At 54.0% G+C, this 56880-nt stretch carries 54 protein-coding genes, 2 tRNA genes, 2 pseudogenes and 1 riboswitch (2 of these 59 only partly in view); of the genes and pseudogenes, 21 read left to right on the forward strand and 37 right to left on the reverse strand.

Features of this window, described 5'->3' with window-relative positions:
* From menD to ftsH3, 3 genes are all read right to left on the reverse strand, one after another.
* Positions 1-954, reverse strand: partial view of a 2-succinyl-5-enolpyruvyl-6-hydroxy-3-cyclohexene-1-carboxylic-acid synthase gene (gene menD, locus TLL_RS00640; RefSeq protein WP_011055985.1) — the 5' portion only. Its footprint begins 735 nt before the window's first position; only the first 954 of its 1689 coding nucleotides appear in the window; it begins with the start codon at positions 952-954; its stop codon lies beyond the left edge, outside the window.
* Positions 955-1103: 149 nt separating this feature from the next.
* Positions 1104-1174, reverse strand: a tRNA-Gly gene (locus tag TLL_RS00645).
* Between the two features lie 55 nt (positions 1175-1229).
* The gene (gene ftsH3 / locus TLL_RS00650; RefSeq protein WP_011055986.1) at positions 1230-3068 is read right to left on the reverse strand and encodes an ATP-dependent zinc metalloprotease FtsH3; all 1839 of its coding nucleotides are present in this window, start codon (positions 3066-3068) and stop codon (positions 1230-1232) included.
* Positions 3069-3196: 128 nt separating this feature from the next.
* Here ftsH3 and TLL_RS00655 point away from each other — a divergent pair, with 128 nt between their 5' ends.
* Positions 3197-4003: a pentapeptide repeat-containing protein gene (locus TLL_RS00655; RefSeq protein WP_164920643.1), complete on the forward strand. Its 807-nt coding sequence runs from the start codon at positions 3197-3199 to the stop codon at positions 4001-4003.
* Here the strand turns inward: TLL_RS00655 and hisB are convergent.
* Positions 4000-4632 carry an imidazoleglycerol-phosphate dehydratase HisB gene (hisB, locus tag TLL_RS00660; protein ID WP_011055988.1) on the reverse strand — a complete coding sequence of 211 codons (633 nt, stop codon included), beginning with the start codon at positions 4630-4632 and terminating at the stop codon, positions 4000-4002. The two genes, TLL_RS00655 and hisB, sit on opposite strands and share 4 nt — an antisense overlap.
* A 114-nt stretch (positions 4633-4746) precedes the next feature.
* Here hisB and TLL_RS00665 point away from each other — a divergent pair, with 114 nt between their 5' ends.
* Positions 4747-5919 (forward strand): RNA-guided endonuclease InsQ/TnpB family protein, encoded by a 1173-nt coding sequence (locus tag TLL_RS00665; protein ID WP_164920644.1) that lies wholly within the window; start codon positions 4747-4749, stop codon positions 5917-5919.
* Between the two features lie 46 nt (positions 5920-5965).
* Here TLL_RS00665 and TLL_RS00670 read toward each other — a convergent pair whose 3' ends face one another.
* The gene (locus TLL_RS00670; protein WP_011055990.1) at positions 5966-6586 is read right to left on the reverse strand and encodes a hypothetical protein; all 621 of its coding nucleotides are present in this window, start codon (positions 6584-6586) and stop codon (positions 5966-5968) included.
* A 127-nt stretch (positions 6587-6713) separates the two neighbouring features.
* On the opposite strand from TLL_RS00670, the gene TLL_RS00675 reads away from it, so the two are divergent.
* Positions 6714-7628, forward strand: a complete 915-nt coding sequence (locus tag TLL_RS00675; protein WP_164920645.1) for a cell division protein FtsQ/DivIB — start codon at positions 6714-6716, stop codon at positions 7626-7628.
* 62 nt (positions 7629-7690) lie between these two features.
* Complete coding sequence (locus TLL_RS00680) at positions 7691-8422, forward strand: peptidylprolyl isomerase (RefSeq protein ID WP_011055992.1); 732 nt, start codon at positions 7691-7693, stop codon at positions 8420-8422.
* Here the strand turns inward: TLL_RS00680 and TLL_RS00685 are convergent.
* Both TLL_RS00685 and TLL_RS00690 read right to left on the reverse strand, forming a co-directional pair.
* Positions 8382-8918 carry a DUF2062 domain-containing protein gene (locus tag TLL_RS00685; protein WP_011055993.1) on the reverse strand — a complete coding sequence of 179 codons (537 nt, stop codon included), beginning with the start codon at positions 8916-8918 and terminating at the stop codon, positions 8382-8384. The genes TLL_RS00680 and TLL_RS00685 overlap by 41 nt on opposite strands.
* Positions 8919-8997: 79 nt before the next feature.
* A complete protein-coding gene (locus TLL_RS00690) occupies positions 8998-10209 on the reverse strand; it encodes an MFS transporter (RefSeq protein ID WP_011055994.1) in 1212 nt (403 codons plus the stop codon).
* A gap of 312 nt (positions 10210-10521) precedes the next feature.
* Here TLL_RS00690 and TLL_RS00695 point away from each other — a divergent pair, with 312 nt between their 5' ends.
* Positions 10522-11925 (forward strand): BCD family MFS transporter, encoded by a 1404-nt coding sequence (locus TLL_RS00695; RefSeq protein WP_011055995.1) that lies wholly within the window; start codon positions 10522-10524, stop codon positions 11923-11925.
* Between the two features lie 6 nt (positions 11926-11931).
* Here the strand turns inward: TLL_RS00695 and TLL_RS00700 are convergent, their stop codons facing one another.
* Entirely contained in the window at positions 11932-13182 is a 1251-nt protein-coding gene (locus tag TLL_RS00700) for a hypothetical protein (protein ID WP_011055996.1), read from the reverse strand.
* Positions 13183-13477: 295 nt separating this feature from the next.
* Positions 13478-13882 carry a hypothetical protein gene (locus TLL_RS00705; RefSeq protein WP_011055997.1) on the reverse strand — a complete coding sequence of 135 codons (405 nt, stop codon included), beginning with the start codon at positions 13880-13882 and terminating at the stop codon, positions 13478-13480.
* A 785-nt stretch (positions 13883-14667) separates the two neighbouring features.
* Here TLL_RS00705 and TLL_RS00710 point away from each other — a divergent pair.
* Together TLL_RS00710 and cobA are read left to right on the forward strand one after the other, a co-directional pair.
* Positions 14668-15309, forward strand: a complete 642-nt coding sequence (locus tag TLL_RS00710; RefSeq protein WP_011055998.1) for an L-threonylcarbamoyladenylate synthase — start codon at positions 14668-14670, stop codon at positions 15307-15309.
* A gap of 53 nt (positions 15310-15362) precedes the next feature.
* Positions 15363-16130: a uroporphyrinogen-III C-methyltransferase gene (gene cobA / locus TLL_RS00715; RefSeq protein ID WP_011055999.1), complete on the forward strand. Its 768-nt coding sequence runs from the start codon at positions 15363-15365 to the stop codon at positions 16128-16130.
* Here the strand turns inward: cobA and TLL_RS00720 are convergent.
* Positions 16104-17990, reverse strand: coding sequence for a chloride channel protein (locus TLL_RS00720; RefSeq protein ID WP_011056000.1), 1887 nt, complete (start codon positions 17988-17990; stop codon positions 16104-16106). The two genes, cobA and TLL_RS00720, sit on opposite strands and share 27 nt — an antisense overlap.
* 67 nt (positions 17991-18057) lie before the next feature.
* The gene (locus TLL_RS00725; RefSeq protein WP_011056001.1) at positions 18058-18783 is read right to left on the reverse strand and encodes an NnrU family protein; all 726 of its coding nucleotides are present in this window, start codon (positions 18781-18783) and stop codon (positions 18058-18060) included.
* Positions 18784-19108: 325 nt separating this feature from the next.
* On the opposite strand from TLL_RS00725, the gene rpsD reads away from it, so the two are divergent.
* From rpsD to TLL_RS00740, 3 genes are read left to right on the forward strand one after another with little or no spacing between them, the layout of a single operon-like run.
* Entirely contained in the window at positions 19109-19717 is a 609-nt protein-coding gene (gene rpsD / locus TLL_RS00730) for a 30S ribosomal protein S4 (RefSeq protein WP_011056002.1), read from the forward strand.
* A gap of 18 nt (positions 19718-19735) precedes the next feature.
* Positions 19736-20830 carry a peptide chain release factor 1 gene (gene prfA, locus TLL_RS00735; RefSeq protein WP_011056003.1) on the forward strand — a complete coding sequence of 365 codons (1095 nt, stop codon included), beginning with the start codon at positions 19736-19738 and terminating at the stop codon, positions 20828-20830.
* A gap of 9 nt (positions 20831-20839) precedes the next feature.
* Positions 20840-21109 (forward strand): YciI family protein, encoded by a 270-nt coding sequence (locus tag TLL_RS00740; RefSeq protein ID WP_011056004.1) that lies wholly within the window; start codon positions 20840-20842, stop codon positions 21107-21109.
* A 24-nt stretch (positions 21110-21133) separates the two neighbouring features.
* Here the strand turns inward: TLL_RS00740 and chlP are convergent, their stop codons facing one another.
* Entirely contained in the window at positions 21134-22342 is a 1209-nt protein-coding gene (gene chlP / locus TLL_RS00745) for a geranylgeranyl reductase (RefSeq protein WP_011056005.1), read from the reverse strand.
* A gap of 285 nt (positions 22343-22627) precedes the next feature.
* Here chlP and gpmI point away from each other — a divergent pair, with 285 nt between their 5' ends.
* Together gpmI and TLL_RS00755 are read left to right on the forward strand one after the other, a co-directional pair.
* On the forward strand, positions 22628-24223 hold the full coding sequence (gene gpmI / locus TLL_RS00750; RefSeq protein ID WP_011056006.1) for a 2,3-bisphosphoglycerate-independent phosphoglycerate mutase: 1596 nt from the start codon (positions 22628-22630) through the stop codon (positions 24221-24223).
* Between the two features lie 70 nt (positions 24224-24293).
* The gene (locus tag TLL_RS00755; protein ID WP_011056007.1) at positions 24294-26114 is read left to right on the forward strand and encodes an ABC transporter ATP-binding protein; all 1821 of its coding nucleotides are present in this window, start codon (positions 24294-24296) and stop codon (positions 26112-26114) included.
* Here TLL_RS00755 and TLL_RS00760 read toward each other — a convergent pair.
* From TLL_RS00760 to TLL_RS13415, 3 genes and pseudogenes are all read right to left on the reverse strand, one after another.
* Complete coding sequence (locus tag TLL_RS00760; protein WP_011056008.1) at positions 26107-28587, reverse strand: HAD-IC family P-type ATPase; 2481 nt, start codon at positions 28585-28587, stop codon at positions 26107-26109. The two genes, TLL_RS00755 and TLL_RS00760, sit on opposite strands and share 8 nt — an antisense overlap.
* Before the next feature lie 3 nt (positions 28588-28590).
* Positions 28591-29022, reverse strand: a complete 432-nt coding sequence (locus tag TLL_RS00765; protein ID WP_164920646.1) for a universal stress protein — start codon at positions 29020-29022, stop codon at positions 28591-28593.
* A gap of 221 nt (positions 29023-29243) precedes the next feature.
* Positions 29244-30422: pseudogene (locus TLL_RS13415) on the reverse strand (RNA-guided endonuclease InsQ/TnpB family protein).
* A 51-nt stretch (positions 30423-30473) separates the two neighbouring features.
* Between TLL_RS13415 and tnpA the strand changes: the two are divergent.
* Entirely contained in the window at positions 30474-30821 is a 348-nt protein-coding gene (gene tnpA, locus TLL_RS00775; protein WP_011056012.1) for an IS200/IS605 family transposase, read from the forward strand.
* On the opposite strand, the gene TLL_RS00780 is transcribed toward tnpA, so the two are convergent.
* Together TLL_RS00780 and TLL_RS00785 are read right to left on the reverse strand one after the other, a co-directional pair.
* The gene (locus TLL_RS00780; RefSeq protein ID WP_164920647.1) at positions 30784-31083 is read right to left on the reverse strand and encodes a fluoride efflux transporter FluC; all 300 of its coding nucleotides are present in this window, start codon (positions 31081-31083) and stop codon (positions 30784-30786) included. The two genes, tnpA and TLL_RS00780, sit on opposite strands and share 38 nt — an antisense overlap.
* Complete coding sequence (locus tag TLL_RS00785; RefSeq protein ID WP_011056013.1) at positions 31080-32693, reverse strand: cation:proton antiporter; 1614 nt, start codon at positions 32691-32693, stop codon at positions 31080-31082. Before TLL_RS00785 ends, TLL_RS00780 begins: the two co-directional genes overlap by 4 nt.
* A 146-nt stretch (positions 32694-32839) precedes the next feature.
* Here TLL_RS00785 and TLL_RS00790 point away from each other — a divergent pair, with 146 nt between their 5' ends.
* Both TLL_RS00790 and TLL_RS00795 read left to right on the forward strand, forming a co-directional pair.
* The gene (locus TLL_RS00790; protein WP_164920648.1) at positions 32840-33631 is read left to right on the forward strand and encodes a proteasome-type protease; all 792 of its coding nucleotides are present in this window, start codon (positions 32840-32842) and stop codon (positions 33629-33631) included.
* Positions 33632-33643: 12 nt separating this feature from the next.
* On the forward strand, positions 33644-34051 hold the full coding sequence (locus TLL_RS00795) for a (2Fe-2S) ferredoxin domain-containing protein (protein ID WP_011056015.1): 408 nt from the start codon (positions 33644-33646) through the stop codon (positions 34049-34051).
* On the opposite strand, the gene TLL_RS00800 is transcribed toward TLL_RS00795, so the two are convergent.
* The 3 genes from TLL_RS00800 to TLL_RS00810 all read right to left on the reverse strand — a co-directional run bounded on the left by TLL_RS00800 (position 33933) and on the right by TLL_RS00810 (position 36007).
* Positions 33933-34514, reverse strand: a complete 582-nt coding sequence (locus TLL_RS00800; protein WP_011056016.1) for a helix-turn-helix domain-containing protein — start codon at positions 34512-34514, stop codon at positions 33933-33935. The two genes, TLL_RS00795 and TLL_RS00800, sit on opposite strands and share 119 nt — an antisense overlap.
* A complete protein-coding gene (locus TLL_RS00805; protein ID WP_011056017.1) occupies positions 34511-35683 on the reverse strand; it encodes an ABC transporter ATP-binding protein in 1173 nt (390 codons plus the stop codon). Before TLL_RS00805 ends, TLL_RS00800 begins: the two co-directional genes overlap by 4 nt.
* 63 nt (positions 35684-35746) lie before the next feature.
* The gene (locus TLL_RS00810; RefSeq protein ID WP_011056018.1) at positions 35747-36007 is read right to left on the reverse strand and encodes a ParB N-terminal domain-containing protein; all 261 of its coding nucleotides are present in this window, start codon (positions 36005-36007) and stop codon (positions 35747-35749) included.
* Between the two features lie 145 nt (positions 36008-36152).
* Between TLL_RS00810 and TLL_RS00815 the strand changes: the two genes are divergently transcribed.
* A complete protein-coding gene (locus TLL_RS00815) occupies positions 36153-37487 on the forward strand; it encodes an alkaline phosphatase PhoX (RefSeq protein ID WP_011056019.1) in 1335 nt (444 codons plus the stop codon).
* 83 nt (positions 37488-37570) lie between these two features.
* Here the strand turns inward: TLL_RS00815 and TLL_RS00820 are convergent, their stop codons facing one another.
* The 6 genes from TLL_RS00820 to TLL_RS00845 form a co-directional block, all read right to left on the reverse strand.
* Complete coding sequence (locus TLL_RS00820; RefSeq protein WP_011056020.1) at positions 37571-38014, reverse strand: DUF4278 domain-containing protein; 444 nt, start codon at positions 38012-38014, stop codon at positions 37571-37573.
* Positions 38015-38053: 39 nt separating this feature from the next.
* Positions 38054-38166: riboswitch (Glutamine riboswitch) on the reverse strand.
* 199 nt (positions 38167-38365) lie between these two features.
* Positions 38366-38626, reverse strand: coding sequence for a 50S ribosomal protein L27 (gene rpmA, locus TLL_RS00825; protein WP_011056021.1), 261 nt, complete (start codon positions 38624-38626; stop codon positions 38366-38368).
* A gap of 1 nt (position 38627) precedes the next feature.
* Positions 38628-38963: a 50S ribosomal protein L21 gene (rplU, locus tag TLL_RS00830; protein ID WP_011056022.1), complete on the reverse strand. Its 336-nt coding sequence runs from the start codon at positions 38961-38963 to the stop codon at positions 38628-38630.
* A gap of 117 nt (positions 38964-39080) precedes the next feature.
* Positions 39081-39485 carry an FHA domain-containing protein gene (locus TLL_RS00835; protein WP_011056023.1) on the reverse strand — a complete coding sequence of 135 codons (405 nt, stop codon included), beginning with the start codon at positions 39483-39485 and terminating at the stop codon, positions 39081-39083.
* A gap of 43 nt (positions 39486-39528) precedes the next feature.
* Positions 39529-39975, reverse strand: a complete 447-nt coding sequence (locus TLL_RS00840) for an Rrf2 family transcriptional regulator (protein ID WP_011056024.1) — start codon at positions 39973-39975, stop codon at positions 39529-39531.
* Positions 39972-41501 carry a SagB/ThcOx family dehydrogenase gene (locus TLL_RS00845; protein WP_011056025.1) on the reverse strand — a complete coding sequence of 510 codons (1530 nt, stop codon included), beginning with the start codon at positions 41499-41501 and terminating at the stop codon, positions 39972-39974. The genes TLL_RS00840 and TLL_RS00845 overlap by 4 nt, the downstream gene beginning before the upstream one ends.
* Positions 41502-41598: 97 nt before the next feature.
* Between TLL_RS00845 and TLL_RS00850 the strand changes: the two genes are divergently transcribed.
* Complete coding sequence (locus TLL_RS00850; protein WP_011056026.1) at positions 41599-42267, forward strand: pentapeptide repeat-containing protein; 669 nt, start codon at positions 41599-41601, stop codon at positions 42265-42267.
* Here the strand turns inward: TLL_RS00850 and TLL_RS00855 are convergent.
* Together TLL_RS00855 and TLL_RS00860 are read right to left on the reverse strand one after the other, a co-directional pair.
* A complete protein-coding gene (locus tag TLL_RS00855) occupies positions 42258-43505 on the reverse strand; it encodes a bifunctional cobalt-precorrin-7 (C(5))-methyltransferase/cobalt-precorrin-6B (C(15))-methyltransferase (RefSeq protein ID WP_011056027.1) in 1248 nt (415 codons plus the stop codon). The two genes, TLL_RS00850 and TLL_RS00855, sit on opposite strands and share 10 nt — an antisense overlap.
* A complete protein-coding gene (locus TLL_RS00860) occupies positions 43502-44116 on the reverse strand; it encodes a cobalt-precorrin-8X methylmutase (protein ID WP_011056028.1) in 615 nt (204 codons plus the stop codon). Before TLL_RS00860 ends, TLL_RS00855 begins: the two co-directional genes overlap by 4 nt.
* 36 nt (positions 44117-44152) lie before the next feature.
* Between TLL_RS00860 and TLL_RS00865 the strand changes: the two genes are divergently transcribed.
* Together TLL_RS00865 and recJ are read left to right on the forward strand one after the other, a co-directional pair.
* A tRNA-Ser gene (locus TLL_RS00865) sits at positions 44153-44237 on the forward strand.
* Positions 44238-44391: 154 nt separating this feature from the next.
* Positions 44392-46635 carry a single-stranded-DNA-specific exonuclease RecJ gene (gene recJ, locus TLL_RS00870; protein ID WP_011056029.1) on the forward strand — a complete coding sequence of 748 codons (2244 nt, stop codon included), beginning with the start codon at positions 44392-44394 and terminating at the stop codon, positions 46633-46635.
* A gap of 274 nt (positions 46636-46909) precedes the next feature.
* Here the strand turns inward: recJ and TLL_RS00875 are convergent, their stop codons facing one another.
* A complete protein-coding gene (locus tag TLL_RS00875; protein ID WP_011056030.1) occupies positions 46910-47662 on the reverse strand; it encodes a YebC/PmpR family DNA-binding transcriptional regulator in 753 nt (250 codons plus the stop codon).
* An 83-nt stretch (positions 47663-47745) separates the two neighbouring features.
* Entirely contained in the window at positions 47746-47886 is a 141-nt protein-coding gene (locus tag TLL_RS00880; protein ID WP_011056031.1) for a photosystem II reaction center protein K, read from the reverse strand.
* 79 nt (positions 47887-47965) lie between these two features.
* Between TLL_RS00880 and tadA the strand changes: the two genes are divergently transcribed.
* Positions 47966-48460, forward strand: coding sequence for a tRNA adenosine(34) deaminase TadA (gene tadA / locus TLL_RS00885; protein WP_011056032.1), 495 nt, complete (start codon positions 47966-47968; stop codon positions 48458-48460).
* Between the two features lie 79 nt (positions 48461-48539).
* Here the strand turns inward: tadA and folK are convergent.
* A pseudogene (gene folK / locus TLL_RS00890) lies at positions 48540-48962 on the reverse strand (2-amino-4-hydroxy-6-hydroxymethyldihydropteridine diphosphokinase); the annotation flags it as partial.
* A gap of 69 nt (positions 48963-49031) precedes the next feature.
* On the opposite strand from folK, the gene btpA reads away from it, so the two are divergent.
* Positions 49032-49922 (forward strand): photosystem I biogenesis protein BtpA, encoded by an 891-nt coding sequence (gene btpA, locus TLL_RS00895; RefSeq protein ID WP_011056034.1) that lies wholly within the window; start codon positions 49032-49034, stop codon positions 49920-49922.
* Here the strand turns inward: btpA and hisG are convergent, their stop codons facing one another.
* From hisG to groL, 6 genes are all read right to left on the reverse strand, one after another.
* On the reverse strand, positions 49923-50558 hold the full coding sequence (gene hisG / locus TLL_RS00900) for an ATP phosphoribosyltransferase (RefSeq protein ID WP_011056035.1): 636 nt from the start codon (positions 50556-50558) through the stop codon (positions 49923-49925). It lies immediately after the preceding gene.
* Positions 50559-50561: 3 nt separating this feature from the next.
* Positions 50562-51788, reverse strand: coding sequence for an ATP phosphoribosyltransferase regulatory subunit (locus TLL_RS00905; RefSeq protein WP_011056036.1), 1227 nt, complete (start codon positions 51786-51788; stop codon positions 50562-50564).
* Positions 51789-51794: 6 nt separating this feature from the next.
* Positions 51795-52742 carry a J domain-containing protein gene (locus tag TLL_RS00910; RefSeq protein WP_011056037.1) on the reverse strand — a complete coding sequence of 316 codons (948 nt, stop codon included), beginning with the start codon at positions 52740-52742 and terminating at the stop codon, positions 51795-51797.
* Between the two features lie 122 nt (positions 52743-52864).
* The gene (gene purU / locus TLL_RS00915; RefSeq protein ID WP_011056038.1) at positions 52865-53740 is read right to left on the reverse strand and encodes a formyltetrahydrofolate deformylase; all 876 of its coding nucleotides are present in this window, start codon (positions 53738-53740) and stop codon (positions 52865-52867) included.
* A 28-nt stretch (positions 53741-53768) separates the two neighbouring features.
* Positions 53769-56630 (reverse strand): excinuclease ABC subunit UvrA, encoded by a 2862-nt coding sequence (uvrA, locus tag TLL_RS00920; protein ID WP_197524117.1) that lies wholly within the window; start codon positions 56628-56630, stop codon positions 53769-53771.
* A 196-nt stretch (positions 56631-56826) separates the two neighbouring features.
* Positions 56827-56880, reverse strand: partial view of a chaperonin GroEL gene (gene groL, locus TLL_RS00925; RefSeq protein ID WP_011056040.1) — the end only. Its footprint extends 1584 nt past the window's final position; the window shows 54 of its 1638 coding nt (coding positions 1585-1638); its start codon lies off the right edge, out of view; the stop codon is at positions 56827-56829.

Raw genomic sequence — 56880 nt, forward strand, 5'->3', positions numbered from 1 at the left:
GTTATCACCCGTAGGGTCAAGGCACCAAATCAGCGGATCGCAGGCACTCAGCCACTCCCGCAGGGCTTTACTGGTGGGCAGCGGTCCCAGTTGAATCACCGCTTCAGGACGCAGATATTCCCGAAGGTGGGCATCTCGCAGCAGCAGATCGTAATGGCTAATCCCGTGGGGCAGTCCCCGCGCTGAGGAGAGGGCATCGGCAAGCACTGGCCACTGCAGAAAGCGACTCAGGCGATCAATCGCGGCAGCTTCCGCCAGAGGATCCACCCCATGACTGGGCCCCGCAATAATCAAGCCCCGCTGCATCTGCTGCCATGTTTGCCAAGGGAGAGAGGTGACAACCCGAGGCGGCACAAAGGGCTGCACCTGATCAAAGAAGCCTTTTGGAAGTTCCCCATGAAAATTGGCCTGAGAGCGTAGGTCAAGGGGATCCCGTAGAGGAATATTCAAATGTACTGGCCCCGGATCTGGCCAGAGGGCAGTTTGCCAGCTATGGCAGAGGGTTTGCCGTAGGTAGGGCAGCAGGGGGAGTTCCGGCAGGCTGAGTTCGCGATAGTGACGTACTGCATGACCATAGAGATGCACCTGATCAATGGCTTGCCCCGCTTGGCAAAAGCGCAATTCGGGGGGGCGATCGGCGCTCAGCACAATTAACGGCAAATGACTGAGGCTCGCTTCAATAATGGCCGGGTAGAAATTGGCAGCCGCAGTGCCTGAAGTGCACAGAAGGGCAACAGGTCGTCCCTGCTGTTGAACAAGGCCAAGGGCAAAAAACGCCGCCGAGCGTTCATCAAGAATTGGCAAAGCCTCAAGATGGGGATGGGCCGCCGCCGCGATCGCCAACGGTCCAGAACGCGATCCCGGCGAGAGAACCACTGTCCGCAGTCCCAAACGGTAGAGGGTTTCAAAGAGGACGCTGGCCCAGAGGACATTCAGATTTTCAGTGAGAATCATCAATCCCTCCAGAAGCGCTGTCCTAGCCTACGGGGCTGAGCCCTACGCCATAGAGTTCTAAATCCAGTTTGAAATTTAAGACCCTTAGAGAGCCCCTCAGCATCTCTGAAATGCCCTAGATAGTTTGGTTTTGGCGGTTTTGAGTCCTAAGCGGGCAGCGGGAATCGAACCCGCGTCTCTAGCTTGGAAGGCTAGGGTTTTACCATTAAACCATGCCCGCAGTCCCAAGGAATACTACATTAGCACGACCCTTGGGGCGATCGCAAAGGGCAATTCTAGGGAATCGTTGCCATCTTGACGTCGTTGCGATCCAAGATGCTTTGGAGTTCCTCAGCGTCGATTGTCTCTTTTTCAATGAGTACTTGGGCAATTTGGTCAAGGACGTGGCGATTGTTCACCAACACCTCTTTGGCGCGGCGATAGGCCTGCTCCACTAGGTTGCGCACTTCGTCATCAATGGTGGCAGCGGTTTCCTCAGAGAAGTCCCGTTCCGCCATAATGTCGCGGCCAAGGAAGACATTCCCCGTTTGCCGTCCCAAAGCCACAGGCCCTAGGCGATCGCTCATGCCAAAGCGGGTCACCATTTGCCGTGCCACCCGCGCCACCTGTTGCAGATCGTTTGAGGCCCCCGTTGTCACCTCATCCTCGCCAAAGACAATTTCCTCAGCAATGCGACCCCCAAGGGCAACGGCCATTTGGTTTTGTAGGTAGGCACGGCTGTAGAGACCCGAATCCATCTGATCTTCGTTGGGGGTAAACCAGGTCAGGCCCCCTGCCCGTCCCCGAGGAATGATGCTCACTTTTTGTACGGGATCGTAGTCTGGCATCAGGGCGCCCACAAGGGCATGACCCGCCTCATGGTAGGCGACTAACTTCTTGCGGCGATCGCTCATGACGCGGTCTTTTTTCTCCGGCCCCGCAAGCACGCGATCAATGGCATCGTTAATCTCATCCATTGAGATCTCAGTGAGGTTACGGCGGGCTGCAAGAATGGCCGCCTCATTGAGCAGGTTTGAGAGATCCGCACCCGTAAAGCCGGGCGTACGGCGGGCAATTTTATCGAGATCCACATCCTTAGCGAGGGTTTTGCCGCGGGCATGGACTTTGAGAATATCAAGGCGACCTTTGTAATCGGGGCGATCCACCACCACTTGACGGTCAAAACGACCGGGACGCAACAGTGCTGCATCCAAAACATCCGGACGGTTGGTTGCAGCAATAACAATGATGCCCGTATTCCCCTCAAAGCCATCCATTTCCGTCAGCAGCTGGTTGAGGGTTTGCTCCCGTTCATCATTGCCACCCCCCAGACCGGCACCGCGCTGGCGACCAACGGCATCAATCTCATCAATAAAAACGATACAGGGGGCATTGGCTTTGGCTTGTTCAAAGAGGTCGCGCACCCGTGAGGCCCCCACCCCAACGAACATTTCCACAAACTCAGAACCCGAAATTGAGAAGAAGGGAACACCGGCCTCACCGGCAACGGCACGGGCAAGGAGGGTTTTACCTGTTCCTGGCGGACCCACCAGCAAGACACCCTTGGGAATTTTGGCACCGACTTCCGTGAAGCGATCGGCATACTTAAGGAATTCCACCACTTCACCCAGTTCCAGCTTGGCCTGATCAATCCCGGCCACATCATTAAATGTCACTTGGGTTTGGGGTTCCATCTGTACCCGTGCCCGTGACTTACCGAAATTCATCGCTTGGTTGCCAGGACCCGCTTGGGCACGCCGCAACAGGAAAAAGAGCAGTACCAAGAGGCCAATGGGAACAAACAAGCTGCTGAGGGCGCGGAACCAGAAGCCATCATTGCTTTGGGGCAAAACAGCAATGTCCACATTGTTGGTTGTGAGAATGTCCAGGAGTTCAGGGTCATTGGGAAGATTAACCAGAACTCGCGTGCCATCTTGGGTAATTGCTTGAGCTTGAGAGCGGTCAGGGGTGATACTGACTTTGGTGATTTGCTTACTTTCGACCTGTTGGATGAACTCACTGTAGGGCCATGTTTGTTTGGTCGTGGGTTGGCGATCAAAGAAGGCCGTGGCCAAGGCCAGCACCACGATTGCCAGAAGTACGTATAAACCTGCGTTTCGCCATTGTTTATTCACCGATCGCCATCCTCCGCTAGGAAAAGTGAAAAGTCTTTACATAAGTTCATACTAACGCATTCTTTCGCAACCCTAGGTGGGCAGTCCCGTGGTTAAGATCATCAATATCCATGATAAGCCGTCAGAAAATGCTCGATTTAGACAGCTGCTACCGGGTACTGGAGTTGGAGCCGGGGGCAACCCTAGAGGAGGTTAACCGAGCTTATCGGGATTTGGTGTTTATTTGGCATCCCGATCGTATTCCCAAGGACAACACACGGCTCATCGAGAAGGCACAGGAAAAGATTAAGCAGTTTAATGAAGCACGGGATCAACTGCGACAGCACATTGCCCGACAGGGGAGGCAAACCTGCCAGCGAGCTGCTAGCCAGCGGCAAACCTATCGTGCTTCGCCCCCCCCGCCCTATCAGTCAAAGCCCTACACCTATCGCAGCTATCATGGACCCCGTGAGCCGCAGCAAGCGACACAGCACACCTATGGTCAACACCACAACCACACCTACAGCACCTATCAACGCCAACGGACTGCTGCCCCACCGCCCCCAGAGCCACCTCGCACGACGCCACCCCATAAGGATATGTCGGGGGTCAATTTACAGGGGGCAAACCTCAGTGAAAAGGACTTTGAAGGCCATAACCTCAGCCATGCCAATCTCAGCCATGCCGATCTCAGTGATGCCTTTTTGCATCGGGTGATTCTCCACCGCGCCAACCTGCGCCATGCCAATCTCTTCCGCGCCAATTTGCTGCAGGCGGATCTCAGCTATGCTGACCTCCAAGGGGCCAATCTCATTGGTGCTGACTTGAGTGGTGCCGATCTGCGGGGTGCCGATTTGCGGGGAGCAAAGATGAGTCAAGGCAATCGTCTGCTCGTCAAGCTAACCGGGGCCCGTCTCACGGGAGCCATTATGCCCGATGGACACGTCCACGCCTAAGCTTGGATCACACCCTTAGAACTGGGAATTTGCTGAGCGCGGCGCGGGTCAAGGGCGATCGCCATCCGCAGGGCACGGGCAAAGGCTTTGAATGTCGCTTCAATAATGTGGTGGGAGTTCATGCCGTCCAATTGGCGGATATGCAGCGTCATGCGGCTATGATTCACCAAAGCCACGAAAAATTCCCGCACCAGTTGCGTATCATAGGTGCCAACCCGCTGCGTCGGAATCTGTAACCCATAGTTAAGGTGGGGACGTCCCGAAAAATCTAGGGCAACTTCCACTAAGCTTTCATCGAGGGGCGCAACAAAGTGGCCAAAACGCTGAATTCCCCGGCGATCGCCCAAGGCTTGATCCAAAGCCATGCCTAGGGTAATGCCCACATCCTCATTGGTGTGGTGGTCGTCAATATGGGTATCTCCACTGGCTTGCACCCGCAAATCCACCAGGCCATGGGCGCAAAGCTGGTCCAGCATGTGATTCAAGAAAGGAATCCCCGTGTGATTGTCCGCTAGACCATTGCCATCAAGGGTGAGTTCAACGTGAACCTTGGTTTCTTTGGTTTGGCGATCCACCGTAGCTTGGCGCAACGGAGGTGCGTGGCCATTACTGAGGAGAGAATCATTCATTCATCTTTACCTCCGAGAGACCCCTTCCTTTAGGGAGGGGAGGGATAGGAGCGATAGTCTGTGACTGCCAAGTATAGTTGTGTTACTCACAGAATAATCGCTATAATGCGAGGCGTGGAAAAGGCTTTCAGTTACCGCTTCTACCCAACAACTGAGCAGGAATCCCTGCTTCGGAAAACATTGGGCTGTGTTCGGTTGGTTTATAATCGAGCGCTGGCAGCGAGAACAGAAGCCTGGTATGAACGAAAAGAGAGACTTGACTATGTTCAAACCTCTGCCTTGCTTACTCAGTGGAAGAAGCAAGATGACCTTCAGTTTTTGAATGAGGTTAGCTGTGTTCCCTTGCAGCAGGCATTGAGACATCTGCAATCTGCTTTCACTAACTTTTTTGCAGGTCGGGCAAAATATCCCAACTTCAAAAAGAAACGCAATGGCGGTAGCGCAGAATTCACCAAGTCTGCTTTTAGGTGGAAAGACGGAAAAGTATTCTTGGCAAAGTGCAACGAACCGCTGAATATTCCCTGGTCGAGACGGCTTCCAGATGGTGTTGAACCATCCACGGTGACCATCAGGCTTAACCCTGCTGGACAGTGGTACATCAGTCTGAGGTTTGATGACCCCAGAGAGTTGACACTGCAGCCCGTCGACCCGTCGGTTGGTTTGGACGTAGGGATGAGCAGTCTCATTACCCTGAGTACAGGGGAAAAGATTGCCAACCCCAAGCACTTTAACCGCTACTACAAACGACTCCGTAAGGCGCAGCGGTCTTTGAGTCGCAAACAAAAAGGCTCTCGCAATTGGGATAAGGCGCGGTTGAAAGTTGCCAAGATTCACCAGAAAATCTCTGATTCCAGAAAAGACCATTTGCACCAGTTGACGACTCGATTGATACGTGAAAACCAAACGATCATAATCGAGTCGTTGGCTGTGAAAAACATGGTCAAGAACCGTCAGCTTGCCCGATCCATCAGTGATGCTGGATGGGGCGAACTGGTACGGCAATTGGAATACAAAGCCCAGTGGTATGGTCGGACACTGGTGAAGATTGACCGATGGTTTCCCAGTTCTAAACGCTGTGGACAGTGTGGTCACATTGTTGAGTGGTTGCCATTGAGTGTCCGAGAATGGGACTGTCCTAAGTGTGGGGCGCACCATGACCGGGATATAAATGCCGCTGGGAATATTTTGGCCGTGGGACACACGGTTACAGTCTGTGGAGCGGGTGTAAGACCTGATAGGCATACGTCTGGAGGGCAACTGCGAAGAAACAGAAAGTCTCAAAAGTGATTTTGGGAATCCCCCTGCTTTAGCGGGGGGAGGATGTCAAGAAGAGTTACTGACGCGGTTGGGAATTAGTCGAGCTGGCTGGCGCTGAGGTCGGCTCAGGTGTTGCCGAAGGAGTTGCCCCCGTACGCGGAAAGGGCACATCCACAAAACCTAATTCTAGCAATTGCTGATAGGCCTTTTGTCCCAGTTCACGGGTGGGGTTTTGGCTGCGGATAATTTCCACGAAAAGGGGCACTGCAAGCTCGGGTTGATTATTGGCGCGATAGACCAAAGCGAGCTGAAAAGTGGCTTGATCGCGCAGTTGGGCTGCTTCTAGGGCACGGCGACGGTTACTGTCTGCCGCAGTATTATCAATTCCCAAAAAGCTGGAGTTGAGGGACTGGTAAAAGTTCGAGAGTTGGTTCATCACCGTACGGGCTTCCAGTAGCTTGCGAGCGGCGAGGACATAATTTTGACTGTTGACTGCGGCGGCAGCCTCATCCATCAAGCGCTTGCCCCCTTCCAGGGTATAGATGGAGGAGCTGGGTGGGGGTGTGGGATTCACAATCTGGACATTGGGGCTACCAGACTGATTCTGAGCAAAGACCGACCGAGGGAGTACCCCCAAAAGTAGCACCCCAAGGAGCAGGGATGATCTTGACCAATGAGCAAATGTATTCAGAGGCATGGTGTAAAGCCTTTACTAAGATAGAGGCAGTCCAGCGGACAATCAACATGGCGTATCTTATCACCAAGTAATGACAGCCCGTGCAGGATCATAAGTTCCAATTTTCCTCAACCCTAGGGCCGTGGCCATGGTAAATCCCACCCCTGAGGGGACAACTGTCCATGATGCCATTCGGGAACGGCGCCGCCAATTGCAAACTAAACGCCGCTGGCGCCAAGTGGCAGGGCTTTGGCGTACCAGTGTTCTCTTGACCCTAACGGGGGGGCTAGTCTGGGGACTGACGCTGCCGTACTGGATCATCCGCGGCCCTGAGCAAGTGCTAATTCGTGGCAATCAACTGCTGAAGACGGAAGCGTTGCAGGCACAATTGCCCCTTCAGTATCCTGAGTCGCTGCTCCGTTTGCGGCCACAGGAGATCATTCATGTCCTAGAAACCACGCTGCCTCTGCAACGGGTGACGATCGCCCGCCAGCTTTTTCCGCCGACCCTGATTGTTGAAGTTCAAGAACGCAAGCCTGTCGCCGTCGCCACCTGTAATCAATGCTGGGTGATCAGTGAAACGGGTCAGCTTCAAGGGCCTGCCAGTCGCTGGTTGGTGGATGGCCTCGGATTTGTCGCACCGCTGAGTAGTTATCAAGCCAGTGCCGTGAAGCCCATGCCAACCCTCCAGTTGCAGGGGTATTTTGTACCGGTCAAGGAGGCGCCGCGTCCGCAAACCGTGGCGGTGGATGGCGATCGCCAGCAGCAGTGGCAGCAGATTTACCGAATTCTCCAGCAGCAGGATTTACCCATTACGGGCTTAGATTGGCGCAATGAACAGAATCTTGTGGTCCAAACTCCCCTCGCGCCGGTTCACCTTGGGGTAGTGCAGTGGAATAGTCCTACCTTCAATAAACAACTCAGTGCTTTGGCCCGTCTCAAGCAGTTGCCGCAGTATTTAGATCCTCGGCAAGTGATCTTTATTGACTTGGCAAACCCCGATGAACCCTTGGTGCAACTGCGGCAACCACCACCACAGCAGCCGCTTGCCCGCAGCCATTAACCCCAGCAATGAAGGGTCACTAGCACAGCATAATAGAGAGGTTAGCTTGGAGTGGCTGGTCAATGAAACCCCTGAAGTTCGGCACCGTATTGCCACTATTTCTGCAACGGTTGGTGATCGTGCTCAGTGCGCTTCTGCTGGTGAGTTGCGCGTCACTCTCCTCAGTGGCTGACACGAGTTCAATTCCAGGAGCACAAAGCCCAACCCCTATGGCCAATTTACCTCGACTCAATGGCGATGCAACGGTCGTACTGACGGTTAACGATCGCCCAATTACGATTCAAGTGAAGGGGGATGCCGCCCCGATTACTGCTGGCAACTTCGTGGATTTAGTGAATCGCGGGGTCTATGATGGCACTATTTTTCACCGCGTTGTCCGTGAACCCCGACCCTTTGTGGTTCAAGGGGGAGATCCCCAAACTAAAGACCCCAAGGTGTCGCCGCAACTTTACGGTACGGGTTCATTTATTGACCCAGCAACGAATCGCCCCCGCTATATTCCCCTAGAAATTCTTGGTCAGGGCAGTGACACCCCCACCTATAGCCAAGCGGGCAAGGTCTCACCCGTCCTGAATCACAGGCGCGGTGCGGTGGCCATGGCGCGATCACAACTACCGGATTCGGCCTCCGCCCAATTTTACATTGCCCTCGATCAACTGGATTTTCTAGATGGGAATTACGCCGTTTTCGGCTATGTCACCGATGGTATGGACGTGGTGGACACGATCCAACAGGGCGATCGCCTGCAATCCGCTAAGGTTGTGGCCGGTTTGGAAAATTTACAGCAGCCATAGCACAACGGCGGCGAAAGCGTTGCCGCAGGGTGGGTAACAGCCGCAAACACAGGGCATAGGTGAGGAGGCCGGCAATGACGCCCACCCAAACACTACCAAAAATCAGAATCATTGCCATTTGCCCCCCTTGTTCGAGGAGCTTTTCCCAAGATTGCCATTCACCAAAAGATAGGGAAGGCTGCCCCATCAGCCACCAGCCCACCTGAAAGTTAAACCAAAACAAAGGCACATAGGTGAGAGGGTTGCTCACCCAAGTGGCAAGGGCAGCCAAGGGCTTATTTCCCCGCACTAGGAGGGCTACTGTAACGGCAATAACCATCTGACCGCCAAAGAGGGGGAGCATGCCAGCAAAGACCCCTGCCCCGAGACCACGGGCAATACTCTCAGTACTGCTGCGGGAGCGCATTAGGCGCAAATAGTGATAGCGGAGCGATCGTCGCCAAGAATGAAGCCAACGGAGCTGTCGAGAAGGCTGAGGAAAAGACAACCGCATCATAGGTGAGCTTTGAGAGGGTTTAAGGGTTGGCAAAATAGGGAAATGTATGGTCTTTGCTTAGCAGTTTGACATAACTTGCTTAGGAACTGCTAGGGGTCGCATCCTTGGGCTTGCCCAGCCCCAGCGCCAAAAAGCCAAGGGCGATCGCCATCATCACACTGCTTTGCCAAGCGGGTGCCACCCCACCCCAGCGATCAAAGGCCCACCCTGCCCATGCAGGGCCAGCAATTCCCGCCACACTTTGGAGGGATTGGCTAGCGCCAAGAATTTTTCCCTGATCTTGATCCCGCACCCGATTGGAGATCACCCCCCGCAGCGAGGGTAACATGATGCCGACACCAAAGGCCAAACCGATCACACACGCGTAGAGTAAAGGCACACTCAAGCTGCCCACAGTGGGAACGGCGGCAATCCCCAATAGGGCCAAGGCCACCAGGAGCAGCCCCCCCAAGCTCAAGCACTGCTCGCCAAACCGGGGAATCAAGGATCGAATCAAACCCGCCTGCACAATCGTACTAACAACGCCAATCATCACAAAAATGATCCCGGCTTCGGCGGGTCCCCAACTCAATTGGCGCTTCAAAAAGAGGACGAAAATACTGGTAAACCCCGCAAAGGCAAAGTTGAAGATAAAAAAGGCCATTAGTAAGGCTTGCAGTGTGCGTTGATTGAATAGCGCCAACCACTGCTGCTGCGAGGCAAAACTCTTTAGGGTCAGGGGCGATCGCTGGCCGGCCGGCAATGACTCCGGCAGGATAAAGTAGGCCAAAACCACATTCACCAGTGCCAAAACAGCGGCAAACCAAATCGGCAACTTCAGATCAATGGCCGCTAGGCTGCCGCCAATGGCTGGCCCAAAAATGAAGCCAATCCCAAAAGCCGCCCCTGTTAAACCAAAGTTCTTAGCCCGATTTGCCGGCGCTGAGGTATCGGCAATATAGGCCTGAGCTGTTGAAACCACGCCCCCCGTGAGGCCATCAATAATCCGCGAGACAAAGAGCAACCATGGCGCTGTGGCGACAGCAAAGAGAATGTAAGACACAGCAGTGCCGGCAATGCAAATCAGCAACACCGGGCGACGCCCCCAGTGATCCGAGAGGGCACCCAGTAGGGGAGCAGCAATCAACTGAGCAGCGGCGAAAGCAGAAAATAACAGGGTCAGGCTGAACGCATCAAAGTTAAATCGCTCTACGAAGAAGGGCAAAATGGGGAAAATCAGACTCTCACCCAAGCGGTCGATGACAATTGTGAGCAAAACAATGAATAATGGTGAGCGTAGGTTGATGCCCATTGATTCTGATCCGTCCTCAACTGCGATGGATGCCTGCCCTGTAGAGTTTTGGCCCTGAGAAAAAGGCAGTACAATAGAACACTACAAGTTAACACAATACAGCCCTTTTCCCATCGATCGAACACCGCACAAAATATCCTACTGATGAGGTGATGCAACCCATGTCTGCTTATACAGAGTCTTTGAAGCGATCGCTCTTTTTGACGCTGATTGCTCTAGCTGTATCATTGACGATTTCGTTCTTGATGGCAATCTAAATTTGCCCTGAAAATCATTTATTATCCTCTATTAGTGATGTGAGTTGAGTGAGGTATGGCCACTCCTTCTGCCGCTACACCCCCGCCGCTGCCCCTGTGGGTCATGTTTCGCTTGGGTCTTTTTCAGATGGGACTGGGCATGATGTCGATTCTGGTGTTGGGGGTTCTCAACCGCATCTTGATCAAGGAATTGGCGGTGCCGGCGACATTGGTGACCCTCACGATCGCCATGCATCAATTTGTCGCACCGGTGCGGGTGTGGTTTGGTCAGCTCTCCGATGCCCATCCCATTGGTGGCTATCATCGCACGGGGTATGTCTGGGGTGGGGCTTTGGCCTTTACCTTGGTCACCTATGCCATTGTTCAAGTGATCTGGCAGGTGGGGCAAAGTTTAGATCAAGCGGGCTGGAGTCTGTTCACTCAAGGGTGGATTGCCCTGTTGGGATTGCTCTTTGCCGCCTATGGCATTTGTGTCAGCAGTAGCTCGACTCCCTTTGCTGCCCTGCTGGTGGATGTCTCCGAAGAAGAGGATCGAGGCAAATTGGTGGGCATTGTCTGGTCCATGTTGACCGTGGGCATTGTTGTCGGTGCCATTCTCAGTAGCGTCCTGCTGCGGCAATTGGAGCTAGATACCCCCATCGACCTTCTGCAACAAAGTGTCAATCGTCTTTTTTTGGTGGTTTTGACGGTGGTCTTTGCTCTCGCGATCGCTAGCACCTGGGGAGTTGAAGCCAAGTATTCCCGCTACCATGTGCGCAGTCGCGCCTGTAACAACCCTGAAAACATCACCCTTGGTCGCGCCCTCAAAATTCTTACTGCCAACTCCCAAACATGGCGCTTTTTTCTCTTTCTTGTTCTGATGACCCTGAGTTTATTTATTCAGGAGCCGATTCTTGAACCCTTTGGCGGTGAAGTCTTTGGCATGACAATTGCTGAAACTACCCGCTTGAATGCCTATTGGGGCATGGGCACCCTGGTTGGTTTGAGTTTCACAGGATTTTTGATTGTGCCGCGCCTCGGCAAGATTCGAACCACTACCTATGGCTGTTGGGGAGTGGCCTTGATGTTTTTACTACTTATCATCTCAGGCGTCACGCAGCAGGTGTGGCTCTTTCAGTTGCAACTCTTTCTCTTTGGCATTGCCGCAGGCGTAACAACAACAGGCGCCCTGAGTCTGATGCTGGATTTAACGGCGGCAGAAACGGCAGGGACATTCATTGGCGCTTGGGGCTTGGCGCAGGCCATTGCCCGGGGATCAGCCACCGTTGTCGGCGGGACCGCTCTCGATATTGGTCGTCAACTGTTTGGTGTGCCGATCCTCGCCTATGGCTTTGTCTTTTGTCTGCCGATGCTGGGAATGCTGGCCGCCGTTTTGCTTCTTCAACAAGTCGATGTGAGTCAATTTCGGCAACAATCTCAGGTGGCGATCGCCAAGGTTTTGGCTGAGGAATTGGAATAGAGGAGCTTACCAGTGGGCAAAAAAGGAGAAATCCAATTTGCCAAAGTGGGTCACATGGGCGATATTAAAATGCTCTAGGCAATTGACCAGCCAGCGCACCTTGCCGCGACTAAAGGACTGGTAGTGGTTAAACAGGATGGCAAAGCGTTTTTCGAGGTAGGGTTTCACTTTCCTGCTGAGGAGAACAATCTTGAGCAATAGGCCAATGGTGGCCGCCGTGCCGATGGTATTGAGCAAATCAACAAAAACCAGATGGTTGGGGTTTTGGGCGCTCTCGACAACCAAGTAGTTGAGGGTCTGGCTACAGGTGCGCACAATGGTGAATTCATTTAGAGGCTGGGGCTGCTGAAAGAGGGGCAGCGTTTCCAAATACTGGTAAAAGCGCTGGCGAAACCGACCCCGACCCACATCCGCCGTCGTGTCTGTCAAGTAGTGGAAGAAGGCGTCCCGAAAGTCGCAGGTGGATTTCAGCCGTTGCAGCCGCTGCTCAAATTGACTGGCCAAGTCGCGATAGGTGTGGCGGCCATCCACCTTACCGACAAAATGTTGAATCGAGGTTTTGACTTCCTCCGCAGAAAGCAGGGTGGGATTTTTTATGGGGGGGATATTTTGATGTCCCTGGGCACGGCGAAACTCACTGGTGAGGTAGTGGCTCAGGTTCATTTCAAATTCCTGGGTGGCTTTTTGCTGAACCTCTTGAATGTAGCGCAGCTCTTCCGGTGGGGTGTCATCCCCCACTAGGCAGTGGTTGTAAAGATAGGGGTAGCGGCGAATGAGGGTGGCAAGGGGGCGATCGCCATTTTGTTGAATTTGGCAAGTATCTTGGGCATCCTCCTGCAGGAATTGCACCACGCGCTGGAGTTTTTGAAATGCTTCACTCTCTAGATAATCCTTGACGAGTAGCCGCAGCTTCCGCACCATCGGTGTCCGGCTCAGCCCCCCCGCCGGCATCCCCACAGGGGTTTGCAGCATGGCCAGAAATTGGGGAACGGCCCCTTGGAGCAACGGACGCGATTGCCAGCGGTTAATTAGAATGTGGCAGCAGCGGTTCATAAAGGGACGGAAATGGTCTGCCTCCCGTGCCCCAGTCACAATCCGATCCATCGCCTCTTGAATCTGGCGATCGGGATAGGTATAGCCCATGAGAAACAGGGCACGAAACCGCTCAATGACTTGCTGCGGGCTCTCATGCTGCACGCATTCCAGCAAATGATCGTAAATCAGTTGGTAGTCGTTTCCCTTGATCCAAGTATTCATGGGGAGGAATGTGCTCCTAAGCCACGCTGCTACCGATAGTGCTGGAATTCGGGGGCACAGCTGAGAGGTCTCGACATATCTGCATGATAGAAGGCAACATATTGTTGATTGGTGATCGAAACCACGTTTTTGTCGTGATCCTAATCACAAGAATGACCGAGGTTTTTTCGATCCCTGAAGAGTGCAAAGGCCCTACTGCCTTTTGATGATCAGCAGTAGGACAATTAATTGACAACTGACTATAAAAGTTGGTTCTAAACTCTCTCCCCAAAAGACTTTTTAGGCCTCGAGAGCATCAGCGCCCCGCATACCCCGAAAGCTGAGCGAGACCCTCTAGGGGATAGACGCCCTCATAGCGTTTACCGTTGATTTCCCATGTGGGATAAGCACGGATATGGGCTTCTTTGCACAATTCTGGTTGGCCATTGGTACCGCGTGCATCACACTCAATGTAGTTGATGGTCTTAAAGGCGCTGCCAAAGAGTTCCTTTTGCTTCATACAAGCGGGGCACCAGTAGGCGCCGTACATTTTGGCATTGATTTTCTTCAGGTGGTTCGCCAGCCCTTGGGGAGAAATAGTCCGACTAGCTCCCTGCGCCATGGCCATGTCGGGAGATTGAAAAACAGGTAACCGAGGTACAAGGGCGATCGCCAGCCCCACACCCAAGGCAAGCAGGAGATAGCGCCAGGAGTTTTTCATCGAGAACCATCCACTAACCTCATACAGTGTACTGCATTCTACGCAGTGCTGGAGCTAGAGACCGCGAGCAACGTCTTGCGGTTCCGCCATTGTGAAAATTGACTGCCAAAATAGTGAATGCTGGCACGCCCCATCTAGGAAGAATGCAGCAGCACTAGAATCAAGATGACAGTGCCCAGATTGCAGAAACAGCTATGATTACCAGAAGGACGATAGCAGGGGTTGGCTCTGCCCCCTCTCATTCTCGAGGTAGAGGCCTTGGGCAAAAGTGAATGGCACGCCATCAATCGCTAGTTCTACACCTCTTAAAGGGGCAAGATCAATCCCAGCACCGCTCCGATAGTTAGTTGGATTCGATCATGGATGCCCTGTCAACTTGAGCGATTGTAGCTGATAGTCCTCCCTTGAGGGATGACGCAGCGCGCTAACCTTGCTCCAGGCTATGGACGTGCTCACTGTTAAGTAGCAGAGCCAACGGGGTTACCACTGAGTACCTTTCCTGAAACTTCCCCACAGCTCCTAGGGAGGGTTGTGACCCAGAATTGGCTCCCCCCAGAAGTATCGTTTAAGCGGCTAGAAAAATAGTACATTAGCCCTTTGATTGGCAGCCAGAGCGACTCGTTACTTAGAAGATTAAGTGTTGTTGTAAGATTCAACACTTCTGGGCTCCCCCAAACGTAGTTAGCCGACCATTCCCGCGAAGGATTGTAGGGGGTGTCTTCGCGCAGGCGGTTGCCGTTAAACTAAAACTACACCCTAGCAGCAGAGCCCTTGCGGATTGTTGAATGGCAGCAATTTTTGAGCTTCATCCTGTCAACCCCCAGCCCCGCGCGATCGCCCAAATTGTTGAGGCTCTCAAAGAAGGGGCAGTTATGCTCTACCCCACAGATACGGTCTATGCCATTGGCTGTGACATGAACCACAAGGGAGCGGTGCAACGGGTACGCCAACTCAAGCAACTCTCTAACGATAAACCCGTCACCTTTTTGTGCTCTTCTCTCTCCAATATTGCCCAGTATGCCTATGTCAGTGATTCCGCCTATCGCCTCATGCGTCGCCTAATTCCGGGACCCTACACCTTTTTGCTGCCCGCTACCAAACTGGTGCCCCGCCTTGTCCAAAATCCCAAACGCAAAACGACGGGGATCCGCGTGCCTGACCATGTGGTGAGCCAAGCGCTGTTGACTGCCTTGGGCAATCCGATCATCTCCACCTCAGCACGACTACCCGACGATGAGACCTATTATGTGAATACCGCAGATCTCTTCGATGCCTTTGACAAGCGGGTGGATTTGATGATTGATACGGGGGAACCGCCGACACAGCAAATGTCCAGTATCCTTGATCTCACCGTCGAACCACCCCTACTGGTGCGCAAGGGACGAGGCTGGGAAGCACTGCCGGCAGAAATGGTGACCGTTGAGTGAGCCACTCGAGGTCTTCGGTCGGTGGAAACCGCTAGGCAAGGTTTAATTCAAGAATGAGTTCATCACAATTAATTGGCAAAGTATATTTGGTGGGCGCAGGCCCCGGCGATGCGGGGCTACTGACGGTGCGTGCCAAGAACCTGCTGGAGTGGGCGGATGTGGTGCTCTACGATGCCCTAATTAGCCCCGAAATTCTTAACTTGATCAACCCCAAAGCAGAAAAAATTCATGTGGGCAAGCGGCGGGGCAACCATACCCTTTCCCAACCAGAGATTTGCCGCCTGTTGATTGAGTTGGCACAGCGCCATGCGGTCATTGTCCGCCTCAAGGGCGGTGATCCGTTTGTCTTTGGCCGAGGGGGTGAAGAGTGTTTGGCGCTAATCGAGGCTGGCATTACTGTGGAGGTGGTGCCGGGGATTACCAGTGGCGTGGCTGCACCTGCCTATGCGCACATTCCCCTCACCCATCGGGATTTTAGTTCTTCGGTGGTCTTTGTCACTGGCCATGAGGCTGCTGGTCGCTACCAACCCCGCGTCAATTGGCCAGCTCTGGCAACTGCGGTGGATACGATCGTGATTTACATGGGGCTCCACCATCTGGGGGAAATTGTGCCGCAATTGCTGGCAGGGGGGCGATCGCCCCAGACTCCCTTGGCCTTTATTGAATCAGGGACAACACCGCAACAACGGGTAGTGGTGACAACCCTAGAGCGCGCGATCGCCACCTATGACGAGGCCCAGATTCAAACGCCTGCTTTGATTGTCATTGGTGAGGTCATTCACCTGCGCTCCCAGCTAGGGGGAAGTCTCCACCAAGCCTGAAGCAACAGGTTCAGGTTCTAGGGGCAACGACAGCATCGTCCGCTCCAAATAGGGCAGTAGCTTACGTCGCGTTTGATCCAGAGAATAGGCAAGGCGGATATTCTCTCTGGTGAGTAGTCCTAACACCCGTTGTGGGTTGTTGCGATCCACCACAGGTAACTGCCTTAAATCCCGCGCCGCCATGCGATCAATGGCGTCCTTCAGGGGTTCATCACTGTAGGCCAGCAATAAGTTTCGCGTACAGACGCTCCCCACCGTTTGGGTTGGATAGGCGGTTGTTTCCTGATCCGCTTCCCAACGGGTCAGCACCCGACTAATATCCCCAAGGGTGATCAACCCCATCAAGTCCTGCTGACTATCGGTGACAAAGGCACAGTAGACTTTTTTTTCAATGAGTTGCAAGCCCGCTTCGACCACAGGGGTCGCTTCGCTGAGAAACAGCACCGGCGATTGCATGGCCTCTGCCACAGAAAGATTGGGGAGATTTTCCTCCTGCTCCTCCTTGTGGGACTCAATGCTGGGTGCCAAGGCGGGCAGCTCACCCGGTTTTTGCACACTAAAACTATTCACTAACCAGACACTTAAGCCCACCGCTGCCATCAGGGGCAAAATAATGCGATAGTCCCGCGTCATTTCAAAAAGCAGCAAAATGGCGGTTAAGGGTGCATTGACACTAGCTGCAAGGACGGCGGCCATTCCCACGGTTGCGTAGGCGGCAGGAGCCGCAATACTGTTGGCAAACATCGGTAAGAGAATAGGTAACACCTTACCGTAGGCAGCACCAAGGGAAGCTCCCAAAAAGAGTGCCGGCGCAAAGATGCCCCCCACTAGACCACTGCCTACACTCACTGCTGTTAAGAGCATCTTGGTAACTAGCAAGACCAACAGCAAGCCGAGGGAAAAATTCACATCCCTGAGGATTGCTTCCACTGTTTCATAGCCAATGCCCAGCACTTGCGGCAAATACAGGGCAACCAAGCCAACGCAGAGCCCCCCCATCAAGGGACGCAGGGGTAGGGGAATGCGACCTAAAAACTGCATAGGTGGAATCTTCCCCTGAAAGATTTGCGGGAGCCACTGAAGTAACTGGGTATAGACAATGGCAACGCCGTAGGCCAACAGTCCCAGGCCCAAATACAAGGGCAACTCAAGGGAACTACGTACCTCATAGGCGGGCAGCTCAAAGGCAGGTTGTGACCCCAAGCCAATTTGGGTAATGAGCGCAGAAATCACAGCGGCCAAAAGCACCACACTCACAGCCGTTGTTTCAAAGGTGGTTCCTAAGACCACCTCTAGGGCAAAGAAGACGCCAGCGATCGGAGCATTGAAGCCTGCTGCTAAACCTGCCGCTGCCCCTGCACCAAGGAGCGACTTTTGCCGTTCTCGCGAGACCTTGAGCCCCTGACCAAGGAGAATGCCGATGTTGGCGCCCACTTCCACACTGGGTCCTTCTGGACCAAGGGATGCACCTGTACCTAGGGAAATTGCCGCCGCAAGGGTTTTGGCAATGGGGCGTATGAGAGGAATTTCCTGCCCAGCTTCGACAGCACTCATCAATGACATCAGGTTGGGACTAAACTCTTGGACAAACCAACGCATCATCCCCACCAGCAAGCCCCCTAGGGTCGGAACACAGGCCAGTGTCCACCCCCCCCAGTGACCAATGATCCCCATCAAGTTTTCAAGGGCAAGGTGATGAATTGTTTCAATCAGGTAACGAAACAGCAGCACACTGAGGCCAGCGCTGCCGCCAATGAGCACCGCCAAGACCAGTACGACCGTTTCCGGGGGAGGCTGCAATTGGTTGAAAAGACGAGTGAGGCGAGATTCGCCAGCAGAAAGGCGGGAGAGGGAGGACACTGGTGGAAAAACTTTGCCTGAAACGGGATAACTCTAACTCAATTATGCGCAATTTCCAGGGAAGAGGCTAAAAGGGCAACAGTTGCGGTGTCACATGGTAAAAGTAGGGATGCAGCCACCACAGCAAGGCGACAAAAATGACCACTCCCCCATAGGCGGGGCGCAAAAATTCCTGCCACACCAGTTGTTGCTTACCCTCCCAAATGGCTTTGAAGGGAATGATGGAAGTGCGGTTTTTCAGGGCAGCAAAGGCTTCTCCATGCCGTGCGTACCAGCGACGATCGCCATGCCAAACCCCAAAGCAGTGATGGGCAATGAGGCCAAGGGAGGTGAGCAACGTAAAGGATGTGCCCAACCACAGGGTATGGGCCACACACCAGATGAGCTGTCCCCACAACTGCGGGTGACGGGTAATGCGAATAATGCCCGTTTCGTAGAGGTGTACCTCTGGCTTTTGCACAGCGGCAATTTCCAGCAGGTTAAATGTGGCTGGATAAAGAAAGAGAAACGAAAGTGCCGATAGTCCCCACACTAGCGCCCCCATTCCCGGCACCTCTTGCAGTTGCCATAGCTGGACGCCGTCGTAGCGATGAGCCAAAAAGTAAAGAATCAAGATTGTGGCTAAAGGCAGACTGACTGAGGCAAAAAAAATGCGATAAAGGCGGGCACCCAGCCGCTTTTCTGCCCAAGGGCGTAAGCTGGCCAAGCCACTGTGGGCGATCGCAAACAGGAGCAATAGCCCCACCATGATCCACTGCGAACTGGTTTGCCAACTGTGGTGATCCACGCCCATCTACTCCCCACGATTGAGCTCCCTTCCCATGATCCCAAAGGGTCAGGCGGTTTGTAAAGCAATGGAACTGAGCAGCAAAACCAAGCCTATGAGCTATAGTCAAGGCTTGAGGGCATCCGGCATCAATTTTTATCTTTAATTGACTCGAACTCAAAGCCTTGCAGCCAAGCCGTGAGGCGCCTCAAAATCCTTGTCCTAGGGTTGCGATCGCACCCATTCCCTTGATACACTAGCTAAGCTGATTAAATTGCCCTCGGCACATCAGTGTATCTTTTGTGCATTTTTGGTTTGGACACCATCATCACTGTAGGTTGGGTATAGTTGCATGGCTCGATATCGTGGCCCTCGTTTGAGAATTGTCCGTCGTCTGGGTGAACTGGCTGGTCTCACCCGCAAAGTCCCCAAGCGGAGCTATCCCCCCGGTCAACACGGCCAAGCCCGCAAAAAGCGTTCGGAATATGCGCTGCGCCTTGAGGAGAAGCAAAAACTACGCTTCAACTACGGGGTCTCGGAGCGGCAACTAGTGCGCTATGTCCGCAAAGCCCGCCGTGTGAGTGGTTCCACTGGGCAAACCCTCCTGCAGTTGTTGGAAATGCGGCTGGATAACACCGTTTTCCGCCTTGGAATGGCCCCCACGATTCCGGCAGCTCGCCAATTGGTGAATCATGGCCATATTCTGGTTAATGGTCGCAATGTTTCTATTCCTAGCTATCAGTGCCGTCCGGGGGATGTGATTACTGTTCGCGATAACGAGCGATCGCGTCGCCTGGTGGAAACCAACCTTCAAAATCCCGGTCTTGCCAATCTCCCCAGCCACTTGGAACTCGATAAAAGCACCCTCACCGGCAGAGTGACCGGTATCGTTGAGCGCCAATGGGTGGCTCTTGAAGTGAATGAACTCCTCGTGGTTGAGTACTACTCCCGCAAAGTTTAGAGGATCGCCGCCTTTCCTATGGCAGAAGCCTATCTTCTGGAAAAACTCCGCACTGTCGAGCAAACCTTTACGGAGCTGACCCGTCGCTTGGCGGATCCCGATGTGGCAGTCAATCCAACTGAATTTCAGAAGGTGGCTCGCTCCCGTGCTGCCCTAGAGGAGACGGTGAATGCCTACCACGAATGGCAATCTCTCAATCAGCAGCTGGTGGATGCTCGTCAGCTGCATAAGGAAGCGGCCAATGAGCCGGAACTGCGGCAAATGGCTGAAGAGGAAATTGCTCATCTCAGCCACCGCATTGCCCAACTCGAGGAACGCCTGAAAATTCTGCTGCTGCCCCGTGATCCCAATGACGAAAAAAACATTATGCTGGAAATCCGGGCAGGGGCAGGGGGTGATGAAGCAGGAATTTGGGCCGGTGACTTGGTGCGGATGTACTCCCGCTATGCCAAAACCCAAGGCTGGCAAGTGACCCTCGTGAGTGAATCCTTGGCTGAAATGGGCGGCTTCAAGGAAGCCATCCTTGAAATCAAGGGCGATCGCGTCTATAGCAAGCTGAAGTATGAATCGGGGGTGCACCGGGTGCAGCGGGTACCCGCCACTGAAGCCAGCGGCAGAATTCATACCTCCACTGCCACCGTAGCTGTGATGCCTGAGGTGGATGAGGTGGAGGTGGAAATTGATCCAAAGGACATTGAACTTACCACCGCCCGGTCTGGCGGCGCCGGCGGCCAAAACGTCAATAAGGTGGAAACCGCTGTTGATTTATACCACAAGCCAACGGGAATTCGTATCTTCTGCACTGAAGAGCGGAGTCAACTGAAAAACAAAGAGCGAGCGTTCCAGATTCTCCGTGCCAAACTCTACGAAATAAAGCTGCGGGAACAACAGGAAGCCATTACTTCCATGCGCCGCTCTCAGGTGGGCACGGGCGATCGCTCCGAAAAAATCCGTACCTACAATTACAAAGATGACCGCGTGACCGATCACCGTTTAGGACAAAACTTTAGCCTCAGCAGCGTCCTAGAGGGGGATTTGGAACCGATTATCCAGGCCTGCATCAGCCGTGATCAGCAGGAACAACTGGCGCAACTTGCTGCCGAACAAGCCTAGGAGGATCAAATGACTAAATTTGTGGCTTGGGGACGCTACTGCGAAGATGTCCTTGAACGGCGTGCCCCCCATCGCCAGGCACACCTCAATGGCCTTGCGGCTCAAAAAGACCAAGGACTACTCATCACCATTGGCCCGACCAAAGACCTGCGCTACTTTTTTGCTATTTACGAGGCGGATAGCGAAGAAACCGTGCGCCAACTCATTGAAAACGACCCCTACTGGCAGCATCAGGTGTGGACAGACTACAGTATTCATGAGTGGATCCAAGCCCTCTAGGGGCGAGGGCGGATCCGAACCTCCCTAGGGGGCAAGGGCGTTTCCCCGCATCAGGCTGCCAATCGTTTTTGCAGTAATTTTCAACTGCACTAAGGGATTAGCGGGTACAACGGTCTTGTAGAGGTAGCTATCGAAGGTGAGCTTTTGCACATCAAGATCGCTACACATCTCCACAAAAGCCTCACGGGTGGCATCGGAGCGATAAAAGACCCGTTGCAGCAGATCCAAAACAAGATAGGTCATGCCGTAGGCTTTGTCCCAGCGCTTCAGGTAGAGCTTGAGATCGGCTTCCGTAGGGATACGGCGACCGCCGTTGGAGGTCTCGACAATCGTTTCAGCACACATGCGGGCGGACTTGGCGGCAAAGTAAATGCCTTCTCCGGAGGACTTGGTCACGGTACCAGCCGCATCCCCCACAAGAGCGACGCGACCGACAACTCGCCGAGGCCGAGGATGCTCAGGAATGGGGTGGGCTTCCACTTTAATAATTTGCCCTCCTTCCAGTTTGGCAGCAGCGCGGCTGCGGATTCCTGCTTGCAATTCCCGAATACGGTCTTTGTTGACCTTCATCGTGCCCGTGCCCACGGCTACATGGTCATATTTCGGGAAAACCCACGCATAAAAGTCAGGGGACACGTCATCCCCCACGTACATTTCTGCCAACTCGTTGTAGTAAGCCATTTTGTCCTCAGGTAGGCGAATCCGTTCCTGGTAGGCAATGGCATAGTTGTAATCGCCGGCATCAATTTCTTTGGCAATGCGAGAATTTGCCCCATCGGCACCAATCACCACATCCACTTCGAGGGTCTGAGCTGTGCCATCCTCTTGGACATAGTGGAGGGTGTAGGGCCGATCGCTGGTGGTGGGCTGTTCTAGCTTAAAGACAGTGCCATTGATCAAGTTGGCGCCCAAATCCGCTGCCCGATTGCGCATAAAGCTATCGAGGACCTCGCGGCGGCACATACCGATATACTCGTGCTCCTTGAGGGTATGGCCAATGTTCACCTCAATGTTGGAGGGGGAAATCATTTTCATTTTGCGCACGCGGCGGTCAATGATTTCCGGTGGTAGGTCAAATTCACTGACCATGCACAGGGGGATCGCACCGCCACAGGGCTTGGCATTGTCTAATTTACGTTCAAAGAGATAGGTTTGGATTCCGGCTTTGGCTAAGGTTTCGGCGGCTGAGGAACCCGCTGGACCCCCACCGACTACTGCTACCCGAAGTGACAACGGACAACTCCCAATTTTGGCTAACAAACAACAGTTTGGATACTATCACGGGAATTTTTTGTCTTCAAGGATTTAATCCCGAAAAGCCGCATCTGTAACAGTTTTCAACATTTGGCCATCCTGAGTGATCTGCTAGGATAGATCCATTTATTGACTAAGAATTGATCCAACCTGGGGACTTAAAGTGGTAGTGACCCGATTTGTCTCTTGCGGTCGAGAATGGTATCATTTGCGAGGTTGTAAAATTTACACCATTTCCCAGAGAAGTTAAGGTAGGGCATTCACATGGCATCCTCTCCTGTTGCGCCCGTTGTTTTGGTGATTTTGGATGGCTGGGGTTATCGCGAAGAGACCTACGGTAATGCGATCGCCAGCGCTTATACACCCGTCATAGACAGTTTGTGGCAAGCCTATCCCCACACATTGATTCACACCTCTGGGAAGGCGGTGGGACTCCCCAAGGGACAAATGGGCAACTCCGAGGTGGGGCACTTAAATATCGGTGCTGGTCGCATTGTTCCCCAGGAGTTGGTACGCATTTCCGATGCCGTTGAAGAGGGCAGCCTGTTTAGCAATCCCGTCCTTGTGAGGCTCTGTCAAACCGTCAAGGAACGCAACGGTAAGCTGCATTTTATTGGTCTGTGTTCTGCGGGGGGGGTCCATTCCCACATTGACCATCTCTACGGCTTGGTGGAACTGGCCAAACGCCATGGCTTGCCTGCTTGTATCCATGTCATTACCGATGGTCGCGATACGCCCCCCCGGGATGCCGCAGGGGTTCTTGAGGAATTGGAGCAACGCCTGAAAACCAGCGGCTGTGGACGAATTGTGACGGTGAGTGGTCGCTACTACGCCATGGATCGCGATCGCCGCTGGGAACGCACCGAGGCGGCCTACCGAGTCATGACCAGCAATGAGCATATTCAACCCCTGCGGGCAGTGGATGTGGCCCGTCAGTCCTATGCCCAGGATATTGGCGATGAATTCATTGTGCCCACACGGATTGCTGCCGGAGCCGTTGAACCGGGGGATGGCGTCGTGTTCTTTAATTTCCGTCCCGATCGCGCCCGCCAGCTGACCCAAGCCTTTATTGATCCTAACTTCAGCGGTTTTGAACGGGCGCTGATAACGCCCCTTGACTTTGTCACCTTTACCCAGTACGACGCTAGCTTTAACTGTGGGGTTGCTTTCCCGCCGCAAAATCTTAGCCATATCCTCGGAGAAGTCATTGCCGAGCATGGCCTAAAGCAACTGCGGGCAGCCGAAACAGAAAAATATGCCCATGTCACTTACTTCTTCAACGGTGGCCTTGAGGAACCCTTCCCCGGCGAAGATCGCATTCTCATCCCCAGTCCCATGGTGACCACCTATGATCAAGCCCCAGCCATGTCTGCCCTCGCTGTAACCCAAGCGGTCAAGAAGGCCATTGAGAAGCAGGAGTATGCCCTAGTTGTCGTTAACTTTGCCAACTCCGATATGGTGGGGCACACGGGGAAGTTAGCGGCGACGATTCAAGCCATTGAAACCGTGGATCGCTGTGTGGGGGTCTTGGTGGAAGCGGCCACAAAAGTGGGGGGAACGCTGCTCATCACCGCAGATCACGGCAACGCTGAATACATGATTGATGAGGACGGCAACCCCTGGACAGCTCACACCACCAACCCGGTTCCCTTTATTTTAGTGGAAGGGGAGAAACGCAAAGTTCCTGGCCATGGTGGCCATGTGATCCTGCGGAAAGATGGCTGTCTTGCGGACATTGCCCCTACGATTCTTGAAATTCTGGAGCTACCCCAACCCCTAGAAATGACGGGGCGATCGCTAATTGTCAGTGCACCCTATGAAATGCGCCTAAATCGCACCCCTGTTTCCCTCAAGATCTAAGGCTTTCTCAAGGGCGACAGCACAAAATTTTAAGAAATCTTAAAATGGGGATAGTGCTTGTCGTGTTTTTATGGCCTCGTTTCGCTCCATTCTGGGTTACTATCGCGCCTATCGGGGGATAGCGATCGCCAGCATTGCTGCCGCCAGTGTCTGCGAACTGGTGGATTTGCTTGTGCCCTATGCCATTGGTCAAATCCTCAACCTCCTCTCCCAACAACCCCTTGACCCGCCAGTGGTGGCGATCGCCCATCAACTCCAAACATGGACAGGCTGGAGCGATACCTTTAGTGCTCATCTCGCCGTTCTCGGCAGTATTGTTTTTTTGGCCACGGTGGTGCGTGCCCCGATTCAACCGTGGCTGGGGGTATGGTTCCACTGGTGGATTGCCTTGGCTGCCCGTCGCGACCACACTCGCAAAGCAATCGAGAAAATCCTGACCCTTCCCCTAGAATTCTTTGAGGAAAACAACCCTGGCCGCATTGCCAACCGTGTTAGTAAAGGAATTTCCAACCATACGTGGAGCTATCCGGAAATTGCCGGTCAACTCATTCCCAAACTCGTACGGGTTCTCGGGATTGGTGTGATTGTTTGGTGGTTGGATTGGCCGATCGCCCTGGGGCTGTTGATCTCCTTTACCGTCATCTTGGTCCTGACCCTGCGCACCCTAAGGCGCATTATTCAAAAGGAAGAAATCCTCGACAGCCACATCGAAAGCACGGAAAGCCGCACCTCAGAGATCATCACCAATATCAAAACCGTCAAGGCCTTTGCCACTGAAGCCCGTGAACTAGCTCGCCAGAAGCAGCGGCTGGATCGCGAGTTCAAGATGGTGATTGACCGCATCCATCGCGGCTACATGCACCTAATCACTTGGCAGGGAGCGGTGGTGCAGTTTTGCCTTTTTAGTTTGTTGGGGTTTTCCCTGGCAGCGACCATCGCCGGACGGGTCTCCATTGGCCACTTTATTACGATTTACACCCTTGCCAGTATGGCCTATGCCGAAATTACACCCCTCTCGCAGGTGTCTGAGGTGTTTGCACGACGCTATGCCTCAATTTTACGCTTCCATGAATTTATGGAATTGCCCCCCGGTCGCGATGCCATTGACCTTGAGCAACAGGAAATTCCCAGCCTAAAGTTTTCTGGCAAGGTGGATTTTCACCACGTTTGGTTTAGCTACACGCCAGGGCGTCCTATTCTGCGGGATATTAATTTACTCATTGAACCCTGCCAAACGGTGGCCCTAGTGGGGCGATCGGGTTCGGGAAAATCCACCCTCATCAAGCTGCTCTTTCGCTACTTCCAGCCGGATCAGGGGCAAATTCTCATTGATGGCCAAGATATTCAAACCCTCGATGTCCGTGCCTATCGCCGCCGGCTGGCTATTGTCCACCAAGAAGTTGATGTCTTTAATGGCACCCTCTGGGATAACCTGACCTATGCCAACCCCGAGGTCAGTGCCGACGCCGTCTATGAAGCCTGTGCCATTGCGCGGGTGGATGAATTTGTTCATCAGTTGCCCTTGGGCTATCGCACGATTGTTGGTGAACGGGGGTTGCGGCTTTCGGGGGGACAGCGGCAGCGGTTGGGGATTGCCCGTGCCCTCTTGGCGGATCCTGATGTGCTGATTTTTGATGAGGCAACGTCAAGTTTGGATTACGAATCAGAGCGGGAAATTCAGCTAGCTCTGCGCGCCATTACGGGTACTCGCACAATGATTGTCATTGCCCACCGCCTGAGCACAGTGCGGGATGCCCATCAGATTGTGGTGCTGGATCAGGGGACGATCCGAGAGCAGGGCGATCATGACACCCTCCTTGCCCAAGGGGGATTGTATGCCCATCTCTATTCGATTCAGCGCGATCGCACCCCCGCTGCTTCAACTAGCTGAGATTCACCCCCAAGAAGCGATCCAAGAGCCGATGGCGCCAAAAGCTGCGCAAAAGAATTACCCAAAATAGGACGATGAGCACAATGAGTGCCCACAATGACCAGGAGAGGGGTTCCAGTTCCGCCACCGATCGCAGGGGGGGCGACGTACTAATGATGACAAAGCCAGCCAGTAGGATAACTACAACCGCACCATACCGCCAGTTGCCCACCAAGGGAGCACCGCCGACCCACACGGGATGGGGAGGCTTTAGGAAAAGCACTAAACAAAGGGAGGCCAACATCAGGCTCGTCACCAAGGCCGTGCGAGCGATCGCCACACTGTGGCCCAATTCCGAGAGCACCTCGCGATCCTTCACCAGCGTTGGATCAAACTGTCCTTGGAGTAATTCCACAAGGGGTGTCAGTTCCCGTGCCAACACCCCTAAGTACATGAAAATGGCCAACAGCGCGAGGCTTAGGGTAGCGGGGATAACAAAGTGCAGCAATGAACGAATCAAGGAGCGATGGGGACGCGGCCCCGGCACTGCCCAAAAAGCCACCGCCAGTGTGGGTAAACCCACTCCCCACAGCGTGAGCAGGCTATTGTGCTTAATCAGCAGCGGAAAGGCGCGCCCTGTCATAACAGTGACAAGGCACAGCAAACTAAAGCTAAAGACCCGTACCAAAAAGAGCTTGCTGACATCCTGAATACCGTTGTAGATGCGCTGCCCTTCGCGAAAGGCTTCTGGTAAGGCGGCAAAGGAATCCGCAAGCAGCACAATATCAGCCACATTGCGGGTAATGGCACTGCCACTTTCCATAGCAATTCCCACATTCGCTTGCTTCAGGGATAGGACATCATTCACACCATCACCAATCATTGCTACCTGATGCCCGAGGGCACGCAAGCGAGTGACTAGTTTAGCCTTTTGCTCTGGTGTAATGCGACCAAAAACCGTGGCTTTCTCAGCCATTTGATCAAAGCTGGGATCATCCATAGCAGCTAGTTCTGCTCCGGAGATGGCGATCGCCCCCCCATCGAGGCCAACTTGCTTGCCAAGGGCAACAACGGTTTCTGGGTGATCTCCAGAGATAATTTTGACTTGAATTCCAGCTTGCTGAAAACGCGCTAGAACCTCACGGCATTGGGGTCGCAGGCGATCGCCCACCCAAATCACTGCCAAGGGTTCCAACCCTGAGGGCAACAGAGGAGTCTCCTGCCGTTCATCCCAAGTGGGATCACTGGCACTGCGGGCAAAGAGGAGCACCCGCAATCCCTGCTGCCGCCCTCGCTGGAGCAACTCAACCACCTCAGGGGGGAGGTCGTCACTCTTGAAGAGGACATCCGGTGCCCCCAAAATAAACGTTTCTGAGTCGTGCCAGGCGACTGCACTCCACTTGTAGCCGGAGGAAAAGGGAATTTCCAGGCGTATGGGTTGGGGAGTTCCCGCAAAAGCCGCCGCTAGGGCAACAATGGTACGGTTGGGACTGCTGACACTGGCTGCAAACTTCCCTAGGGTGGCCGCCGTTTGCTCCTTCGGTTCGCTGAGAGGGTACCAGCTGTGGAGTTCAAGGGCATTGGCCGTTAGGGTTCCCGTTTTGTCAAGGCAGAGAATATCCACCCCACTGAGGGACTCAATGGCATTGACCTGCTGCACCAAGACATTGGCACGGGAAATGCGCAGCGCCCCCAGGGCATAGGTGAGGGTAATCGTAAGGTACAGGCCCACGGGGACAAGGCCGGCAACTACGGCTGCGGTTTGCACACTCATTTGGAGAGTGGTCAGGCGCACCAATAGCGAGAATAGAACCAATAGCCACAGGAAAACCGCCAGAGCAAGAATCACGCGGATAATCAGGTTAATTTCCTGCTGCAGGGGTGTGAGTTTATGGTGGTGCGTTTTGGCGGCAGCAGTCAGTTGATGGGCAGTGCTCTCTTCCCCCACCTGTTCAGCAACATAGGCGGCGGCACCGCGCACACAAAAGCTGCCGGAATAGAGGCGATCGCCCGCCTGCTTGGGAATCAGATCCGACTCCCCTGTGAGTAATGACTCATCTACTTGGATCTGTCCATCGCCCACCACCCTACCATCAGCAACAATTTGATCCCCAGGGGCCAAAAGCAGAATATCCCCTTCTACGACTTCCGCGGGATCAATAATCACCTGTTGGCGATCGCGCAGCACCTTGACACGGGGTCGGCTTAAAAGGCTAATGGCATCCAGTTGGCGTTTGGCGCGAATTTCTTGAATGATACTGATGATGGCATTGAGAAACACGACAACGACGATCGCCACCACGTCCCCTGGGCGACCCAAAAAGATCAAGATGACACTAATAAAAGCAAAAACCCCATTGATAAACGTGAAGAGGTTTTCCCGCAAAATCTCGCCATAGGTGCGATTGCTTTCACTCACTTGACGGTTAATGCGGCCTCTGGCTTGCCGCTCCGCTACTTCCGCTGCAGTAAGACCGATTAATGGGGTTGTCATGTTTCAGGTTTCCACTGGCTTCACCACCAATACCGAACAGGGGGCATCGGCAAGGACGGCACTACTGACGGAGCCCTGAACCACGCGCTCCACGCCGGTGAGGCCGCGACTGCCCAGCACAATTAAGTCCGCACGGTAGATATTTGCAAGGCGTACAATTTCCTCTACGGGGTCACCGTTAACAATTTCAATCTCTGAATCACAGGGAAGCTGGCGTTGAAACTGTTGTAAATGCTGCTCAATACTGCGGTAGGTTCCCATTTGGGGATGCAAGGAGGGGCGATCAGCGCTGACCCCAAACCCCGACTCCACCGGTGAAATCACATGAGTGAGAATCACTTGGGCATCTGGGTCTAAGTTTAACTGTGCCACCGCCGCCATCACCCGTGCCGATAACTCACTGGTATCGAGGGCAACTAAAATTGTTTTGAACATGCCTGTGACTCTGTACTTGCAATCTCCTAGTCTGCCACAGAAGGGCAAGAGGCGAATGGACGACGGCGAAGATACCCCTAATGGGACTAATTTTTGTGGGGAGCAACCAGTCTCACACTTTTCGCTTCTCCACCCTGGGGAAAGGCAAAACACCTCATCTTTTGCCTCTTGAACAGGAGAACCCAGTTGCTCGTCTTGGGGAGATTGACATACTCACCGCCCTAAAGTGCGATGATTCTTGACGCTTCACTGGGTGATGCTACCGAAGTAGTCTTACTCTCCCTCTGCGTCCATTTATAGTCGTGGCAATGCCCTATCCCGACTTTCTCTATATTTCTTGCGGCATTTTCGTCTCTATCGTGCTCTGTACCACAATTTAGACATACGACAGAGCGAACGGATAGATCGATTTTGCCCCATTTAAAACCGCATGTTGAGCAAGTCTGACTGGTTGGCTCCCATCGGTCGATAACAATAAACTCACGGTTTAGTTTCGTGCACTTAGCCTCAACTAAAACCCTGAATTCTCGCCAACCTTGCAAGCTAATTGCTCTAGCGAGTTTGCGGTTCTTCACCATTCCAGAGACATTCAAGTCTTCCAGCGTGATCACTTGGTTCTCGATAACCACGCGGCTAGACAATTTATGCAAAAAATCCCTGCGAATGTCTGAAATCCGACTATGAAGCTTAGCGATTTGCAGTCTTGTTTTCTCCCGCCGTTGGCTTCCTTTAACTTGACGGGCCAGTTTGCGTTGTTTTCGCCTGATCTTTTTGTCTAACTTGGAATAATCAGGGCCATCAATCTTTTCGCCCGTACTTAAAGTAGCAAACGCTTTAATTCCCAAATCAATGCCGATAGAAGGATTACTTGCAGGTTGATCAACTGGATCGATCTCGACCACAAAACTGAGAAAATATCGATTTGCAGTATCTTTAATCACCGTAACTGAGCTTGGTTTAGAAGGAAGCTGTCTTGATCAAATTGGTCTAACATTACCAATCTTCGCCAGATAAACTTCTTCGCCTTTAATTGAAAATCCATAGGTAGTAAATCTGGCGGATTGTCTTTCTGTCTTCTTTTTAAATCTAGGAGGGTTGATCTTCTTGCCTTTTCGCCGACCTTTAATTGAATCGAAGAAGTTTTTATAGGCAACTCCTAAATCGGCAACGGACTGCTGTAACGGGACATTAGAAACATCAGACAACCATTGCCGCTCTGGTGTTTTCTTCCCTTGGGTAATTACCAGCTTTTGCAATTCACTAGTTTTTGGTAATTTATCAGATTTCTTGCATATTTCCAGTGCATCGTTCCACACCACACGGACACACCCAAACAACTGAGCTAGGCGTTGTCGTTGTTGGTCTGTGGGATAGAAACGATACCTATATCTAGCTTTCATTGATCGTGCTATAATTGGTCTGTGGATAGATTATAGGTTGGTCTACAAGCAATGTCAAGTCATCTTCGTAAAGGGAGACACAGCGTTACGGACGCTGAGGGATTAGAGCTGATCGAGAAATGGTTTCGAGAAGTCGCCAAGAAGATGGATTTCCAGATTCTTGAATTTAACGGCGAAGAAGACTATGTCCATGCGCTAATCGAGTATCCTCCCAAACTTTCTCTTTCCCAGATTGTAAATGCGCTTAAAGGCGTATCTAGTCGTGGATATGGAAAAGCTGCACTACCAAAACCACATGAAGAATCACTTTGGAGCCCTAGTTATTTTGCGGCATCTGTTGGAGGAGCACCGTTAGAGGTGCTTAAGGAATACATGAGAAATCAAAAAAAGCCGTCCTAAAAGGATGGGGCTTGTATCCCATTTCATTGGTCAATAGCAAGCGCAAATCGGGGTGCACTACAAACGTGCGGGCATAGGCAAGGGGGGCAATCACCCCCAGCAAAAAGCAGCCACTGACATTCACGATCAAGGTAGCAAAGGGCACATGACCCCCAAGATAGGGTTCCCAATAAGCCTCTAGTAAGAAGCGACTCAGGGCACCGGCAATGGCTCCAAGACTAACGGCCAGGGCGGGGCGCAACCGAGGATGAACTGGCGTCACAAGCGCGGCTCCTCCACAATCAACACCGGTCGAGTTGAGGCCTCAAGAATACTCTGACACACAGACCCCATAAGCACACGCTTGAGACCCTTTTGACCATGCTTACCAAGGATAATTTCAGTCACATTGTATAGGGTGGCGGTCTCCAAAATGGCTTCGGTAATGGGACCAGCAGTGAGAATAAAACGATAGCGAATATCGGCAAGGTACTGCTTCATTTGGGCTTTGAGGGTGGCCACTGCCTGAGGATCAGGTATGTCCTGCACATGGAGCACGATCACTTCCGCATCGGCACGCCGCGCTAATTCCGCCGCCTTTTGGAGAACATAGGGGGTGACACTGGAGACATCCACTGGTGCTAAGAGCACAACCCGTGGTTGCAGCAGGACTTTGGTGGGATCCACCTCGCCCTTTTGCAGGAGCTTTGGCGCAAACGTGGGAATTGCCCATGCGCCAATGGGAGCCGTAATCAAGATCGAGAGAACCGCGATCGCTAGCATCGTTTCAGCCCCAGGCACCCCAGCAGACAAAGGCAAAGCACCAATCGCCGCTTGGACAGTTGCCTTTGCTGAATTCCCCGGCAACAAAAAGAGGCGTTCTGAGCGTGTCCAATCACTGCCAAGGGTGGAAAGATACCAGCCAATGCCCCGCCCAATGAAGGTACCCCCTGCTAAAATCACTAAACCCACACCGAGGGAACGTTGCAACACCCCTAACTGGACACTTGCCCCCAACAGCACAAAAAGAAAAATCTCTGCCACCTGCCACAGCCCATCAAACCCCACCCGTAATTGCCGCCCTAGGGGCGCATCCATCTCAATCAAAAAGAAGCCCGCACTCATGACCGCAACGTAGCCGGAAAACAGGGGCAGGCGATCGGCCAAGCCCACCGCCCCCAAAGCCACTGCTGCTGCCACGAGGGTTGTTTGCACCCGATTTTGACTCCAGTTTTGCTTGACCAACACAAAAACCAGCGCCCATGCCAAGCCATAGCCCACAATCAAGCCACCCCCAATTTCAAGGAGTGCCTGCACACCCACTGCGATAGCGGGCGGCAAGTCACCCAGGAATCCCCTGCCCTGGTCAGCCCCCATGAGTAAACTGAAAAGCAGCAGCACCACGACATCGGAAATGGCACTGCCTGAGAGAATGGCATCACTAATCCCCTTGTCCACGCCCCAGCCCAAACTTTTTAGGCGGAGCATCCCCGGCACAATCACCGCAGGGGACTCCGGTGCCACGATCGCCCCCAACAGTAGCCCCTGTCGCAAATCAAATCCCAGTAAGAGAATGGCCATCCCTGCCACAACTGCCATTTCACACAATGCCGGTAATACTCCAAGGCGGAGAGCCACCGTACCCTGCTGGACCAACTTCTGGCGATCCAAGCCCAGCCCCGCCTTCATCAAAATCACCATCACCGCAACGGCACGCAAGGTGGGGGCTGCCCTCAGGATGTCGGTGTCCAACAGATTCAAGGCCGCAGGGCCGAGGAGAATTCCGGCAAGCATCATGCCGATCAAGGCCGGTGCCCCCAGTCGCCGCGCCAATTGACCAGCAAAGAATCCCAGCAGGAGGATAAGGGCAAGGGTTTCTAAAATAGCTGCCATCCCTGCAAACCTCGCTGTGACACCCAACTTACCCTATCGGATAACTAAATGATTGCCAATGCGCAGCGTCCCTCGCGATCGCCGCAAATCTCCTATATGCTCTTATATGCTCTATAGTGCTTAGGTATCGGTGCAGCAGAGGCAAGATGACATATTGCTTGGGAATTCTCACCACGTCGGGTCTGGTGATGGCGGCAGACTCTCGCACCAATGCGGGAGTAGACTATATCTCCACCTATCAGAAGCTCTTTGATTTTTCGGTGCCGGGGGAGCGGGTGATTGTCATTTGCACCGCTGGTAACCTTTCCATTACTCAGGAAGTCCTGACACTGATTCGCCGTGATCTCAAGGCGCAGTTGGAGCACAGTCTCAACACGCTGCCCAATATGTACGAGGTCGCCCGCTATGTCGGTCATAAGCTGCGGCAGGTCAGTGAGAGTCATCGCTCTTGGTTAGCTAAAGATAACATTGACTACCAATGCACATTTCTCGTGGGGGGGCAAATTCGTGGCGAGGAACCCTACCTGTACTTGATCTACAGTCAGGGTAATTTTCTGCAGGCGACCCCCGAAACTCCGTTTCTCCAGATTGGTGAAACCAAATATGGCAAGCCGATTTTAGACCGCACGTTGCGCTTCGATACGCCCGTAGATGCGGCGGCAAAGTATGCCCTCCTCTCCCTTGATTCAACCATGAAATCCAATATCTCCGTTGGCCCTCCCCTGGACCTGATCCTGTACCGCACCGATAGCTTTGAGATCTGTCACCGCGCTGAATTTGTCTTGGGTGATCCTTTTTTGGCGAAGGTGCGGCAGTTTTGGGAGGCCTCCCTGCGGCGCGTATTTGAGGAAATGCCCGAGATTGAATGGAATCGGAGCCAGCCTTGCCCCACCTCCTCAATGGTCCTGCCAACAGCAAAAATCCCTGTTGCAGAATAGGAAAGGCCAACGATGACATCTCCTTCCTTAGCGCAGCAAGTCGCAGCCCTTGGCATTGGTCACATTCAGCGGCATCTCTTCCTGTGTGCTGATCAAACCAAACCCCTGTGCTGTGACAAGGCAGTGGGTTTAGAAGCATGGGAGTATTTGAAAAAGCGCCTCAAGGAACTCGGCTTAGATCAACCGCGCCCAGAGGGCTGTATTTTTCGCACCAAGGCCAATTGCCTGCGGGTGTGCCAACAGGGACCGATTTTAGTGGTCTATCCCGATGGCGTGTGGTATCACTCGGCAACACCGGCAGTTATTGAGCGCGTGATTCAGGAGCATGTGCTGGCGGGGCAGATTGTTCAGGAGTATCTACTGGCGTCACCATTGCCCGAAAGAGCAGGCGATCGCCCCACCAATAGCCCGCATGGGTAATACGCACCGGTGTTCCTGCCTCTAAGGGCGCGCGATCGCTCTGGTGCTGGCGCGGATCAAAGGGAACACAGGCGCCAACTTCACCAATCAACCTAACCCCCCACTGCTCTAAGAGTTGAAACACTGGCTTCACAAGGGGCAAAATTCGCTGGGCGGGGGCGGTGGGGTTTTGGTGAGCGGCATAGGCGGCAGTGGGCCAGAAGCGCAGAAACGGTTCCAGGATTTGTAGGGCTTGGTGTTGCAGCGCTGCCTCAGCAGTGGATTCACCATAGAGCCACTGCAATAACTCCAAGGGAGTCAGCCCTAGAACTTGGGCAAGGTGTTCGAGGGTTTCAAGGCGCAGTCGGTGCAGGTCCCCTAACCAAATGGCATTGGCTTGCTGTCGGGTAAATCCTTTGCGGCGCAGTTGACTCTTGCGGGTAATGCCGACCCTGAGGAGGCGCTCTTGCAGACGCTGGCTCATGGTTCTAGTCGCTGCCCCGTGTGATCGTCAAAAAAGTGGAGATGCTGCGGATCAGGGCGCAAATACAGGCGATCGCCCCGCCGAATGGGCTGTTGCCCCGGCAAGCGCACCCGCAACGTTTCTCCGGTGGCCGTGAGGTGAACCGTCAAGCCCGTTTCATGGCCTAGGGCTTCCACCAGGTCCACCTGAACTGCCAGTGTCTCGCTCTCCTCAGCAGTGGCCAGCAGGAAATGTTCTGGACGAATCCCCAACCATGCCTTGGATACCAAGGGCAAGGGCTGGCTCAGGGACAACTGCCAACCGGCGTACTGAATCTTCCCTGGGTTGAGGGTCACTGCTAAAAAATTCATCGGCGGTGAGCCAATAAACTCAGCCACAAAGCGATTGGCAGGGCGTTGATAGAGGTCAAGGGGCGTGGCAATTTGTTGAATTTGGCCTTGGTGCAGGACCACAATGCGATCGCCCATGGTCATCGCTTCCGTTTGGTCATGGGTTACATAAATGGTTGTGATGCCCAATTGCTGCTGAAGTTGAACAATTTGGGTGCGGGTCTCGGTGCGCAGCTTGGCATCTAAGTTAGAAAGGGGTTCATCCATCAAAAAGACTTGGGGATTGCGGGCCATGGCTCGTCCGAGGGCAACCCGCTGTTTCTGACCACCGGAGAGTTGTTTGGGATAGCGATAGAGCAAGTGACTGATTTGCAACATCTGCGCAATCTGCATCACCCGCTGGTGAATCATGCGTTCGCGGCGAAAAGAAAGTTGCATCCCCTTGGGGAGCGATCGCGTCCAGCGCGTTAAAGTGGCTTCAATGGGAGCGGGTAACACCCCCTTCATCTGTGAGTTGCGGCGCAAACCAAAGGCCAAGTTGTCATAAACCGTGAGATGGGGATAGAGGGCATAGCTTTGAAAAACCATGGCAATGTCTCGCGCTTTGGGGGGTAAACCATTGACCAGGCGATCGCCCACCCAAATCCTGCCCGTGGTTGGTTCGTCTAAACCGGCAATGAGCCGCAGCAAAGTACTCTTGCCACACCCCGAAGGCCCCACTAGGACCAAAAACTCGCCGTCACCGACCCTCAGATCAATCCCTTGCAAAACCGTGACATCATTCCCGCGTTGAGGGTCGCGATAGACCTTGGTCAGTTGTTCAAGGCGTACACCGGTCACGATCGCTGTCCTAGGGGGGCTAATTGGCTAGAATCCCACACTGCGGCTGATCTGACAAGACGCCTAGGCAAGGTGCAAATTCAGTACCGAGCGCGGCGCCCGGCGAACCCGTGCCCGGATGGTGGGCAGTCCCAGACGTTGGCAGGCTTCATAGCGATGACACCCCGAAAAGCCATAGTAGTGCCCTTCGACCTCAAGAACATCAATGGGTTCCTGCTGGCCAATTTCAGCAATGGAGGCCATCAGCGCTGCAACTTTTGCCGGATCTGTTTGCCGAACCAGCGGACGACGAATGGCATTGAGAGGCAAATCCAAAACTCGCATTGGCTTATCCAAACTCGTTATGAGTTTATTTTAGCAATCCATCGCCTTCCGGCAACAAAAGGCCCTTGAATAACTTCTTAATTTTGCAGTAAGACGATAGAGGTCGGCTTTTAGCCGTTGGTGGTGCAGTTGAGATGGTTTTTTTATGGGTTTGCAACGTCGTCGCTTCCTTACCCTTGCGGCTGCTGGTATGGGGGCAGCCCTGCTTCCCCAAGGGCTGCAGCTTTTGTATCAACGAGCTGCCCGCGGCCAATCTGTGAGGGGTCGGGGCTTTGGCCCCCTAGTAAAAGATCCCAATGGCCTATTGGATTTACCAGCAGGCTTCCAATATCGGGTTTTCTCAAAGCTGGGCGATCGCCTCAGTGATGGTACCCCCGTGCCCACGCTCCATGATGGCATGGCCGCCTTCCCCGGCCCCGATGGCACAACCATCCTTATCCGTAATCATGAGATGTATCCGGGGCTACCCCGCACCTTTCAGGGAGTAGTGGCTCCCAAGGAAAAAATGTATGACCCCCTCGCCCCCGGCGGCACCACGACACTCGTTGTCAGTAAAGAGCGGCAGCTCCTCAAGCATTACGTTTCTTTGGCAGGAACCTTGCGCAATTGCGGCGGTGGCAAAACCCTCTGGGGCAGTTGGATTAGCTGCGAAGAAACGGTTGCCACCCCTGAACATCCCGCCAACCGAGGCCTAGTGCAAAAACGCCACGGCTATAACTTTGAAGTGCCCATCCGTGCCCAAGGACCTGTGACGCCAGTTCCCCTGAAGGCAATGGGGCGTTTTCAACATGAGGCGATCGCCATCGACCCGAAAACAAATATCATCTATCAAACGGAGGATCGCGGCGATAGTCTCTTTTACCGCTTTATTCCTAAGGAACCCACCAACCTTGCCGCTGGCGGCCAACTGCAAGCATTGAAAATCAAACGCTACCCGAAAATCAACACGGGTCAGGATTTTCCCCTCCGCCAGCCCTTTGAGGTGGAATGGGTGGATATCACAGAGCCTGACCCCCCCCTAGACACAGTGCGCTATGAGGGCCATGACAAAGGGGCAGCCCAATTTGTCCGCAGTGAAGGGCTTTGCTACCACAATGGCCAATTTTACTTTACAGCCACCAGTGGTGGTAACAAGCGGCTAGGCCAAATCTGGCGATATCGCCCTGGTGGGACCTCAGCAGATGGTGGCACCATTGAGCTGTTTGTGGAGTCCCCCGGTAAAGCAGTTCTGGATTATCCCGATAACTTGACGATGGCTCCTTGGGGAGACCTGATCTGCTGTGAAGATGGCCACGATGCAGTCAATCATCTGGTGGGTATCACCCCCCAAGGAGAGATATACACCTTTGCCCGCAATGCCCTCAATGATCAAGAATTGGCGGGGATTTGCTTCTCACCGGATGGCCAAACCATGTTTGTCAATCTCTACCATCCGGGGATGACCTCTGCGATTTGGGGACCCTGGGATCGGCGGGGCTAAGGCCTAAAAGGGAGCCAAGGATGACCTGGCTCCCTCCTGATTTTCCTCGTCACCCAAGGCTTCAACCCAGGGTCATTTCTGCCTTAGCTCAGGGCCACATAGGAGCGATTGTAGCTGGCCGCCAAAGCGGGATTCACTTTGCCCTGAATTTGTTGCCAGTAGTGGGCTGCACTCACCGGCAGACCAATCGCTGTCGCCATCCGCGCCAGGAGGGTTTGTTCACGGCTTTTAATCATCTCGTGGTGGGCCATCGCCAAGGAGCGAGCCATTTCATTGACGGTTGCCATCGGCGGCACAGAGGCCACCGGGTCAGCCAAGCGAGCGGCGGGAACCCCTGCTGGCGGTTTACCTTTTTGATACTTGACGCCACGGTAGGTCATGACTTTCAAGGATTCTTCCGTTGGCTGCATTGCAGGAGAGACCCGATAGGTGCTGCCGCGATATTTGGCCACTACGTCGGTTGCTTGGGTATTGATCGCTGGAGGAACGTAGTTGTATTGAACGCCGCGATAAGTCAGAGTTGTCATAGCTTTCGCCCCATTTTGATTACAAGGTGGATGAATTGAGGCGCGTTCCTTCGGGATTTATTTCCCTACTTCCGTCCCTCGCAAAGGAACAACGCTGACACTTCAACTCGGTCTGAAAAGCGTTTACTGAGGTCCTACGAGGGATGAACGATTTATTTCTGTATCTAATTTAACAATTTCTCGATCTTAAAGCAAGCTATTCATAGAAATTTACAATACTCAGGCCACAACTCCCCTAGGGATGTGAGTGTCTGAGACAACAAAAAGACAACAAAAAAGGCCAATCCCAAGGATTGACCCAATGGCATCATTGTTGAACGTTGATTTTTGAACCTTTATTGAAGGGTGGTTTTAACCCTCTAGGGGATAGACACTCACACGCTTGCGATTTTTGCCATAGCGCTCAAAGGTAACGACGCCGGCGATCGTTGCAAAAAGGGTGTCATCACCACCACGAGCCACATTCACGCCGGGGTGGAATTTTGTTCCCCGTTGCCGCACCAGAATGTAACCGGCCTTTACCACTTCACCACCAAAGCGCTTGACACCCAAACGCTGGGCATTTGAGTCGCGACCGTTGCGGGTACTCCCTGTTCCTTTCTTGTGTGCCATGTTAACCTCCTAGGGATTCACCATTGAGACGAATCTCATTGATCATGATGCGGGTGAGTTCTTGACGGTGGCCTTTTTTCCTGCGGGTTTTCTTTTTCGGCCGCATTTTATAGACAATTACCTTCGGCCCGCGCCGATGCTCCATCACCGTACCAGAGACAACTGCACCACTGACGTAGGGTTGACCCACGTGGACTTGGCTATCGGTTTGCACCAGCAACACCTGTTCTAGATCAATGGTGCCCTCCGGCTCAATGGGGAGCCGCTCCACATCGTAAAAGCGCCCGGGTTCAACGCGCAGTTGCTTGCCACCGGTCTCAATGATTGCGTATGCCATAGAAATTAAAAAACTCCTTGCCGTGCAGGTGAGGGGATGCGCGCCTCTTGGAAAACCTGTTCCGTGCAAACTCAACAATTTTTCATCATAAAATTTATCCCCTGTGGCTGTCAAACCCTAGCTGCGCCACGGCAGACTGTCTGTTGAACCTTTGGTCAATTCGGGGCACTCATCGAGGGAGATCTCCCTAAACATGTCTGGATAGTAAAAAACAAGGAGGGTCGTGCCCACACCAATGACATCTTCATGGTGCAGCAGAGTGCTGTGCTGAAGGGGGAAGCCATTCAGGAATGTGCCATTGCGGCTGTGGGCATCCCTAATGAAGTAGAGGGGTTGCCCCCTAAAGAGAAAGGCGTTGATCACAGCATGCAACCGCGAGACATAGGCATCTGTGAGACGAATACTGCAGTCTAGTTGGCGGCCAATGGTCCACTGGCGATCGGGACTGAGAAGGACTTCCCGTTTCGGCAAACCGCGTTCGCGAATGATCAGTGATGCTTTGGGATAGGTTGGCGTTGGCATCCTTGGTCTCCCCTCTTAACGGGATGCCCTTAGCCTAGATCGCCTAGATGACAAATGTTGCCCCATCCCCTTGGGCCGCTTGCCAACTGCGGGCATCAAAGTATAAATCCTCAAGGGAAATACTGGCCAAGGCCTCCTGAAGTTTTTGGTGGAGTCGTTGCCAAAGACTCAAGGTTACCCAATCGGCGGTGCCATCTGTCGGTTGGGGGGGGTGTAAAAACAGGGGGGTTGGCGATTCACCAACGGCAGTAAGGATATCCCGCAGGGAAATGGTCGCTGGGGGACGGGCGAGTTGATAGCCGCCATAGACACCTCGGAGCGATCGCACCAAGCCGGCACGCCGCAATTCAATCAAGAGTTTTTCTAGATAGGGGGCAGGAATCTTTTGCCGCTCAGCAATGGCCCGCACCGAGGCGGGCCCATAGTTGGGCAACAAACTCAAGTCCAACAAAGCCTTGATACTGTAGTGGCCACGGGTGGTGAGGGTCATGCGGCTTTACCCACAGTGGTGATGTAGAGAACGGCTTCTTCCGGGGGAATGCCAAGGAGATCGTTGACCTGATCATCAAAGAAGCCGCCGATACCACTCACCCCTAGCCCCAAAGCGGTAGCGGCTAAGTTCAGTCGCTGGCCGAGGTGGCCGGCATCCATGTGCAGGTAGCGATAGGCGCGGTCGCCATAGCGGGCGATCGCCCGCTCCAGATTAGCAGTATGGAAAATCACCACTGCGGCATCGCGACCGAGGTCTTGATTGAGACAGAGAAAATGCAACTGTTCCTGAAAGTTTTTGAAGCGAATCTGGCGGAGTTCGTGCTCAGCGACAGCGTAGTAGTAGCAGCCCTCCTCAAGCTCCCTGACCCGCGTCACGGCAATAAAGGTTTCCACCAGGGTCGGGTCAAAGAAACTGGGGCATTCGTCTAGGCCTTGATCGCGGTAGTCTTGGGGATGGTAGGCAAAGGTGAGCAGCGCCGCCAATTGATCCATCTCAATCGCTTGGCCACTGTACTGACGGGTGGAGCGCCGCTGGAGAAGGGTTTGCTGCAGAGCGGCTAGATGGGTTTCCCAGTGAATGATGGTTTTGCTGAGACTGACCCGCAGCCCAAAGGGAAATTTGTACTTACTCGCAGGAGGTGCGGGAGGCTCCTTGGCACTGGGGCTGGCTGTCTGCATGCCGTAGATCATGTCACTACTGGTGAGGGCACTGGCACCATGGCAGGCTCTGAGCAACTCGCCACTGGCGATCGCCCCATAGTCATAGCAGGTGGCAGAGGGTAACACAGCGGGGAAGGTGGATAAGTTTTCGCCCACTTCCAGCAAATTGGCCAGGGCAACCACCGCCAAGACCCCCTCCTGCTCTGGATCAAGGTAAAGGAGTTCATTCATCTGGGCATCCACAAAACCACCAATCAAGTGGGCACGAAAATCATGGATGTTGGCGGCCAGTTCCACATTCCCCAAGAGGTGCCCAATGTCGAGACAAATGCGGCGATAGGCGCGATCGCCATAACGCCAAGCGGAACGGTAGAAGACAGCGGTTACCACCAGAGCAATGTGCGTCCTTTCTAGGGCTGGATGCCAAAGACAAGCCGCCTCTAGGGCCGACCAACAATAGCTTTGCCACACCTGCACAAGGGCATGATCTTTTACTTGGTAGTTATAAATGCCAGCGGGAATGGCGGTATCGTTGCGCGTGAGAACATAAATTTCCGCTGGATACAGCCCCCCAGCAGAGGGCGCTGCCCGCATATAAAAGGGCTGATCGGGATAGGGAACCACCCCAGTAATGCCATAGGTGCAGTACAACAAGCGGGAGAGCCGCTGCCAGTAGGGGTGAGCCGCCCCCTTCCCTGGCTCTAGGAACGACTTCAGGGAAAAGACGGAGCCGAGGGGATAGGTTTTGTAGGGACTCGGTTGACGGCTCCAATCCAGGGGGGCAGCTTGTTGGGCTAAGGTCTCAGGGGCGTACTTGGTGCGTTCGTGGTAATGCTGTGCCAAAGAAAGTTGTTGAAACCCCATGGTGGTGCCTCACCAAGTTAAGAAACCATTAAGTAATGTGAACTTTTCAATGAATTCCCCTACAGTCAAAAGAGCCTAAGTAGAAATACCTAAGATTGTGAAACACTCTTTTACCATTATGGCGAAATTCAACGCGGAGGAGCTACTCCAAGCCTATGCAGCAGGAGAACGGAATTTTCGCGGCAGTGATCTAATGGGTTTGAGCCTCTTTGACACCAACCTCAGTGATGCCGATTTTAGCGAGAGTACCCTGGAGAATGCCTACTTGCCCTATTGCCAGTTGAATCGAATTCAGGCAACGGCTGCTAATTTGCGCCACAGTGAGTTGGGAGATGCGCAGTTGTACCAAGCCAACCTTGCGGCAGCGGAGGAGAATGCCTACTTGCCCTATTGCCAGTTGAATCGAATTCAGGCAACGGCTGCTAATTTGCGCCACAGTGAGTTGGGAGATGCGCAGTTGTACCAAGCCAACCTTGCGGCAGCGGATCTGGAGGGGGCTAGCCTTGTACGGGCAAATCTACGCACGGCCAACTTGGAACGGGCGAACCTACGGGATGCCAATCTTCAGGGGGCAGATCTGCGCTATGCCAATTTGCGCCAAGCGAACCTCCAAGGGGCAAACCTGCAACAGGCCAATTTAGAACGGGCAGATTTAACAGAGGCTCAGGTGCAGCGTTGTAATTTTTTCCGGGCAACGGGTGTTGATCTCTCCGCTGCAGTGTGCGATCGCACCACTATTTACCCCGATGGCTATTTCTATCCCTGAGTCAAGGTCATTAGGGTGACCGGATTAAGGGGGTGGAGGCGGTGGCCTTGACCCAGGGGAACCGAACGGCTGAGTTGCACCTGTAGCACTTGTGGGTTGATTTGATGGGTCTGACACCAGTGGAGAACTTGACCTTGGTGTTCGAGGGTAGCGATCGCCAGCACTAGCCGGCCGCCAGCGTTCAAGTGGGACCAACAATAGTCGAGATTGGCCAGTAACTGAGCACCACTGCCGCCAATAAACACCCGATCCGGTGGCGGTAAATCCCTGAGGCACTGCGGCGCTGTCCCTTGGAGGGGGATGAGGTTGGCCAAACCAAAAGCCCTGCGGTTGCGCTCAATCAGTTGAAAGCCAATCGCAGTTTTCTCGATCGCATAGATAGTGGCTTGGGGGGCAAGGCGGGCGATTTCCACGGCTACACTGCCGGTGCCAGCACCAATATCCCAAACGATTTCTACAGTGCTGGTGAGGGCCAGTTCCGCCAAAACCAGTACCCGCACTTCCCGCTTTGTCATCAGGCTAGGGCGATCTGCAAAGGTGAAAAACTGATCATCCCCTAAGCCAACAATGGGCTGTTCCCTAGGGGGTAGGCGCTGGGGTTGACGCAGGAGCACCACCAAATTCAAGGGATGGACTGGCGGCAGCGCCGTCACCGGTTGGGCTAAGTCCCAGGGCAGAATGGCTTCCTCTGCACTCCCAAGGGCCTGACAAACCCACGCCCGATAGGTTACAGGTATGTGCAATGCTTGGTATAGACGGCTAATGGCAGCAATATTGGCCTCGCCATCGGTGTAGATGGCAATTTTCTCCACCCCCCGCTGCAACAGGGGCACCAGTCCCGCTAGATCCCGCCCATGGGCACTGTAGATCACCGCATCCTGCCAAGGGAGCTTGAGGCGACTAAAGGCCAATTGCACTGCACTCAGGTGGGGATGAAAGGTTAACTGATCGGGGGCAAAGACTTCAAGGAGCCAGCGTCCTAATCCATAGAACAGCGGATCACCACTGGTGAGAATGACCACTTGGGGGTTGGCTGTGGTGTCCAAGTGCGTTTGAATCGCCTTGAGACTGGCATTAAAGTTCCCTAGGGAGAGGCGGGGAGTGTCCCCTTGGGGAATCAATTGCAGATGGCGATCGCTCCCCACCAAAAGGGTGGCTGAATCAATAATCTGCTGCACCGCGGCTGCCAACCCTGGGAGACCGTCCAAGCCAATGCCCACCACATGAATCGGAGTCACGCTGGCTCCTCGCTATAGGCCAACTCCAGTAGGGCATTGACAATCGCCGCTGCCACAGGCGATCCCCCCTTGCGACCGGCAATACGAATTTGGGGCACGGGTAGTTGGGCAAGGGCAGCTTTTGACTCCACGACATTGACAAAGCCAACGGGGACGCCAATAACGCCTGCGGGCGGCACAGGGGTTTGTTGCAGGCGATCGCACAGGGCCAGGAGCGCCGTTGGCGCATTGCCAATGACAAAAAGACCGTGGGGCCACTGTTGCCAAGCGCGGAGCATCCCTGCGGCGCTGCGGGTTTGACCAGGGGCGGTGGGGCTGCCATGGTCAAGGGCGGTGATGATTGGGTTTTGGAAGGTGCGGCTGACCATCGTTTGAATGCCAACACTGACCATGGCCACATCCGTGATAATCGGCACACCTGAGCGCAGGGCTTGGGTGAGGTGGGCGATCGCCCCCGGGGAAATCTCCAGGAGGTTCTTAAACTCAAAATCGGCTGTGCTGTGGATAATCCGCCGCAAAATCGAATAGCTAGGGGGGTCAAAAGGATGAGGCCCGATCTCGCGATCGATGATGGCAAAACTCGCTTGGGCAATTGGATGCAGCAGAGACACAGGACTTCTGATAAAATAGTAGAACTGCCTAAACTTGGAGAGATGGCCGAGTGGTCGAAGGCGCAGCACTGGAAATGCTGTGTGGGGCAACTCACCGAGGGTTCGAATCCCTCTCTCTCCGTCTTAATTGTTATATTGCCACTGGAGGGGGTCCCCCTGCCGCAACCAAGGGAGAGCGCAAAGCTTCCCACCAAGGTGCTTATTTCTCCAGTCCGGACGGGCGATCGCTATGATCAAAAAAAATCGTTGCAGCCTTCCCTGCGCAAGTCACTGCCATGCAGCGCCCTTGGCAAATCTATTCTGCTGATCCCGCTCCCCCAGACTTCATCGAGGCAGTTAAGCAGCTCCATCCCGAGGCAGGCGCCATTACGGCTCAGTTACTTTGGCAGCGCGGCTACCGTGATTCCCTTCGGCAAGTGCCCCCTTTTCTAGATTGGCGCTACTACGAGTCAGCCTCCCCCCTAGAGTTTCCAGAGATGTCCGCTGCCCTAGGGCGTTTGCAACAGGCACTCGATCAACAGGAAAAAGTTGTGATTTGGGGAGACTTTGACACCGATGGAGTTACAGCGACTGCCGTCCTTTGGGAAGGACTAAAACCCCTTTTGGGAACGCAACTGGTGGATTTTTATATTCCCAATCGCCACCACGACTCCCATGGTCTTTCGCCCCATGGCCTCCAGCAGCTTCAGCAAAAAGGCGTCGCTCTAATTATTACCTGCGATACGGGCTCTACCAATGGCCCTGAAATTGTCCTTGCCCGTCAGTTGGGGATGGATGTGATTGTTACTGATCACCACACCCTTGATCCCACTCCCTTGGGGGCCGTGGCGCTGATCAATCCGCGGCAGTTGCCCTGGGATCATCCCCTACGTCATTTATCGGGAGTTGGCGTTGCCTACAAATTCTTGGAAGCCGTCTATGACAGATGGCCAGAGAAAACCCAGGGGTATCCCCTCGAGAATCTCCTTGATCTGGTGGCCATTGGCCTAATTGCTGATTGGGTTGAATTGCGAGGAGAGTGCCGCTATCTTGCCCAGCGAGGCTTAGACCAACTCGGAAAGCGTCAGACCCTCCGACCCGGAATTGCTGCCCTTTTGGGGCACGTGTCCAAGCATAGGGCTTGGCAGCGGGAGATTAGTTTTACCGTCGCCCCCCGCCTCAATGCCGTGAGTCGTGTAGAGGGGGATGTGCGACCCCTGATTACGCTCTTGACCACCCAAGATCGGCACGAAGCGCGGCAGTTGGCAGAGCGCATAGCAACCCTGAATACAGAACGGCAGCGACGCCAAAAAGAGGTGACGAGGATGGCTCATGCCAAGGCGGCTCAGTTAGACCTCTCAGCATCACGGGTGATTCTCCTCACCGATGACAATTGGCCATTGAGTCTTTTGGGGCTGGTGGCGAACGATATTGTCAAAACCTATGGTCGCCCCGCCCTTTTGCTGCAGACGAATCCAGAAACGGGGATGGCAGTAGGTTCAGCGCGCTCTGATGGCTCTGTGGATCTCTATGAGGCATTCCATAGCCAACGGCATTTACTTGAGGGGTTGGGTGGGCATCCCTATGCAGTAGGCTTTAGGCTAAAGATGGCGCACATCCCCCTTTTGGCAGCAGCCCTCAACCAATTCTTGGCACAGCAAGAGGGCACCGCCAGCGCTACACCGAAACCGTTAGTCATTGACCTGGAAGTCACCTTGGGTCAACTTAATGGGCAATTGCTCAAAGAACTAGAAGTCCTTGCCCCCTTTGATAGCACCCACCATCCCTATCCGCGATTGCTGGTGCGCAATGTGGAACTCACCCAACTGAGGGATAATAACAGTCACGGCGGGAGAAGGTATGTCTCAATGGTGCTCCACGATCGCCAGCACCAGCACACCTTTCCTGCCAAGTGGTGGGATCATCAAATCGGCGACTGCCCCCAGGGAGCCTGTGATCTCGTGATTGAACTAGAGCAGTGGCAAAGCTCCCTATCAGCCGTCATTAAAGAGCTACGACCCAGTGAAACCAATGTGATCCAAGAAGCGTCTTTTCAGCCCCTTATGGATTATCGCGATCGCCCCCCCGCGGCAAGCGTCAAGGGTTTGCGCGTAGAAACCTGCCCCACCTCCCGGCAAAGCTGGCGCCAATGGATTCAGCGAGCAAAGAGGGAACAGCAACCCTTGATTTTGGCCTACGCTCCTCCCCCAGAGCAGGATGCCCTAAAGGTCTGGCGGGAATTTCTAACGCTGTGCCAACAAGCCACGCAACAGGGAAAACCCTTAGAACGAGAGGGGCTGCAGAAACGCCTGGGCATTGAAGCCACGACACTCAACTATGCCCTCCAGGTGCTTGAGACCCTGGGGGTTAAGGTTCTCTCTACCCCAGAGGAATTTTGGTGTCAATGGCCACCACAGCTCAGCTCTTCTCCCCCTACGGGACTGGCCTTAGAGAGGTTCACAGCAGCGATCGCCGAGGAGAATTTCCGTCGTCGCTATTTTGCTGCTGCCCCCCTCCAGGCCCTTCAGGAAACCTATTAAAAACTAGCGACTACCTTTTTCGACAGGGAACCTAAGGAACACACACGAGCCGACCGGGGAAACACACTAGCCATCAACGCTGATTGAGAGAAGATGAGCGATCGCCCTCAGGAGAGCCTCAATCTAACGACCCAGAACAGGCCTCGGTGCAACACCTGCAACCGTACCTTTATCCTCCCACGGCTGCCTTTGACTGCCTACCGTGTTTTCACTCAACTTTGCCACCCTTGAGACCGAGGAAATTCTCCCTCAGATTCCGTAAAACCACGGATGCCTAGACGTACATTGCCTCCATGAGGGCATCGCTCATCGTCACGTTGGTGGCTACACTTTGAATATCGTCGAGATTTTCGAGCGCATCCATCAGCTTAAGGACGCGCCGAGCCGTGTCTTCATCGGTGATTTCTACGGTATTCATCGGAATCCAGCGGCTTTCGGTGTCGAGAACGGTATAGCCGTGTTCTTTAAGGGTTTCGCTGACGGTCTCAAGGGCAGGGACGGGACACCTCACCTCGGCCACCTCTTCGAGGATTTCGTAGGTTTCGACATCAGCCGCCAGGAGGGCTTCAAGGAACGCTTCTTCATCCCTAGGTGCCGTCACGGTAACAATGCCCCACTGCTCAAACATCCAGCCCACACAGCCAGTTTCGCCGAGGTTGCCCCCCTGTTTATTAAAGGCGGCCCGCAGATCCGCCGCCGTGCGATTGCGATTATCCGTGAGGGCTTCAATCAAAAATGCTACCCCCCCCGGTCCATAGCCTTCGTAGCGAATTGCTTCTAGGGGAGCATCACTGTCGAGGGTACCGGTGCCCTTAGCGATCGCCCGCTCAATATTTTCACTGGGAATCCCTGCTGCTTTGGCCTTTTCAATGGCGCTGCGCAGTTGAAAGTTGCCCGCTGGATCCCCTCCCCCATGGCGAGCGGCAATAATGATGGCTCGCGATAGCCGCGCAAAGATCTTGCCCTTTTGGGCATCCACCCGCGCCTTTTGCCGTTTAATGTTTGCCCACTTACTGTGACCTGCCATAGGGGACGTGCACAAAAAAGTCAAGAAGCACCCCGCTGGAACCAACGGGGCAAATCAACAGGGTGAGTTTGATCAAGCAATCTTTAACGGAAACCGACGGCAGCTTGCCAAACAAAGGCCAAGGCCAAAAAGAGCACAGGAATTACCGGCAGCACATCCACCAGGGGATCAAAAATGGCGTAGGCTTCCGGAAGTTTTGCAACCAAAACCAAAGCATCAATCATGGTGTTTTCCTAAAAGAATTCAGCGATCGCAAGAGAGCTGAAAAAATAGTACCATAGCTGCTGCGGCAACGGGATCGCGATGCCAGAGATTCTCCCTTTATCAGAAACAGACCCGCACGACTTTTGGATGCAACAGGCGATCGCCCTTGCAGAACAGGCAGGAGCCGCCGATGAAGTGCCCGTGGGTGCGGTGATTGTCAGTGCTGAGAATGAACTCATTGCCACGGGGGAAAATCGCCGCCAGCGGGATCATGACCCCACCGCCCATGCGGAAATCATTGCCCTCCGCCGCGCCGGTCAACGTCTAGGGACGTGGTATTTAACGGGCTGCCGCCTCTACGTGACCCTAGAACCCTGCCCGATGTGTGCCGGTGCCATTGTCCAGGCCCGCATTCACACCCTCATCTATGGGACGACAGATCCAAAATCCGGGGCAATTGATTCGGTGCTGCAACTGCCCCAGAGCCCAGCGGTGTTCCACCGGATTCAGGTGATTCGCGGGGTTCAGGCAGTGGCCTGTCGGCAGCAGTTGCAAAGGTGGTTTCGCCAGCATCGTCAGAAAGAACGGCAATAATACCTGCATCTCCCACCCGCTCCCGTAGGGTTTGGATGGTTTCACCCAGTAGGGGATGTCGCCAGTGGGGGGAGATCGCCGCAAGGGGCACAAGGACAAAGGGCCGCTCCGCCAACCGGGGGTGGGGCAGGGTCAGTTCAGCAGTGGTCATGACGCGATCGCCATAGAGCAGCAGATCTAAATCTAAGGTGCGTGGCCCCCAATGGGCTTGCCGTTGGCGACCAAACTGCACTTCGATCGCCTGCAGCCTTTGCAGGAGTGCCCAAGGGGAAAGTTGCACCCGAGCAATAAGGCAACCATTCCAGTAATCCGGTTGAGGGGGCCCTAGGGGGGCAGTGCGATACCACGGCGAGCAGGCTAAGACACGGATCCCTGGCGTTTGGGCAAGTTCTTGGACAGCGGAGCGCAGCTGCCGTAATGGCTCACCCAGGTTGCTTCCGAGGGCGATCGCCACGAGGGGGGGGTCAGACGGGGATATACTTAAGTCAGTGCATTCTACCATTGTGCCTGTGGAGAGTGCCGCTCACTCCTCCTGTTATACCTGCACTGTTCACCTATTGCCAAAATCGTTGTGGATCTCCGGACTCTCTTTCATACTGCAACCCCAGTCATTGGTGTTGTCCACCTCCTTCCCTTACCCACCTCCGCCCGTTGGGGGGGGAGTCTCAAGGCTGTTATTGACCGCGCCGAACAGGAAGCCACAGCCCTTGCCTCAGGGGGAGTCAATGCCATTATTGTTGAGAATTTCTTTGATGCTCCCTTCAGCAAGGATCGGGTGGATGCTGCTGTTGTCAGTGCCATGACCTTAGTGGTGCAGCGATTAAAAAATCTGGTCGCTCTGCCCATTGGCCTGAATGTGCTACGCAATGATGCCTTTAGTGGTCTGGCGATCGCTGCCTGCACCGGGGCACAATTTATCCGCGTCAATGTGCTCACCGGAGTCATGGCCACAGATCAAGGCCTTATTGAGGGCCCAGCCCATCAACTGCTGCGCTACCGCCGTGAACTGGGGCAAGACATCAAAATTTTTGCCGATGTGATGGTGAAGCACGCCCAGCCGCTCCACAGCCCGAATCTGGCCACTGCAGTACGGGACACCTTTGACCGGGGACTCGCCGATGGGGTGATTCTCTCCGGTTGGGCAACAGGACAACCCCCCACCGAGGAGGATTTATCCGTCGCCGCCAGGGCCGCCAAGGGACAACCCCTTTTTATTGGCAGTGGTGCCTCTTGGGACAATGTGGCGCAATTGGTGCCCTACGTCAACGGCGTCATTGTTGCCAGTTCCCTGAAGCGCAATGGTCAGATTGAACAACCCATTGACCCCATTCGGGTGAGCCGTTTTGTTGAAGCATGGCAGCGGGCACACCACAAGCTTCAGGAGCTCACTCGTGCCAATGCCAACTGCCGAGGGTCGATCAATGAACCCCTGCCAGCCATGTTTGTGCATGGGCAAAGGTAATCAGGCGATCGCCCCCGTTAACTGTGGAACGTAGTGCCCAAGACCATTGAGGTTGAGGCGATAGCTGCGGGGATGGGCAATCAAGTAGGCAGTGCTGCTAAAGATTTGCTCTATCTCCACAAGGCCATTTTCCTTGAGGGTGCGTCCCGTTGACACCAAATCGACAATTGCCTCCGCCATGCCCGTAATTGGCCCAAGTTCCACTGAACCATAGAGAGGCACAATATCCACGGGCAAATCCAACTGCTGGAAAAAGGCATCGGCACAGCGGACAAACTTTGAGGCAACGCGGCAATGGGGGGGCAAATCGCGGGCACTGCGGTAGGGGCTAGAGGCTTTAACGGCCACCGATAGACGACACTGACCAAAGCCCAAATCTGCTAGTTTGGCCACATGGGGATTTTTTTCCCGCAGCACGTCATACCCGACAATGCCCAACTGCGCTTGACCATACTGCACATAGACAGGGACATCCTGGGCACGGACCAAAAGGGCGCGGGCACGGCCATCCTGAGAGAGAACCTGCAGTTGCCGATTTGCCGGCTCTAGGAGCGCTTCAAAATTTAAGCCCAGCCGTTGAAAGTAGGCAACACTGTCCTTGAGGAGGGCACCTTTGGGTAGGGCGATCGTTAGCATGGCCTAGACCCTCTGAATCTGCAAAGAGGTTGCCCCATCACTGAGGGCTTCGATCTGCGGTGGCGCATCACTCTCAATCCAAGCAATATAGGGAATCTGGCGATCGCGGGCATAGGCGCGGATTTGCTCTGGCGTCAGCTCCAGAAGTGCCAACTCCACCCGGGTCGAGCCATCCAAGCGCAGCGTTTGGGCATGGTGGAGGGCGGCAGCGAGGGCGTTGGCGGTGCGGGGAACCACAAGCCATTGACTGCGGGGGGCCAATAGGGCGGCTGGCGGAATGGCGACCGCCTGCAGGAGTGCCTCAACATTAAAGACAAAGCCAATCCCCGGCACCGTAGCACCGTCGGGATGGTAAATACTGAGCAGTTGATCATAGCGTCCCCCTTGAGCCACCAACCGCAATTCCGTTTCCGTAGGAATCAAGACCTCAAAGATAATCCCTGTGTAGTAATCAAAGGACTGCACAAGGCTGAGATCAAGGGTAATGGCCAAGGACTCGGCCACCAAAGCCAACAACTGTTGCAGTTGCGCAAAGCGATCAACGACCCCTGCCACATCCGACCACTGCGCTAAACGTTCCCCCACTTCCTCTGGGGTGCCCCGTAGATCAAAAAGGGCAAGGGCGCGATCGCGCCAAGGGGCAGGTAGCGCCTGCAAACTCACGCGGTCTAAATTGGCCAAGCATTGGCGTACGGTTTTTTGTAGTTCCGCTGGAAAGGTGCCGAGCAACTGTTGCGTCAGGTGGGCATCCCCCACCAAAAGATAAGCCTCCCCAACCGCTAGCACCCCCAGGCACTCCTGCACCAGCCAGAGAATTTCGGCATCGGCTGCTAAACCGGTTGCCCCCAGTAGTTCCACTCCAGCTTGGAAAAATTCCTGCTGGTTGCCCAACTCTGCCCCTGTGGTGCGTCGAAAGACATTGGTTTTGTAGTAGAGCCTTTGGGGCAGTTGCATGCCTGCCATACGGGTCACCGCCGCCCGAGCAATGGAAGCCGTTAATTCTGGTCGCAATCCTAAAGGCTCATCACCACTCCCCTGCACTTGAATGACCGTCTCTGGGTGGACAGTGCCCCCGGCTGTAAGCGTTGCTAGGGTCTCAATGGTCGGTGTGATGATTTCTTGGTAGCCCCAGCTTTGGAAGACGCGCTCTAGGCGTTGTTCTAGCCACCGTTGCCGTGCCACATCCAGGGGCAAAATATCGCGGGCACCACAGGCAGGTTGATACACCATAGTGAGTTATTTTTTCCCAAAAAGACCAAAGAAGGAGAATTTCTTTTGCTCCGGTTTTGGTGGCTCAGTACTTTTTTGCTGTTTTTGGGCTTGGCGCTCTTTTTTGCTAATTGCTTCGAGTCCCTGTATTGCCATGGCCTCTTGAGGATTAAGCTTCAGGGCTTGATTAAAGTGAATTTTGGCCATACTGAGGGAGCCTTGCTGCAGATACACCTTGCCCAATAGGGCGTTGCAGCGAGCACTGCGGGGGTCAATTTTCAAGGCATCCTTCAGTTCCTTGATGGCCTCCAGATAAATGCCTTTATTCAAGAGTTCCTCTGCGCGTCGGAAGTATGGCTCTGTAAATTGCTCTGTTTTGGGAACTGCGGTAGGTGCTGCCGTCTCCGGGGTGGCCCCTGGTGTAGCCCCCCCTTGGGTTTCATCTGATTTAGGTGGAGCCGCAGGCATAGAAACACTGGCTGGGGATGCTGTTACCTTGCCGCCTGCCGATCGCCACAGGTAAATTAAATTCAGTTCACTAATTTGTTCGCTAATTTTCAGCGCGTTGTTTAAGTCTTTGTATTGATCTTTGGCAAGGGTATCGAGAGCCTTTTGATAGGCCTCTTCAACATTAGTAGCGTTAAAGACTTCCCGTGCCAAATCAAAGGTGGGCGTTGGCACAATATTGCCTGTTATCAGTTGCTTTTCCAGCAAGCGCAAAATGACTTGATATTCTTCCCGCTCTTTTTCTTGGGAAAGCACTTCGTAGGCAGGATTCACAAACTTCGAGAGCAAATCACTGGCCATTTTTTTACCCGATTCATCATCACGGCTATCGGGGTGCAGTGTCTTGGCAATCTTGAGATACCGCTTGCGAATTTCTCCGGGCGCTGCTGACAATGGAATACCGAGGGCAGCATGGAGATCCCGTTTGGAGTTAAAGCGACCCAGACCGTGATTGATCTCGAAGGGCATAGTCAGTGAAACCGCAGGGGCAGAACCTCATTTGATTATACCTGCTCATCAAGGGGGTTGGTGACCCCCTGTTCATGCAACGGGAATTCCTGAAGGCAATCGGCCCGCAGCGGTGAAAACCCTCAAGCAAAAACTGCCGTGCGATTGCCATACACTAGAATCCGATTTTGCAAATGCAGCCGTACCGCCCGCGCCAACACCACCCGTTCCAAATCCTTGCCCTTGCGAATCAGATCCGCCACTGTATCGCGATGGCTCACAGGTACCACCGCCTGTTCAATGATTGGCCCTTCATCTAAGTCCACGGTGGCATAGTGGGCAGTGGCACCAATGATTTTTACCCCCCGCTCATAGGCACGGTGGTAGGGGTTAGCTCCCGCAAAGGCTGGCAAGAATGAATGGTGTATGTTGATCACTTGGGGAAAGGCCTCAATAAACTCAGGACTGAGCACCTGCATATACTTAGCCAGCACCACCAGATCAATCCTGTAGTCCTTGAGGAGTTGCAGTTGCTTGGCTTCCGCAAGGGGCTTAGTCTCTGGCGTCACAGGGATATAGTGAAAATCAATGCCAAACTGCTCTGCAATGGGACGCAAATGCTCATGGTTACTGATAATCAGGGGAATTTCGGCAAAGAGATCCCCCGCCCGCTGCCGCAGCAGCAGATCCCAAAGGCAATGATCTTGGCGGCTCACCCAAATGGCCAAGCGATAGGGAATATCCGAGGCCCGCAACTGCCAGCGCACCCCCTGCCAACTGGTAAAGATCTTTTCCCGCTGCGCGTAGTTGATGAAAGTGGTGGCAATTTGATCGCGGGGGATTTCAAAGCCCTCTAATTCCCACTCGAGGCGGGAGAGAAAAATCCCGGCAACGGCATCGGTGTGGTGGTCGGCATGGACAATGTTGCCGTTATAGCGATAGACAAACTGTGCCAACTTGGCCACGAGTCCCCGCTGATCGGGACAGGAAATGGAGAGGGTCATTGTCGGCATAGGCACACCGCAAGGCAGAGCAACCTGTATTCTACTATTGCGAATTGGCAGCGGCGCGGTTGAAGACCCGGGCGAGATACTGGCCGGTGTAGGATTGGGGCATCAGGGCCACTGCTTCGGGAGTGCCCACGGCAACCACCTCTCCGCCGCGATCGCCCCCTTCGGGTCCGAGATCAATAATCCAATCGGCACAGCGAATCACATCTAAATTGTGCTCAATCACCAGAATTGAGTTGCCCTTGTCCACCAGCCGTTGCAACACCTCGAGGAGTTTATGCACATCGTAAAAGGATAGCCCCGTGGTCGGCTCATCAATCAGGTAGAGGGTTTTGCCCGTGGCACGGCGGGACAGTTCAGCCGCCAATTTGAGGCGTTGGGCTTCCCCCCCAGAGAGGGTGGGGGCGCTTTGTCCCAATTTCAGATAGCCCAAGCCCACATCTACGAGGGTTTGCAGCTTGCTCACCGCCTTGGGGATATTTTCAAAAAAGGTCAGCGCTGTCTCGGCGGTCATGTCCAAAACATCGGCGATCGAGCAGCCCTTATACTTCACTTGCAGCGTATCGCGGTTGTAGCGCGTCCCCTTGCACACCTCACACTGGACATACACATCGGGCAGAAAGTTCATCTCAATCACATTCACCCCTTGGCCACCGCAGGCCTCACAGCGGCCGCCCTTAATATTGAAGGAAAATTGCCCCGGCTTGTAGCCCCGTGCCTTGGCCTCAACGGTTTGGCTAAAGACCTCACGGATGACATCAAAAACACCAATGTAGGTGGCAGGGTTGGAGCGGGGGGTTCGACCAATGGGGGACTGGTCAATGACAATGACTTTATCAATGGCATTCAAGCCTTCAATGTGGCCCAGTTCCTTGGGGAGCGGGACATTGTAACCCAGATGGTGCTGCAGGGCAGGATAGAGAACTTCGTGCATAAGGGTGGACTTGCCTGATCCCGATACTCCCGTCAAACACACCAGCTTGCCAAGGGGAATTTCTACGGTGATGTCCTTGAGGTTGTTGCGGGAAACCTTTTTGAGAATCAGTGATTTGCCATTCCCCGGCCGGCGATCGCTGGGAGTTTCAATGCGCTTGCGCCCCGACAGATAAGCCCCCGTCAGGGAGTCGGGATGGTTGAGAATGGCCTCGAGGCTGCCTTGAGCGACAATTTGGCCGCCGTGGATTCCCGCCCCTGGGCCAATATCGACAATGTAATCGGCCGCACGGATCGTGTCCTCATCGTGTTCGACAACAATCAGCGTATTCCCCAAGTCCCGCAGGCGAAACAGCGTTTGCAGCAGGCGATCGTTATCCCGCTGGTGCAGGCCAATACTCGGTTCATCGAGGACGTAGAGCACCCCCGTCAGGCCAGAGCCAATTTGGGTCGCCAAGCGAATCCGTTGCGCTTCACCCCCAGAGAGGGTGGCGGCACTGCGATCCAACGTCAGGTAATCGAGTCCCACATCTATGAGAAACTGCAAGCGCCCCGTGACTTCCCGCAGGGCCAATGCCGCAATTTGTTGTTGACGAGGCGTGAGTTGCAGGGATTGAAGCCGTGCCAAGCACTCGCGAATGGAAACACGGGTGAGGTCCGTAAGGCGATATTGCCCCAAGCGCACGGCCAAAGCAGCTGGCTTCAGGCGTTGCCCCTGACAGGCGGGGCAGGTTTGATTGACTTGGTACTCTTCCAGTTTTTGCCGGTAGGCATCGGAGGTCGTCTCGCGGTACTGCCGCTCTAGGATGGGAATCACCCCTTGAAATTGACGGTAGTAGTCCCGTTTGCGATAGCGCGAATCAGAAGGGATGAGAATCGGCGTGTCGGTGCCGTAGAGGAGAATCTCCCGTTGCAACTCCGTGAGGCGATACCACGGTGTATGGATGTCAAAACCAAAGGCCTCAGCAACACCCCAGAGGAGAGCAAGGTAGTAGTCATGTTCCTTCTCGGCCCAGGGGGCGATCGCCAGATAGACCGGCAGTTCGGGATTAGGGACAATTAACTCCGGGCTAAATTTGCGCAAATAGCCCAAGCCATGGCACTCTGGGCAGGCACCATAGGGGGAGTTAAAGGAAAAAAGTCGAGGAGAGAGCTCATCCATCACCGCCCCATGCTCAGGGCAGGCAAAATTTTCTGAAAACAGGAGCGTTTGACCCTCAGCTCCCGTCTCCCGGGACACCACACTGACCATTGCCGTACCGTTGCCATGGTGCAATGCCGTTCGCAACGAATCCCCTAAGCGTTCCTCAATCCCCGGCTTGAGCACAAGGCGATCGACAACAATTTCAATCCTGTGGGCATGGTTTTTATCTAGTTCAATGGCCTCACTGAGGTCGCGCACCTCGCCATCAATGCGAACCCGCACAAAACCTTCACTGGCCAGACTCGACAGCAGCTTCTTGTGGGTCCCCTTTTTGCCCTTGACAATGGGGGCCAAGACTTGAAAGCGGCTCTGGAGCGGCAACTGCATAACCTGATCCACCATTTCATCAATGGTTTGGGGGCGGATCGAGCGATCGCAATGGGGGCAATGGGGTTCACCGGCACGGCCATAGAGCAGCCGCAGGTAGTCATAAATTTCCGTGACCGTACCCACCGTCGAGCGAGGGTTGTGGGAGGTGGACTTTTGATCAATAGAAATCGCTGGACTCAGCCCCTCAATGGCATCCACATCAGGCTTATCCAACTGGCCGAGGAATTGCCGCGCATAGGCACTCAGGGACTCCACATAGCGGCGTTGTCCTTCAGCAAAAATCGTGTCAAAGGCAAGGGAGGATTTCCCGGAACCGGAGACGCCGGTCATTACAATCAGGCGATCGCGGGGCAGATCGAGGTCAATGTTTTTCAGATTATGCTGCCGTGCACCCCGAATGCGAATTTCACCCCCAGGCACTGGATCGCCCATACTGCAAAAAGAACTAATGTTAAAAAACATTACATTGAGGGCTATTATAGCAACGCTGCCAGACCCTGTCGCGGCCACTCAGCCATGAAAAAAGCGGGGTCTGGTTGCCCCGCTTCCCATGTGACTTAGGCGATACTCGATGAGCCTTGCCTAGGCAGGTTCAGGGATTAACCCTCTGCCCGGGGTAGACATCGGCTTAGTAGTCGAAGTCACCGCCCATACCCGCACCGCTGCCCGCAGGATTATTTTC

The organism is Thermosynechococcus vestitus BP-1, assembly GCF_000011345.1.
Lineage (GTDB): Bacteria > Cyanobacteriota > Cyanobacteriia > Thermosynechococcales > Thermosynechococcaceae > Thermosynechococcus > Thermosynechococcus vestitus.

Excerpts from the sequence above, each read along its gene's own strand:
- TLL_RS00725 (WP_011056001.1), bottom strand. The coding sequence starts at position 18,783 with ATGGGCGTGGATCACCACAGTTGGCAAACCAGTTCGCAGTGGATCATG.
- TLL_RS00810 (WP_011056018.1), bottom strand. The coding sequence starts at position 36,007 with ATGCGAGTTTTGGATTTGCCTCTCAATGCCATTCGTCGTCCGCTGGTT.
- hisB (WP_011055988.1), bottom strand. The coding sequence starts at position 4,632 with ATGAATGATTCTCTCCTCAGTAATGGCCACGCACCTCCGTTGCGCCAA.
- TLL_RS00790 (WP_164920648.1), top strand. The coding sequence starts at position 32,840 with ATGACATATTGCTTGGGAATTCTCACCACGTCGGGTCTGGTGATGGCG.
- TLL_RS00785 (WP_011056013.1), bottom strand. The coding sequence starts at position 32,693 with ATGGCAGCTATTTTAGAAACCCTTGCCCTTATCCTCCTGCTGGGATTC.
- TLL_RS00710 (WP_011055998.1), top strand. The coding sequence starts at position 14,668 with ATGGCAGCAATTTTTGAGCTTCATCCTGTCAACCCCCAGCCCCGCGCG.
- cobA (WP_011055999.1), top strand. The coding sequence starts at position 15,363 with ATGAGTTCATCACAATTAATTGGCAAAGTATATTTGGTGGGCGCAGGC.
- TLL_RS00700 (WP_011055996.1), bottom strand. The coding sequence starts at position 13,182 with ATGAATACTTGGATCAAGGGAAACGACTACCAACTGATTTACGATCAT.
- TLL_RS00685 (WP_011055993.1), bottom strand. The coding sequence starts at position 8,918 with ATGATGCGGTTGTCTTTTCCTCAGCCTTCTCGACAGCTCCGTTGGCTT.
- TLL_RS00835 (WP_011056023.1), bottom strand. The coding sequence starts at position 39,485 with ATGCCAACGCCAACCTATCCCAAAGCATCACTGATCATTCGCGAACGC.
- TLL_RS00670 (WP_011055990.1), bottom strand. The coding sequence starts at position 6,586 with ATGCCTCTGAATACATTTGCTCATTGGTCAAGATCATCCCTGCTCCTT.
- hisG (WP_011056035.1), bottom strand. The coding sequence starts at position 50,558 with ATGCTAACGATCGCCCTACCCAAAGGTGCCCTCCTCAAGGACAGTGTT.
- TLL_RS00800 (WP_011056016.1), bottom strand. The coding sequence starts at position 34,514 with ATGAGCCAGCGTCTGCAAGAGCGCCTCCTCAGGGTCGGCATTACCCGC.
- TLL_RS00820 (WP_011056020.1), bottom strand. The coding sequence starts at position 38,014 with ATGACAACTCTGACTTATCGCGGCGTTCAATACAACTACGTTCCTCCA.
- TLL_RS00760 (WP_011056008.1), bottom strand. The coding sequence starts at position 28,587 with ATGACAACCCCATTAATCGGTCTTACTGCAGCGGAAGTAGCGGAGCGG.
- TLL_RS00910 (WP_011056037.1), bottom strand. The coding sequence starts at position 52,742 with ATGCCCTTCGAGATCAATCACGGTCTGGGTCGCTTTAACTCCAAACGG.
- gpmI (WP_011056006.1), top strand. The coding sequence starts at position 22,628 with ATGGCATCCTCTCCTGTTGCGCCCGTTGTTTTGGTGATTTTGGATGGC.
- TLL_RS00680 (WP_011055992.1), top strand. The coding sequence starts at position 7,691 with ATGAAACCCCTGAAGTTCGGCACCGTATTGCCACTATTTCTGCAACGG.
- uvrA (WP_197524117.1), bottom strand. The coding sequence starts at position 56,630 with ATGGGCGATCCAGTGCCTGGGGGTGAAATTCGCATTCGGGGTGCACGG.
- TLL_RS00740 (WP_011056004.1), top strand. The coding sequence starts at position 20,840 with ATGACTAAATTTGTGGCTTGGGGACGCTACTGCGAAGATGTCCTTGAA.
- TLL_RS00905 (WP_011056036.1), bottom strand. The coding sequence starts at position 51,788 with ATGGTGTATCAACCTGCCTGTGGTGCCCGCGATATTTTGCCCCTGGAT.
- recJ (WP_011056029.1), top strand. The coding sequence starts at position 44,392 with ATGCAGCGCCCTTGGCAAATCTATTCTGCTGATCCCGCTCCCCCAGAC.
- TLL_RS00690 (WP_011055994.1), bottom strand. The coding sequence starts at position 10,209 with ATGGGCATCAACCTACGCTCACCATTATTCATTGTTTTGCTCACAATT.
- rplU (WP_011056022.1), bottom strand. The coding sequence starts at position 38,963 with ATGGCATACGCAATCATTGAGACCGGTGGCAAGCAACTGCGCGTTGAA.
- TLL_RS00655 (WP_164920643.1), top strand. The coding sequence starts at position 3,197 with ATGCTCGATTTAGACAGCTGCTACCGGGTACTGGAGTTGGAGCCGGGG.
- tnpA (WP_011056012.1), top strand. The coding sequence starts at position 30,474 with ATGTCAAGTCATCTTCGTAAAGGGAGACACAGCGTTACGGACGCTGAG.
- TLL_RS00880 (WP_011056031.1), bottom strand. The coding sequence starts at position 47,886 with ATGATTGATGCTTTGGTTTTGGTTGCAAAACTTCCGGAAGCCTACGCC.
- TLL_RS00795 (WP_011056015.1), top strand. The coding sequence starts at position 33,644 with ATGACATCTCCTTCCTTAGCGCAGCAAGTCGCAGCCCTTGGCATTGGT.
- prfA (WP_011056003.1), top strand. The coding sequence starts at position 19,736 with ATGGCAGAAGCCTATCTTCTGGAAAAACTCCGCACTGTCGAGCAAACC.
- TLL_RS00845 (WP_011056025.1), bottom strand. The coding sequence starts at position 41,501 with ATGGGGTTTCAACAACTTTCTTTGGCACAGCATTACCACGAACGCACC.
- tadA (WP_011056032.1), top strand. The coding sequence starts at position 47,966 with ATGCCAGAGATTCTCCCTTTATCAGAAACAGACCCGCACGACTTTTGG.
- TLL_RS00675 (WP_164920645.1), top strand. The coding sequence starts at position 6,714 with ATGGTAAATCCCACCCCTGAGGGGACAACTGTCCATGATGCCATTCGG.
- rpmA (WP_011056021.1), bottom strand. The coding sequence starts at position 38,626 with ATGGCACACAAGAAAGGAACAGGGAGTACCCGCAACGGTCGCGACTCA.
- rpsD (WP_011056002.1), top strand. The coding sequence starts at position 19,109 with ATGGCTCGATATCGTGGCCCTCGTTTGAGAATTGTCCGTCGTCTGGGT.
- TLL_RS00815 (WP_011056019.1), top strand. The coding sequence starts at position 36,153 with ATGGGTTTGCAACGTCGTCGCTTCCTTACCCTTGCGGCTGCTGGTATG.
- TLL_RS00695 (WP_011055995.1), top strand. The coding sequence starts at position 10,522 with ATGGCCACTCCTTCTGCCGCTACACCCCCGCCGCTGCCCCTGTGGGTC.
- TLL_RS00765 (WP_164920646.1), bottom strand. The coding sequence starts at position 29,022 with ATGTTCAAAACAATTTTAGTTGCCCTCGATACCAGTGAGTTATCGGCA.
- TLL_RS00705 (WP_011055997.1), bottom strand. The coding sequence starts at position 13,882 with ATGAAAAACTCCTGGCGCTATCTCCTGCTTGCCTTGGGTGTGGGGCTG.
- TLL_RS00755 (WP_011056007.1), top strand. The coding sequence starts at position 24,294 with ATGGCCTCGTTTCGCTCCATTCTGGGTTACTATCGCGCCTATCGGGGG.
- TLL_RS00875 (WP_011056030.1), bottom strand. The coding sequence starts at position 47,662 with ATGGCAGGTCACAGTAAGTGGGCAAACATTAAACGGCAAAAGGCGCGG.
- TLL_RS00840 (WP_011056024.1), bottom strand. The coding sequence starts at position 39,975 with ATGACCCTCACCACCCGTGGCCACTACAGTATCAAGGCTTTGTTGGAC.